This window comes from Grimontia sp. NTOU-MAR1, from assembly GCF_035758505.1.
Lineage (GTDB): Bacteria > Pseudomonadota > Gammaproteobacteria > Enterobacterales > Vibrionaceae > Enterovibrio > Enterovibrio marinus.
The window spans coordinates 1153430-1210131 of the sequence record NZ_CP142108.1; the positions used below are offsets into that span (position 1 = coordinate 1153430).

The 56702-nt window shown below is 46.0% G+C and carries 61 protein-coding genes and 1 pseudogene (1 of these 62 cut by a window edge); 27 read left to right on the forward strand and 35 right to left on the reverse strand.

The features are described 5' to 3' along the window. The 5 genes from nrdB to glsA form a co-directional block, all read left to right on the forward strand. Nucleotides 1-233, forward strand: partial view of a class Ia ribonucleoside-diphosphate reductase subunit beta gene (gene nrdB, locus VP504_RS05285; protein ID WP_325893280.1) — the 3' portion only. 901 nt of this gene lie to the left of the window's left edge; the window shows 233 of its 1134 coding nt (coding positions 902-1134); the start codon falls outside the window, past its left edge; it ends in the stop codon at nucleotides 231-233. Continuing rightward, nucleotides 230-520: a 2Fe-2S iron-sulfur cluster-binding protein gene (locus VP504_RS05290; protein ID WP_325893281.1), complete on the forward strand. Its 291-nt coding sequence runs from the start codon at nucleotides 230-232 to the stop codon at nucleotides 518-520. The genes nrdB and VP504_RS05290 overlap by 4 nt, the downstream gene beginning before the upstream one ends. A gap of 200 nt (nucleotides 521-720) precedes the next feature. After that, nucleotides 721-2100, forward strand: a complete 1380-nt coding sequence (locus VP504_RS05295; RefSeq protein WP_325893282.1) for a glutamate decarboxylase — start codon at nucleotides 721-723, stop codon at nucleotides 2098-2100. Nucleotides 2101-2172: 72 nt separating this feature from the next. Next, entirely contained in the window at nucleotides 2173-3732 is a 1560-nt protein-coding gene (gene gadC / locus VP504_RS05300) for a putative glutamine/gamma-aminobutyrate antiporter GadC (RefSeq protein WP_325893284.1), read from the forward strand. Then, nucleotides 3729-4667 (forward strand): glutaminase A, encoded by a 939-nt coding sequence (gene glsA / locus VP504_RS05305; protein WP_325893286.1) that lies wholly within the window; start codon nucleotides 3729-3731, stop codon nucleotides 4665-4667. The genes gadC and glsA overlap by 4 nt, the downstream gene beginning before the upstream one ends. A 48-nt stretch (nucleotides 4668-4715) precedes the next feature. Here glsA and VP504_RS05310 read toward each other — a convergent pair whose 3' ends face one another. Next, complete coding sequence (locus tag VP504_RS05310) at nucleotides 4716-5948, reverse strand: CinA family nicotinamide mononucleotide deamidase-related protein (RefSeq protein ID WP_325893986.1); 1233 nt, start codon at nucleotides 5946-5948, stop codon at nucleotides 4716-4718. 302 nt (nucleotides 5949-6250) lie between these two features. On the opposite strand from VP504_RS05310, the gene VP504_RS05315 reads away from it, so the two are divergent. Both VP504_RS05315 and VP504_RS05320 read left to right on the forward strand, forming a co-directional pair. After that, the gene (locus tag VP504_RS05315) at nucleotides 6251-7438 is read left to right on the forward strand and encodes an aromatic amino acid transport family protein (RefSeq protein ID WP_325893287.1); all 1188 of its coding nucleotides are present in this window, start codon (nucleotides 6251-6253) and stop codon (nucleotides 7436-7438) included. Nucleotides 7439-7585: 147 nt separating this feature from the next. Further along, entirely contained in the window at nucleotides 7586-8473 is an 888-nt protein-coding gene (locus VP504_RS05320; protein ID WP_325893289.1) for a DUF3943 domain-containing protein, read from the forward strand. 74 nt (nucleotides 8474-8547) lie between these two features. Here VP504_RS05320 and VP504_RS05325 read toward each other — a convergent pair whose 3' ends face one another. The 3 genes from VP504_RS05325 to cysB form a co-directional block, all read right to left on the reverse strand. Further along, nucleotides 8548-9270, reverse strand: coding sequence for a sulfite exporter TauE/SafE family protein (locus tag VP504_RS05325; RefSeq protein WP_325893291.1), 723 nt, complete (start codon nucleotides 9268-9270; stop codon nucleotides 8548-8550). After that, entirely contained in the window at nucleotides 9261-10478 is a 1218-nt protein-coding gene (locus VP504_RS05330; protein ID WP_325893293.1) for a methyltransferase, read from the reverse strand. Before VP504_RS05330 ends, VP504_RS05325 begins: the two co-directional genes overlap by 10 nt. A 93-nt stretch (nucleotides 10479-10571) precedes the next feature. After that, on the reverse strand, nucleotides 10572-11546 hold the full coding sequence (cysB, locus tag VP504_RS05335; RefSeq protein ID WP_325893295.1) for an HTH-type transcriptional regulator CysB: 975 nt from the start codon (nucleotides 11544-11546) through the stop codon (nucleotides 10572-10574). A gap of 319 nt (nucleotides 11547-11865) precedes the next feature. Here cysB and VP504_RS05340 point away from each other — a divergent pair, with 319 nt between their 5' ends. The 3 genes from VP504_RS05340 to VP504_RS05350 all read left to right on the forward strand — a co-directional run bounded on the left by VP504_RS05340 (nucleotide 11866) and on the right by VP504_RS05350 (nucleotide 16264). After that, the gene (locus VP504_RS05340; protein ID WP_325893296.1) at nucleotides 11866-12618 is read left to right on the forward strand and encodes a DNA repair protein; all 753 of its coding nucleotides are present in this window, start codon (nucleotides 11866-11868) and stop codon (nucleotides 12616-12618) included. 363 nt (nucleotides 12619-12981) lie between these two features. Then, nucleotides 12982-14955: a methyl-accepting chemotaxis protein gene (locus tag VP504_RS05345; protein ID WP_325893298.1), complete on the forward strand. Its 1974-nt coding sequence runs from the start codon at nucleotides 12982-12984 to the stop codon at nucleotides 14953-14955. Between the two features lie 10 nt (nucleotides 14956-14965). Next, nucleotides 14966-16264 carry an ABC transporter substrate-binding protein gene (locus VP504_RS05350; RefSeq protein WP_325893299.1) on the forward strand — a complete coding sequence of 433 codons (1299 nt, stop codon included), beginning with the start codon at nucleotides 14966-14968 and terminating at the stop codon, nucleotides 16262-16264. A gap of 185 nt (nucleotides 16265-16449) precedes the next feature. On the opposite strand, the gene adiA is transcribed toward VP504_RS05350, so the two are convergent. Beyond that, nucleotides 16450-18744: an arginine decarboxylase gene (adiA, locus tag VP504_RS05355; protein ID WP_325893301.1), complete on the reverse strand. Its 2295-nt coding sequence runs from the start codon at nucleotides 18742-18744 to the stop codon at nucleotides 16450-16452. Between the two features lie 384 nt (nucleotides 18745-19128). On the opposite strand from adiA, the gene potE reads away from it, so the two are divergent. Next, nucleotides 19129-20448 carry a putrescine-ornithine antiporter gene (gene potE / locus VP504_RS05360; RefSeq protein ID WP_325893302.1) on the forward strand — a complete coding sequence of 440 codons (1320 nt, stop codon included), beginning with the start codon at nucleotides 19129-19131 and terminating at the stop codon, nucleotides 20446-20448. An 8-nt stretch (nucleotides 20449-20456) separates the two neighbouring features. After that, complete coding sequence (locus VP504_RS05365) at nucleotides 20457-20846, forward strand: hypothetical protein (protein WP_325893303.1); 390 nt, start codon at nucleotides 20457-20459, stop codon at nucleotides 20844-20846. 47 nt (nucleotides 20847-20893) lie between these two features. Here VP504_RS05365 and VP504_RS05370 read toward each other — a convergent pair whose 3' ends face one another. The 3 genes from VP504_RS05370 to VP504_RS05385 all read right to left on the reverse strand — a co-directional run bounded on the left by VP504_RS05370 (nucleotide 20894) and on the right by VP504_RS05385 (nucleotide 23614). Beyond that, a complete protein-coding gene (locus VP504_RS05370; protein WP_325893304.1) occupies nucleotides 20894-21868 on the reverse strand; it encodes a LysR substrate-binding domain-containing protein in 975 nt (324 codons plus the stop codon). Nucleotides 21869-22047: 179 nt separating this feature from the next. Further along, nucleotides 22048-22518 (reverse strand): low molecular weight protein-tyrosine-phosphatase, encoded by a 471-nt coding sequence (locus VP504_RS05375; RefSeq protein WP_325893305.1) that lies wholly within the window; start codon nucleotides 22516-22518, stop codon nucleotides 22048-22050. An 889-nt stretch (nucleotides 22519-23407) separates the two neighbouring features. Beyond that, nucleotides 23408-23614, reverse strand: coding sequence for a hypothetical protein (locus VP504_RS05385; protein WP_062706659.1), 207 nt, complete (start codon nucleotides 23612-23614; stop codon nucleotides 23408-23410). An 876-nt stretch (nucleotides 23615-24490) separates the two neighbouring features. Here VP504_RS05385 and VP504_RS05390 point away from each other — a divergent pair. After that, the gene (locus VP504_RS05390) at nucleotides 24491-25387 is read left to right on the forward strand and encodes a hypothetical protein (protein ID WP_325893306.1); all 897 of its coding nucleotides are present in this window, start codon (nucleotides 24491-24493) and stop codon (nucleotides 25385-25387) included. Beyond that, entirely contained in the window at nucleotides 25305-26843 is a 1539-nt protein-coding gene (locus tag VP504_RS05395; protein WP_325893307.1) for an FG-GAP repeat protein, read from the forward strand. Before VP504_RS05390 ends, VP504_RS05395 begins: the two co-directional genes overlap by 83 nt. Before the next feature lie 261 nt (nucleotides 26844-27104). Here VP504_RS05395 and VP504_RS05400 read toward each other — a convergent pair whose 3' ends face one another. The 5 genes from VP504_RS05400 to VP504_RS05420 are packed head-to-tail and all read right to left on the reverse strand — an operon-like array spanning nucleotide 27105 to nucleotide 30172. After that, entirely contained in the window at nucleotides 27105-27539 is a 435-nt protein-coding gene (locus tag VP504_RS05400; protein ID WP_325893308.1) for a PLxRFG domain-containing protein, read from the reverse strand. A 41-nt stretch (nucleotides 27540-27580) separates the two neighbouring features. Further along, on the reverse strand, nucleotides 27581-28057 hold the full coding sequence (locus VP504_RS05405) for a hypothetical protein (RefSeq protein ID WP_325893310.1): 477 nt from the start codon (nucleotides 28055-28057) through the stop codon (nucleotides 27581-27583). Between the two features lie 8 nt (nucleotides 28058-28065). Continuing rightward, nucleotides 28066-28614: a hypothetical protein gene (locus VP504_RS05410; RefSeq protein ID WP_325893311.1), complete on the reverse strand. Its 549-nt coding sequence runs from the start codon at nucleotides 28612-28614 to the stop codon at nucleotides 28066-28068. Next, nucleotides 28611-29666 (reverse strand): hypothetical protein, encoded by a 1056-nt coding sequence (locus tag VP504_RS05415; RefSeq protein WP_325893312.1) that lies wholly within the window; start codon nucleotides 29664-29666, stop codon nucleotides 28611-28613. Before VP504_RS05415 ends, VP504_RS05410 begins: the two co-directional genes overlap by 4 nt. Then, on the reverse strand, nucleotides 29663-30172 hold the full coding sequence (locus tag VP504_RS05420) for a phage adaptor protein (RefSeq protein WP_325893313.1): 510 nt from the start codon (nucleotides 30170-30172) through the stop codon (nucleotides 29663-29665). Before VP504_RS05420 ends, VP504_RS05415 begins: the two co-directional genes overlap by 4 nt. A gap of 246 nt (nucleotides 30173-30418) precedes the next feature. Here VP504_RS05420 and VP504_RS05425 point away from each other — a divergent pair, with 246 nt between their 5' ends. Genes VP504_RS05425 through VP504_RS05435 form a run of 3 tightly spaced genes read left to right on the forward strand, consistent with a single transcriptional unit; the run spans nucleotide 30419 to nucleotide 32732 of the window. Further along, nucleotides 30419-30799 (forward strand): hypothetical protein, encoded by a 381-nt coding sequence (locus VP504_RS05425; protein WP_325893314.1) that lies wholly within the window; start codon nucleotides 30419-30421, stop codon nucleotides 30797-30799. Nucleotides 30800-30801: 2 nt separating this feature from the next. After that, nucleotides 30802-31728, forward strand: a complete 927-nt coding sequence (locus VP504_RS05430) for a Rad52/Rad22 family DNA repair protein (RefSeq protein ID WP_325893315.1) — start codon at nucleotides 30802-30804, stop codon at nucleotides 31726-31728. A 5-nt stretch (nucleotides 31729-31733) separates the two neighbouring features. Beyond that, complete coding sequence (locus tag VP504_RS05435; RefSeq protein ID WP_325893316.1) at nucleotides 31734-32732, forward strand: hypothetical protein; 999 nt, start codon at nucleotides 31734-31736, stop codon at nucleotides 32730-32732. A 111-nt stretch (nucleotides 32733-32843) separates the two neighbouring features. On the opposite strand, the gene VP504_RS05440 is transcribed toward VP504_RS05435, so the two are convergent. The 10 genes from VP504_RS05440 to VP504_RS05485 form a co-directional block, all read right to left on the reverse strand. Further along, a complete protein-coding gene (locus tag VP504_RS05440; RefSeq protein WP_325893317.1) occupies nucleotides 32844-33203 on the reverse strand; it encodes a hypothetical protein in 360 nt (119 codons plus the stop codon). Then, nucleotides 33190-33774 (reverse strand): hypothetical protein, encoded by a 585-nt coding sequence (locus VP504_RS05445; protein WP_325893318.1) that lies wholly within the window; start codon nucleotides 33772-33774, stop codon nucleotides 33190-33192. Before VP504_RS05445 ends, VP504_RS05440 begins: the two co-directional genes overlap by 14 nt. Nucleotides 33775-34622: 848 nt before the next feature. Further along, a complete protein-coding gene (locus VP504_RS05450; RefSeq protein ID WP_325893319.1) occupies nucleotides 34623-36164 on the reverse strand; it encodes a P-loop ATPase, Sll1717 family in 1542 nt (513 codons plus the stop codon). Nucleotides 36165-36503: 339 nt separating this feature from the next. After that, a complete protein-coding gene (locus tag VP504_RS05455; RefSeq protein ID WP_325893320.1) occupies nucleotides 36504-37946 on the reverse strand; it encodes a DUF4041 domain-containing protein in 1443 nt (480 codons plus the stop codon). Between the two features lie 581 nt (nucleotides 37947-38527). Then, nucleotides 38528-39556 carry a DUF5677 domain-containing protein gene (locus VP504_RS05460; protein WP_325893321.1) on the reverse strand — a complete coding sequence of 343 codons (1029 nt, stop codon included), beginning with the start codon at nucleotides 39554-39556 and terminating at the stop codon, nucleotides 38528-38530. Between the two features lie 141 nt (nucleotides 39557-39697). Next, nucleotides 39698-40426 (reverse strand): adenylate/guanylate cyclase domain-containing protein, encoded by a 729-nt coding sequence (locus VP504_RS05465; RefSeq protein WP_325893322.1) that lies wholly within the window; start codon nucleotides 40424-40426, stop codon nucleotides 39698-39700. Between the two features lie 4 nt (nucleotides 40427-40430). After that, nucleotides 40431-40946, reverse strand: a complete 516-nt coding sequence (locus VP504_RS05470) for a Pycsar system effector family protein (RefSeq protein ID WP_325893323.1) — start codon at nucleotides 40944-40946, stop codon at nucleotides 40431-40433. A gap of 364 nt (nucleotides 40947-41310) precedes the next feature. After that, a complete protein-coding gene (locus tag VP504_RS05475; protein WP_325893324.1) occupies nucleotides 41311-41841 on the reverse strand; it encodes an MltR family transcriptional regulator in 531 nt (176 codons plus the stop codon). A 496-nt stretch (nucleotides 41842-42337) separates the two neighbouring features. Continuing rightward, complete coding sequence (locus VP504_RS05480) at nucleotides 42338-42754, reverse strand: hypothetical protein (protein WP_062706552.1); 417 nt, start codon at nucleotides 42752-42754, stop codon at nucleotides 42338-42340. Between the two features lie 474 nt (nucleotides 42755-43228). Continuing rightward, entirely contained in the window at nucleotides 43229-43648 is a 420-nt protein-coding gene (locus VP504_RS05485; protein WP_325893325.1) for an Arc family DNA-binding protein, read from the reverse strand. Between the two features lie 136 nt (nucleotides 43649-43784). On the opposite strand from VP504_RS05485, the gene VP504_RS25585 reads away from it, so the two are divergent. The 5 genes from VP504_RS25585 to VP504_RS05505 all read left to right on the forward strand — a co-directional run bounded on the left by VP504_RS25585 (nucleotide 43785) and on the right by VP504_RS05505 (nucleotide 45424). After that, the gene (locus VP504_RS25585; protein WP_442788893.1) at nucleotides 43785-43949 is read left to right on the forward strand and encodes an Arc family DNA-binding protein; all 165 of its coding nucleotides are present in this window, start codon (nucleotides 43785-43787) and stop codon (nucleotides 43947-43949) included. Next, nucleotides 43939-44145 (forward strand): hypothetical protein, encoded by a 207-nt coding sequence (locus tag VP504_RS05490; protein WP_325893327.1) that lies wholly within the window; start codon nucleotides 43939-43941, stop codon nucleotides 44143-44145. The genes VP504_RS25585 and VP504_RS05490 overlap by 11 nt, the downstream gene beginning before the upstream one ends. Before the next feature lie 15 nt (nucleotides 44146-44160). Further along, the gene (locus tag VP504_RS05495; RefSeq protein ID WP_325893328.1) at nucleotides 44161-45003 is read left to right on the forward strand and encodes a KilA-N domain-containing protein; all 843 of its coding nucleotides are present in this window, start codon (nucleotides 44161-44163) and stop codon (nucleotides 45001-45003) included. Beyond that, nucleotides 44993-45160 (forward strand): hypothetical protein, encoded by a 168-nt coding sequence (locus VP504_RS05500; protein WP_325893329.1) that lies wholly within the window; start codon nucleotides 44993-44995, stop codon nucleotides 45158-45160. The genes VP504_RS05495 and VP504_RS05500 overlap by 11 nt, the downstream gene beginning before the upstream one ends. A gap of 78 nt (nucleotides 45161-45238) precedes the next feature. Continuing rightward, complete coding sequence (locus VP504_RS05505; RefSeq protein WP_062706544.1) at nucleotides 45239-45424, forward strand: hypothetical protein; 186 nt, start codon at nucleotides 45239-45241, stop codon at nucleotides 45422-45424. A gap of 168 nt (nucleotides 45425-45592) precedes the next feature. Here VP504_RS05505 and VP504_RS05510 read toward each other — a convergent pair whose 3' ends face one another. Further along, on the reverse strand, nucleotides 45593-45739 hold the full coding sequence (locus VP504_RS05510; RefSeq protein ID WP_325893330.1) for a hypothetical protein: 147 nt from the start codon (nucleotides 45737-45739) through the stop codon (nucleotides 45593-45595). A 124-nt stretch (nucleotides 45740-45863) separates the two neighbouring features. Between VP504_RS05510 and VP504_RS25590 the strand changes: the two are divergent. After that, a pseudogene (locus VP504_RS25590) lies at nucleotides 45864-46016 on the forward strand (IS91 family transposase); the annotation flags it as partial. Nucleotides 46017-46293: 277 nt separating this feature from the next. Here the strand turns inward: VP504_RS25590 and VP504_RS05515 are convergent. From VP504_RS05515 to VP504_RS05555, 10 genes are all read right to left on the reverse strand, one after another. Then, nucleotides 46294-46695 (reverse strand): aldehyde-activating protein, encoded by a 402-nt coding sequence (locus VP504_RS05515; RefSeq protein ID WP_157515488.1) that lies wholly within the window; start codon nucleotides 46693-46695, stop codon nucleotides 46294-46296. 93 nt (nucleotides 46696-46788) lie between these two features. Continuing rightward, nucleotides 46789-47136 (reverse strand): hypothetical protein, encoded by a 348-nt coding sequence (locus VP504_RS05520; protein ID WP_039850525.1) that lies wholly within the window; start codon nucleotides 47134-47136, stop codon nucleotides 46789-46791. 96 nt (nucleotides 47137-47232) lie between these two features. Beyond that, a complete protein-coding gene (locus tag VP504_RS05525) occupies nucleotides 47233-47718 on the reverse strand; it encodes a hypothetical protein (protein WP_062706540.1) in 486 nt (161 codons plus the stop codon). A gap of 181 nt (nucleotides 47719-47899) precedes the next feature. Beyond that, nucleotides 47900-48193 carry a YciI family protein gene (locus VP504_RS05530; RefSeq protein WP_062706538.1) on the reverse strand — a complete coding sequence of 98 codons (294 nt, stop codon included), beginning with the start codon at nucleotides 48191-48193 and terminating at the stop codon, nucleotides 47900-47902. 128 nt (nucleotides 48194-48321) lie between these two features. Beyond that, nucleotides 48322-48759: a GNAT family N-acetyltransferase gene (locus VP504_RS05535; protein ID WP_062706537.1), complete on the reverse strand. Its 438-nt coding sequence runs from the start codon at nucleotides 48757-48759 to the stop codon at nucleotides 48322-48324. A gap of 140 nt (nucleotides 48760-48899) precedes the next feature. Further along, complete coding sequence (locus tag VP504_RS05540; RefSeq protein WP_062706535.1) at nucleotides 48900-49406, reverse strand: GNAT family N-acetyltransferase; 507 nt, start codon at nucleotides 49404-49406, stop codon at nucleotides 48900-48902. Between the two features lie 101 nt (nucleotides 49407-49507). Next, nucleotides 49508-49876, reverse strand: a complete 369-nt coding sequence (locus VP504_RS25595) for a GFA family protein (RefSeq protein ID WP_157515495.1) — start codon at nucleotides 49874-49876, stop codon at nucleotides 49508-49510. Nucleotides 49877-50019: 143 nt separating this feature from the next. Beyond that, on the reverse strand, nucleotides 50020-50739 hold the full coding sequence (locus VP504_RS05545; protein WP_325893331.1) for a glycosyltransferase: 720 nt from the start codon (nucleotides 50737-50739) through the stop codon (nucleotides 50020-50022). 172 nt (nucleotides 50740-50911) lie between these two features. Further along, a complete protein-coding gene (locus VP504_RS05550) occupies nucleotides 50912-51703 on the reverse strand; it encodes a PhzF family phenazine biosynthesis protein (protein WP_325893332.1) in 792 nt (263 codons plus the stop codon). A gap of 551 nt (nucleotides 51704-52254) precedes the next feature. Further along, on the reverse strand, nucleotides 52255-52899 hold the full coding sequence (locus tag VP504_RS05555; protein ID WP_062706530.1) for a LysE family translocator: 645 nt from the start codon (nucleotides 52897-52899) through the stop codon (nucleotides 52255-52257). Nucleotides 52900-53241: 342 nt separating this feature from the next. Here VP504_RS05555 and VP504_RS05560 point away from each other — a divergent pair, with 342 nt between their 5' ends. The 4 genes from VP504_RS05560 (at nucleotide 53242) to VP504_RS05575 (ending at nucleotide 55607) form a co-directional block, all read left to right on the forward strand. Continuing rightward, nucleotides 53242-53631: a hypothetical protein gene (locus VP504_RS05560; RefSeq protein WP_062706529.1), complete on the forward strand. Its 390-nt coding sequence runs from the start codon at nucleotides 53242-53244 to the stop codon at nucleotides 53629-53631. Then, the gene (locus VP504_RS05565) at nucleotides 53628-54155 is read left to right on the forward strand and encodes a phage N-6-adenine-methyltransferase (protein ID WP_325893333.1); all 528 of its coding nucleotides are present in this window, start codon (nucleotides 53628-53630) and stop codon (nucleotides 54153-54155) included. Before VP504_RS05560 ends, VP504_RS05565 begins: the two co-directional genes overlap by 4 nt. A gap of 92 nt (nucleotides 54156-54247) precedes the next feature. After that, nucleotides 54248-54490: an excisionase gene (locus tag VP504_RS05570; protein ID WP_084387657.1), complete on the forward strand. Its 243-nt coding sequence runs from the start codon at nucleotides 54248-54250 to the stop codon at nucleotides 54488-54490. Then, the gene (locus VP504_RS05575; protein ID WP_062706525.1) at nucleotides 54465-55607 is read left to right on the forward strand and encodes a phage integrase Arm DNA-binding domain-containing protein; all 1143 of its coding nucleotides are present in this window, start codon (nucleotides 54465-54467) and stop codon (nucleotides 55605-55607) included. The genes VP504_RS05570 and VP504_RS05575 overlap by 26 nt, the downstream gene beginning before the upstream one ends. A 318-nt stretch (nucleotides 55608-55925) precedes the next feature. On the opposite strand, the gene VP504_RS05580 is transcribed toward VP504_RS05575, so the two are convergent. Then, complete coding sequence (locus VP504_RS05580) at nucleotides 55926-56318, reverse strand: dienelactone hydrolase family protein (RefSeq protein ID WP_442788894.1); 393 nt, start codon at nucleotides 56316-56318, stop codon at nucleotides 55926-55928. Between the last annotated feature and the right edge of the window lie 384 nt (nucleotides 56319-56702).

Consider the following 56702-nt stretch of genomic DNA (forward strand, 5'->3'; position numbering starts at 1 on the left):
ACAAAGATATTTTGTGCCAGTACGTCGAATACATTACGAATCTGCGTATGGCCGCTGTTGGTCTTAAGCCTGCTTACCAAGGTGCAAGCCAGAACCCGATTCCCTGGATCAACGCTTGGCTGTCTTCTGACAACGTTCAGGTTGCCCCTCAGGAAGCGGAAATTAGCTCTTACCTTGTTGGCCAAATTGACAACGACGTTGATATCGACGATCTGGGTGACTTCGAACTATGAGCCGAATCGCTATTACAGTGAATGGACAAACGCTGGTGGGTAACACCCACCAGCCTCTGCTTGAGCAACTCGAGCAAGCAGGCCTGCAACCGGAATTCCAATGCCGAAATGGTGTTTGTGGCGCCTGTCGCTGCAAATTAGACAGGGGCAATGTTGCTCAGGAAGATGCAATGGCGTACCTCGCCGCTGGTGAAATCCTGACGTGCCGCTCTACTCCCAGTGAAGACGTGGCACTGGAGTTCGATTACCAAGTTTCTTTTGTAGCAAAAAAAGCCGCGAACCTCTGACTCAGTCGCGGCGCTCTTTTTCTCCCCCACACACCGCTCATCGGTCTGTCTAACTTTTTAGCCCCATCTAAAATAGACAACACCTTATATCTCATTTTTCAGTCACTGCACTGCGTCATGCAATCCAATACTAATGTCTGTTGTCCATTTAAATCGCTGATACCCAGCCTGGACAATTTTCCCTTCGAAAGGAGCAGACAATGGGATTGCACTTCACCAACAAACAAGATCCAGAGATAGAAGATATTTACGAAGAAGCCCTCTCTCAAACCCAGCTTCCCAAGTATTCTCTTCCGCAAAAAAGCCAATCACCGGAGCTGATTGCACAATTGTTAAAAGATGAGTTGTTGATGGATGGTAACGCACGTCAGAACTTGGCGACGTTCTGTTCTACCTGGATGGAGCCCAGTGTTCACGATTTGATGGATGTCTGTATCGACAAAAACATGATCGATAAAGATGAATATCCCCAAACTGCAGAAATTGAAGCTCGCTGTGTTCATATCCTCGCCAAGCTTTGGAATAGCCCAGAAAGTGACTCGACAGTAGGCTGCTCAACCACAGGCTCTTCAGAAGCTGCCATGCTGGGTGGCCTTGCCATGAAATGGAACTGGCGAGCGAAACGCGAGGCTCAAGGAGAACCCGCCGATAAACCCAATATTGTTTGTGGACCCGTGCAGATTTGTTGGCATAAATTCGCCCGCTACTTCGATGTGGAAATGCGCGAAATTCCACTTGATGGTGACGAAGTCTGCATGAACCCAGACAAGCTTTCAGAATACGTCGATGAAAACACCATCGGTGTGGTTCCGACTCTTGGGGTGACTTACACATGTGTATTCGAGCCAGTAGAAACCATTTCCAAAAAGCTGGATGAGCTCCAAGCGGAAACCGGGCTCGACATTCCTATTCATGTTGACGGCGCTTCAGGTGGATTTATTGCACCTTTTGTTAATCCTGAATTGAAATGGGATTTCAGGTTGCCCCGCGTGGTTTCCATCAACAGCTCGGGCCACAAATACGGCCTCGCACCCCTTGGAGTAGGTTGGGTAGTATGGCGCGATAAACAGCACTTACCGGAAGACTTGGTATTCAACGTGGATTACCTCGGGGGGAACATGCCGACGTTTGCGCTTAACTTCTCGCGGCCAGGCGGTCAAATTGTGGCGCAATACTACAACTTCCTTCGCCTTGGCTTTGATGGCTATAAGGGCATCCAATCCTCATGTCTACAAACAGCACAGTGGCTGGCAGATGAAATCGCTAAGATTGGGCCATTTGATCTTTTCTACGATGGACGTGGTGGTTTACCCGCGCTCAGCTACAGCCTGAAAGAAGGCGATTGGGGTTTCACCCTCTATGACCTCTCTGACCGCATGCGAATGCGAGGTTGGCAAATTGCTTCATATCCTCTTCCTGGCAATCGTCAGGACACTGTCATTCAACGCATCATGATCCGTCATGGCGTCAGCAAAGACATGGTTTCCTTGCTACTGGAAGATCTGAAGCGCTGCGTTGAATACTTCAAGCAATTCCCACAAGTCCATTCCGGTGCGACTTCTACTTTCCACCACGGCTGATCTTAGTCTTACAGCTCTTTACATCACCCACTGTCAGGCCAAAGCTGGCCTGACAGGTAAAGGACTATTCAAATGAGCAACGAAAAAGATTCTTCAGTTGGCGCAAAAGATGTAGGAAAAATCAGCGTCGTCACCTTCGCGATAATGAACATTGTGGCGGTGGTCAGCCTCAGAGGACTTCCCGCCGAAGCCGAGTATGGTTTAAGTTCTGTCTTTTTCTATGTCTTTGCCGCGGCCTTCTTTTTAGTACCCGTTTCTCTGGTGGCTGCAGAGCTTGCCACAGGCTGGCCAGAAAAAGGCGGCATATTCCGCTGGGTTGGTGAAGCCTTTGGACCAAGACTCGCGTTTATGGCGATGTTTTTGCTCTTTGTTCAAGTATGCGTTTGGTTCCCCACGGCATTGACGTTTGGTGCTGTTTCGCTGGCTTTTATTGGTCCGGACCAAACCTTCGATGCTGCCCTTTCAGAAAACAAATTCTTTGTACTGGCTATCGTGCTAGCGATTTACTGGTTCGCAACCTTTGTCGCTTTTCGCGGGGTAGCGGCCTTTACGTTGCTGTCTAAATGGGGCGGTATCATTGGTACCATTATTCCAGCCATTATCCTGATATTACTTGGCTTTGCCTTTCTGTTCAGCGGAGAAAAAATCCAGATTGAATTGGCATGGAAAGACTTGGTACCTGACCTTTCCAACTTTAACAATGTGGTGCTGGCCGCCAGTATTTTCCTTTTTTATGCCGGGATGGAGATGAACGCCATTCACGTTAAAGATCTGGATAACCCTACCCGTTCTTATCCCCTTGCTATTGGTATGGCGGCATTGGGTACTGTGGTGATCTTTGTGCTTGGCACACTCGCCATCGCCTTTGTGATCCCAAGTGCCGACATCAACCTGACCCAAAGTCTGTTGGTGGCTTACTTCGACATGTTCAAATGGGCAGGACTGGGTTTCCTCGGTCCGATTATGGCGATTTGCCTCGCCATCGGCGTGTTGGCTGGTATCGTCACCTGGGTTGCAGGCCCATCCACTGGTTTGCTTGAAGTCGCCAAGGCGGGTTATATGCCAAGGTTCTGGCAACACACTAACAAAAATGGAATGGCAACCCATATACTTTTGGTGCAAGGCATCATTGTGAGTTTTCTTGCAGTTACCTTCGTGGTGTTGCCGTCGGTAGAAGCCGCTTACCAAATATTGAGTCAGCTTGCCGCGGTTATCTATCTCACTCTGTATATGCTGATGTTTTCTGCCGCTATCTATCTTCGTTTCAGTCAGCCCAATCGACCCCGCCCGTATCGTGTTCCCGGGGGTAAGAAAGGCCTTTATATTTTTGCCGGCGTGGGTTTTACCAGCTCAGCGATTGCTTTTGCTTTCAGCTTTATCCCACCCAGTCAGATTGCCGTGGGTAGCCCAACAACCTTTATCTCGCTCCTCGTTGGCCTGAGCTTAGTGTTTGCGATCATTCCTTTCCTAATATATGCCGCAAGGAAACCGCACTGGCGAAGTGAAAACTCTGACTTTGCACCATTTACATGGCAGGTAGAGGGGATACATCCCGGCATTGAAAATCACTCAGACCGACACACGGAATCCTTGACAGCTCTGCATCGTGAAGGAAAAGGAGACGCAAAATGAAGTCCTTGCCTTCTGCTTCCGAACTGCAAGCACTGGTGGATAATACCTACCAACAGTTTCATGCGCTTCCTGGCGGCGAAAACGCAAGCTATATTCCTTACCTTGCTTCCGTGCCTTCTGATTTGGCAGCACTGGTTATCGTCACCGCAACTGGCGATATCTTTCAAGCAGGTGATTGTGAATACAGTTTCGCGATTGAGTCTATATCTAAGGTGGCTACGCTTGCGTTGTTGATGGAAGACGTGGGCCCAGAAACGGTTCGTGAGAAGATTGGAGCGGAACCTACCGGCCTTCCATTCAATTCCGTCTTGGCTTTGTGTGAACATCAGGACAAGCCTCTCTCGCCGTTGGTAAATGCGGGTGCAATGGCCAGTGTCAGTTTGCTGAAAGCCGATAGCCCAGAAGAAAGGTGGCAACGCATTCTGGACATGCAACGCCGAATCACCACAGGAAAATTGACACTATCAGAGGAAATCAACCAATCGGAACAAACAACAAACTTCCATAACCGTGGCATTGCATGGCTGCTCTATGCTGCAGGGAACTGCTTCTGCGACCCCATGGAAGCTTGCGAGGTATATACCAGACAGTGCTCCACGCTGGTCACCTGTAGAGATTTGGCTGTCATGGCCGCGACACTTGCCAATTTGGGGGAAAACCCTGTATCCGGCGAACAAGTCATGTCTGCTGAGAATGTCGCACCGTTGCTTGCAGAGATGACGATGGAAGGCTTGTACGACTATTCCGGTGATTGGGCATTTGAGGTTGGGCTTCCCGGCAAGAGTGGCGTTGGCGGTGGACTGCTTGCAGTCGCTCCCGGAAAATTAGGGATTGCTGCATTTTCTCCACCACTGGATGAGTCAGGCAACAGTGTGCGTGGCCAGAGGATGATTGCGGAAGTTGCGAAAGCACTCAATCTAAACATCTACCGATAACGTCGAAAGATAAGCAGAAAAATGGCCTGATTTCAGGCCATTTTTTAATTACTCTTGGGTTTCTTCACTTTCCTCAACAGGAATATGAAGTGATTCCAATGTCACCAGAGACGCAATTTCCGGGAACATGTTCTGACCGGTAAGATAGCGTCTCAACAGGTCAAGCAGCATGGTGCTACAATAAATCCGAAAGTTCTCCGAAGTCTGGTTGCGACGCGGCTTTACAATCACTCCCCAATCCCCATCCTGAGATGACAAACCGAGAGCTACCATGCCTGATTCAAGGTTTCCACAAGCAAGGCCAATGTTTGCGCCAGCATTTTCGCGGGAAGCTGCAGCCATGGCGAGAACAGCTGCCAGCGGGTTGTAATCTCCATCTGCTGTCAGTGTTGATTCACTCAACACCCAAGACTGGATAAGTGACTGACGTGTATCGTCATCTTGGTTCAGCCAATTGGTGAGATAACCACCAGAGAATTTTTCAGCAACCGCCAGTGTCATACCAGAGTCTTCCAGTAATACGCCAACAGATTCCAGCATGGGTAAGCCATCACCAACCATCAAGTCACCAAGGACATTGCGAACACCGTCCGCTACCAGTGAAATATCTAGATGCTGGCGAGGTGAGAACACTTTCACTTCAATGAAAGGTAAGGCAGATCGGTAGCCAAGTTCAAAACCTTCCGGTAACGCCAAAGACTCGAGCTTGTCGTTAAGCAGAGATTCTGAAAAACCAAAGGTGTAGAAACGGTTAATTTCACGACGGTAAGTATTCGGATAGCGTTGCTGGAGCCTGGGCAGAATTTCGTTATCGAACATCTGCTTAAACTCACTCGGCACACCTGGTGTAAAAAAGAACAAACAGTCATTAAGCTCAGCAGCAAAACCACACGCGCTGCCTACCGGGTTGTCCACCAACTCACTGCCTTCAGGTAACATCGCCTGCTTTATATTGCTTTTCGGCATTGTCTTACCGTTCTTTTCAAAACGGTTTTTCAGTTCAGTAAGCCAATGGCTATTGAGCTCTAGATCAACATCCATCGCCATCGCCATGGCTTCTGTGGTCAGATCATCTGTCGTAGGCCCAAGACCACCATTGACAATCACCACATCGGACACCTGACTGCATCGCACTAATTCGATAGCAATATCATCCAGAGCATCCCCCACCGTCACGCGGCGGTGCATGGCGAACCCTTCTTCAAAGCAGCGTCTGGACAGCCAAGCTGCATTGGTATCGGTGATGTCTCCGTGAAGCACTTCCTCACCAGTGCTGAGCATGGCAACTCGAAGTTTGTTGTGTTCCACCGATATCTCCTTGTTCGGACTGTATTAATACTCAAACGTTATCAGGAAGCCCGTTCAAGCACAAAAAATACTCACCAGATGCGATTTAAATTTAACGTGCTTTCAAAGCCTGAGACGCCCCGCCGAAGTCGTAAATAATTAATTACACCATTTGTACCCAAATTATTACATTCGGCTTTACAGCAAAATGGAATTCTATATTCTGGCATGGCCTCAGTATCATTAACCTTCTCCAAACCCAAAGTACGTAAACTTATTATTACAAGAAGTCGATTATGCACAGTAAAGTTTTAGGAAGCACTTTGATCATTGCTGGCACCACGATTGGTGCTGGTATGTTAGCCCTTCCCCTTGCTTCAGCAGGGTTGGGGTTTACGCATTCGCTGATTCTGATGATCGGCATGTGGATGCTGATGAGCTATACCGCATTACTGATGCTTGAAGTCCATCAACATGCGCCTGCCAACGCAACCTTAAACAGTCTGGCGAAACAATTTCTTGGCAAAAAAGGACAGTGGGTAGCGACTTTAGCCACTTTATTCCTGCTATACGCACTTTGTGCAGCATATATTGCAGGAGGCGGTAGCCAGTTCCATAACAAACTGTCTGCATTAAACACGGGTGGGCCTTTGCCAAAGAGTGCAGGTGTTGTGTTGTTCACTACGCTGGTGGCTACCGTGGTGATGTTGGGTACCCAAAAAGTCGATGTGATTAACCGCGGACTGTTTTTACTTAAAGTCGTATTACTCGGTCTCTCCCTTGCCTTACTACTTCCGTTGGGAGAAGGTCAGAATCTGGTTGCTCTGCCTCTTCAAGAAGGTCTGCTCATCGCAGCAATTCCTGTGATGTTCACTTCATTTGGCTTTCACGGCAGCATACCTTCAGTGGTCGCCTACACTGGGCTCAACATTAAAGTGCTAAGAAAAGTCATGCTGATTGGATCTGCACTGCCACTGATCATCTACGTACTTTGGCAAGCCGCAAGTTTCGGTGTATTGGGGGCTTCCACCCTAACTCAAAACTCTAATCTAGGTATGTTTATTCAATCTATCAGTACCGCAATAGATTCCACTCGCATCGCCAACGCGATTTCTCTCTTCGCTGATCTGGCGCTCGCGACTTCCTTTCTGGGTGTCAGTCTGGGACTCTTTGATTTCATGGCTGATATGTTGAAACGCCCTTCATCTGCAAAAGGCCGAATTCAAACGGGTTTAGTGACTTTTATCCCACCTATGCTGGTCGCATTATTTTACCCGCAAGGATTCATTGCAGCGTTAGGTTTTGCTTCGATCGCTTTGGTCATTTTGGCTGTTATAATTCCCGTTTTAATGGCTCAGAAAGTACGCCGCTTAGGTTTAAATCGCGACCAGTATCAAGTTTTCGGTGGAAAAGTTACCCTTTACATTGCTATGATTAGCGGCCTTTCCGTGATTGTCTCACAATTAGTACACGGTATTGGGTAGTAACCATATGTCTCGGTGCCATTCAAAAAGGACGTACTGAATCGCATTGATGGACGAAACATCGTCTAATTCAAGAATTTACATGCCAAACCACTCGCACAATAAGCAGCGATGAGGTTTGGCATTTGTTTGTGTGGGAGATCCTACGTGCGCCTTCGCTCTACTATTGCTGCAGCCGCTTTATTCGTTACTCACTCTGCCTCTGCATTCGATGCGTCCACCATCAACTTCGAGCAGCAGGCTTCTGCCTACAGCAGTCAACTGAACTACAGCCAATCTGCACTCGACACTGGTGAACCTATCCAAAGTGGTTATTCATTCGATGTTAATGAATATCGCTCTCAAGGTTTGCCTCGCTACCTATCTACCTCTTCCGATAAAGACTGGGACTACCTGATGGGACAGACTTACACCATTCTGGGCCTGAGTGTAGCGACCGTCGGTCTGATGACATTCTTGCCGGAAAGCGTGACAAACTGGACAGCAGAAGATCGCGACTTCTCAAATCTGGGTAAGAAATGGTGGGACAATGTGTCGGAAGGGCCTGTTTGGGATAAAGATGACCACTACCTGAACTACGTAATGCACCCTTACTTTGGTGGTGTTTACTACACTGCGGCTCGTCACTCAGGCTTCAACGAGTTCGAGTCTTTCCTTTACTCGTTCACTATGTCGACCTTCTTCTGGGAATATGGTGTAGAGGCCTTTGCAGAAGTTCCTTCCATCCAGGATATTATCGTGACGCCATTATTTGGTGCTGCTGTAGGTGAATGGATGTACCTGACCGAGCAACACATCGTCGCCGACGGTGGTGAAGTCATGGGCTCGGAAACTCTGGGGGATGTCAGCCTGTTCCTCCTGAATCCGGTGGGTCATATTCACGGTTGGGTGACGAATATGTGGCAAGGCGACACTGAAGTTCGTATGAATTACGACCCTTGGTTCAACAATCAGGAGGCCGCACGTTATGCTGCAGATGCTGGTGCGCCGTATGACAGCCAATTCATTGGTATGCAGGTCAGCCTGAAGTTTTAAGGTCTCTGAACTATAAAAAATAAGAAAAGCCAGCAATGCTGGCTTTTTTGTATTAGGGTCTGTTTATCTGATGTTTAGCTTAAACCTTTCCCTAAAAGCGCCAGCCCAGCAAACCCACACAAAATCAGTAGTCCGTATCTTACCCATTCTGCTCTCACATAAGGGGCCAAACGAAGAGCAAACACTGAAGAGAGAAATACGAGTGGTAGAGAAATCAGGCTGACTTTCAGGTGCCACAACGTAAAGTATCCTGCCATCGCTTGTGCGCCTAGAGAAATCGCGCAACTGAAGATAAAATAACCAGCCAGTGTCGCCCTCAGTTTCATCACATCCATTTTCTGCAGAACCAATGCCATGGGCGGGCCACCAATCCCAGTTGTGGTTCCCATAATCGCCGCAGCAAAACCTGCCCAGAACATATTTTTATTGTTCGGCTCTACAGCAAATTTGAAGATACTGGCGACAACGGCAATCAGCACTGCAATCCCCATCAGCAATTCAAGTGAATTCGCTGAGAGATAGAAAAGCAATGCTGAAGCAACAAAAGTACCGGGAATACGGCCAACAAATGCCCAACTGATGCCTTTAAAGGACAACTGACTGCGATATTGCCAGGTATTCACTATTGCGAGTCCAAGCGTCACAAGTGTAACTGCGGCGGGCACCAACGAGGCGTCAATAAACATTAGAATTGGCGCAGAAACAATGGCAAGACCAAAGCCAATTAGGCTTTGGACAAATGCGCCAGCACTTAAAGCCAGCATGATTAAAATGAGCTCTTCCGTGCTCAGTGCCATCTATTTTTCCTTACGGCATGGATAAGCAGATTCCTCGGCGTCAGTTCGCGAGAGCAAAATGTTGAGATATCAGTATGGTACCCGTTTTCTGTCAGATAAAGGGCCCGGTCAAGAACCAACCATATTTCTAGGGGACGCCGAAACAGCGTTCGCACTGTCTCCATCTTCTCTACGGTGTGGAATCGAGTCTCTCCGATTTGAAGGAAATGACCGAAGTTAAGACCCTTTGGCAGGGTGATGCCTTTTCGCATAGCGGCCCAATAGCAGAATGCCTCAAACCCCTCTTTTAAAAAAGATTTTTGTACATTAGGAATAGGCAAATATTTGTCGGAGTTAGATAGGTTTCTCTGCAAAGCATCAAAACCAAGTCGAAAGCTCACCTCGACAAAACGCTTACTCTTCACAGTTTGCCTCGCCGTTACGGTTTCTTGGAGGGGGAGCTTTAAATCATGTTTGCTGAGCGATAGCTCAGATGCCTTGGCTAATGAAGATAAAGGTTGATACTGCTTATCCCGAATGAGGTGATAGCAGCAAGGAGACACCGAAACAGACAACGGCTTCGCTTCTACTGCATGGCGTAAAAGCGTCACATGCAGGTCACCGCATGCATGCAATGCAACCGCATGATCACACCCTTGTACTAACTGCTGGCTTTCTTTTGCGAAGGCATCGCCCTGCACGAACCGCATTGGAAGTTGATGCTTTTCTGCATATGCCTGACCATCATCACAAAGCGCCTGCTGCCACTCCAAGCTAGTGACATTCGCATTTTTCGTTGCCGCCAGAATACGCCCGAGATATCCCTTCCCAGCGCACCATTCAAGCCAATTTCCGCCTTCACCTGCTCTTAACGCCGCCGTAAAGGTGCTGATCTGAGACCACTTACGACCAGGAACACCTGTCGCCCAATGGGGATCGCACTGAACATCAGCGGATTGTTGTGGCTCTATCGCAGTCAGAGAAATAAAAGACTTCGCATCTGGGAGCCACTTACTGAGCATTTTGGCCAAATCTGCAGGGCTTTCTTTCCAATTTCCCAGTTCGTGAAGGGACTGCGTATCCAGCCACTCGCACAGTTCGGGGTGACTCTCCCGCCAGGGTAAATCGAGACAATCAAACGGCACACCCTGCCAAAATAAAGTATGCGAGGACAGAAAAGCATCCAATTGAATAAAACGTTCAGAGAGAACATCAAAGGATAATGACAAGAACGTACTCCACCCGCATTGCGGAATCTCCAGAAAACAGCCGAAGTATATACCCAACTCGGGGGAGAGGTGCAGAGCTTCCTTTTACGATAACTACCTTACTGGGAGGTCAAACTGACTAAAGAACTTTTCAACTTCATTGAGGTCTTTCATCAGTATCACTTTCTCAATTGTTTCGCGGGTTAGGTGTGGCGCAAAACTCTCAATAAAGTCGTACATGTAGCTGCGAAGGACAGTGCCTCTTCGAAACCCAATTCTTGTTGTGCTGGCATCAAAAATATGGCTTGCATCGATCGCGACCAAATCTTTATCCAATTCATTGTCATAGGCCATACGCGCCATCACACCAATACCTACCCCCAAACGAACATAAGTCTTAATCACGTCGGCATCGGTCGCAGTAAAAACGATATTTGGCTTGAGCTTGGCTTTATCGAACGCGGAATCCAGACTGGATCTTCCAGTAAAACCAAATACATATGTTACCAGCGGATATTGGGCGATGTCGTAGATTGTAATAGCGGAGCGCTGCGCCAGTGGGTGATCTTTCCGCACAATCAAAGAGCGAGTCCAGTGATAGCAAGGCAACATCAGTAAATCTTCGTATAAATGTGAAGCTTCTGTTGCAATAGCAAAGTCAGAAGCCCCTTTCAATACAAAGCCTGCGATCTGACTTGGCGCTCCCTGATGCATGTGCAGTGATACCTTCGGATAACGCTTCACAAATCGTGAAATCACGTCCGGTAAGGCATATCTTGCCTGGGTGTGGGTGGTGGCAATATTCAATTGACCACGCTCCGGGTTGGTATACTCCTGCGCCACCGATTTAATGCTGTCTACACGGGAGAGAATGTCTCTCGAAATTTCAACAATCTGACAGCCAGCAGGGGTGAGTTTAGTCAGGTGTTTACCACTACGGCCAAAGATCTGCACACCGAGTTCATCTTCCAGAGCTCGGATTTGCTTACTGATACCAGGTTGTGACGTATAGAGGCTTTCTGCCGTTGAGGAAACGTTGAGATCGTGGTTAACCACTTCGACGATATATTTTAGTTGTTGTAATTTCATAATGTTGCAGCAAGCAAGAAATGGGGCTAATGCTGTTATAGCGCCAAAATAAGCGGAGGCGTAGCTTTATGGCACGTAACCTTTACCCAGCGCCCAAAATACCTTGTCTCACTCAGCCTCACGGACAACGATTGCGGGTGATAACTTAATGATAGCACTATAAATAAACGTGCGTTCTGGCGCAGTAAGTTGGATAAAAGGGTTACGCTACGTCAGAATTTAGCTAAGATCGAAAATAGTATTAACAAACTATGACCCTATCTGTAGATCGTGTATCTTAGTCAGTCATCGTTTTAACAGGGATTATCGACGCTCACTTATGAATATCGCCTTAATTGTTGGCCTTTGCGTCATTTTGCTTGGTCTTATTGTTGGCTACAACATTATGGCCCAGCAACGTCAGCGTGTAGAGTCATCAAAACGCCAGGAAATGGCTAAATATATTGCAGTTATTGATGCCACTGAAGAGCTGATTGGTAACGCGCATAACCTTCCTTATAGTGGGTCCCTGCTGATTTGTCTGAACCAGAAAATCCTTGATGCCCTGAAAACCATGCATGAGATCGACAAGAGCGATCGTTCTCTACCAACACGCATTGCTGACGTTCAGCAGCAGGTTAACCAGATCAAGCAGACTTATCAGAATAAAGAGTCGACTTCTTTTAGGGTACCAGACAGTGATCGCGAAGCGATTTCTATGCTAAAGCTGGTGAAGCGTTTGCGCGCCGTAATTAAGGCCGAGCACACAAAAGGTCGTATGCAAACTCAAGCGTTCGTGGCTGAAAACTCGCGTCTTGAGCAGATGCAGATGAAGATCAACATCGAGAATGTATTGAAACGTGTTAACGATGCAAAGATTAAAGGCCAGTTGGGTACCGCTCAACAATTGCTTAAGAAAGCTCTGGATGTGGTTAGTGCTAAGAATGATCCGTACTGCCAATCAGCGAAGGAAAATCTCTCTGCTATGCTAGAAGACGTTAATACCGCGTTGAACGAAACAACTGCAGCTCAACAGCCGAAAAAAGAAGGCGACGAGCTCGACGAGCTGTTCGCTCCCAAGAAGAAGTGGTAATGCTTTAACTTTTCAATAGAGGAAGCCCCATACGGGGCTTTTTTTGTGCCCGCCAGCACTCGATTCATCGGTTAATCGCTTTAAACCCAAGTATCCCTGCAGCAATGAATCTTTTTTGATACACCTGTTCAGTATTTATTTTTATCTGCGAATTAATTGTGCGTCAGATAGCATTTTTTTATTAAAGAATAACGTACGGTGTGCCGATAAGAATATTTGATGTCACAATCCTCGACCTTTTTGGCTTCTCCTAAGTCTTTATTTAGAGCCGTAAATTTAGAACCCGTTGTGACTCTAAGCTGCCGGAATGCGCTGCGTAGCTTTTGAATCCCCATCGCCAGACTGTTGTAGAGTGAGAGAACAATGAAGTTGTCCGTCGTACAGAGAACAGTTGCAGGTTTTGTCTTAATGTTCGTATTAATGGCACTACTTAGCAGCGTCAGCCTGTTCAACGCCAAGACCCTGCAGGGTAAAGTTGAACAAATAACCGACCAATCCACCCCAATGGTTGTTGCATCCGGAAACCTGATCACCCAGTTGATGCGCACCAACCTGCTGGTCAGAACCTTTCACAATGACCCATCTGAATCAAACCAGATTGATCAGACCTTTGAAGAGCAAAAACGCCGCTTCTTCGACACTCTGAATACCGCACAACAGGGCCGTCCGAATGAAAATGAAAGTCAACAACTCAATACCATCGCCCAAGCTTCAAACGGCTACTTTGAGCAGGCGAAAGTGCTGATCCAGCTTCAAAATCAATCCAACCAGCTAATCGCAGAACGCGAAGCCTTAGATCTGAAATTCCTGCGTCTGGAAGACACCTACCAGTGGGCTGCTAACCTTCTTTTACAAAAAGCTTCTGTGAAGCGCTCACTACATAACCGCGCAGAACTCATCACCAGTGGTATTGCCCGTGACCTGAAAATGCTGCGCCGCGCCGATCAGGACACCAACCTCGACAAACTTCGGGCCACCATGGCGAAAGACATTGAAATTGCGTTCAAGCGTCTAGAGCTTATTAGCGTAGAAGAAGACGTAAAAGCACGATACTCGCGCAACCTAAAGAAAGTTGAATCCCTGACGCTAGATGACAATGGTCTCATTGATGTACTTAGCCAACAACAGCAAGTCAATGCCCGCCTTCATCAGGAAAGCCAGCGTACCAACCGCCAGATGGAAGACATCCAGGGCCAACTGGAAGGTTACGCAACGTATGCACAACAACTGGCCACCAGCAGCCGTAAAGATGCTGAAGCGGCAGTGAGTGAAGCTTTCCTATACGTGATTCTGATGACTTCGATTGCTGCAGTTTTCAGCCTTTGGGTTGGTGTTAGCACGACACGCAGCATCCAGAAACCACTGGCACTGATCCGAAACGTACTGGACAAAATGACCGACGGCGACATGCGCACCCGCGCGAATTACAACGCACAGGATGAGTTCGGTGAGCTGAGCCGCTCAATAGATGAACTGGCGAACACCATGTCACAAACGCTGGCAAAATTCGGCGACGGCGCACAGCACCTGCTGGATGAAGCAAGCCGCGCGGCGAATGTTAGCGAAAGTGCCATGTCACGCGTGGAAGACCAGAAATCCCGTACGGACCAAGTCGCTGCGGCTATTTCTGAGATGGAAGTGAGCGCCAAGGAAATCTCCCGCTCTACTGAGCTGACCGTATCGGAAGTAGAAAGCACTAACGATGCGGCTAACAGTGGTCGTTCACAGGTCTCCCGCAGCCGTCAGCTGACCGAACAGCTCTCTGGAAACATCGAAGAAGCGGTGAACAACACCCAGCAGCTTAACCAATACTCCAACAGCATTGGCTCTATATTGCATGTCATTCAAGATATCGCAGAACAGACCAACCTGCTGGCGCTGAACGCAGCAATTGAAGCAGCCCGTGCGGGCTCTCATGGCCGTGGTTTTGCGGTGGTTGCTGATGAAGTACGCGCTCTGGCGACTCGCACCCAGCAGTCAACAGAAGAAATCCAGCAAATGATCAACAACCTGCAAGGCAACGCATCACGCATGGCAGAAACCATGAACACCAGCCAGAAGCAGATGGAAGAATGTCTGACCCAGACTCGCCTGACAGACGAAACCCTGCAGGACATCGTGTCACGTATGAAGTCTATTCACGAGATGGCGGTGCATGTCGCGCAGGCAACCGAAGAGCAAATCAAAGTGAGCCATGATGTGGCAGAGCACATCAACGGCATTGCACACGTGGCTTATGAAGCGGAGAAAGATGCAAGAGCATCAGCATCGAGCAGTGAATCACTGGCAGATTTGGCACAAGACCAGCAAAACCTGATTGGCAACTTCCGCGTCTAAGGAGCAGAGAATGAAGAAATTAGCCCTGCTGCCTATTGCAGTACTGACCTTTGCCGCTTCGACGCTGGCGAATGCACAAACCACACTGGTGATTGACTCCTGGCGTAGTGACGACGCGGTATGGAATGAGAAAATCATCCCTGCGTTCAACAAGCACTATCCAAACATAAAAGTGGAATACCGCTCGCCACCGGATCTGGATGCCTCCAAGTGGAACGATGACATGGAAGCACGCTTTAAAAGTCAGTCAGCGGGTGACCTGATCGCCTGTCGCCCCTTTGATGGCTCTCTGGGTCTATTCGAGCGCGGTCTTCTGAAAGAAGTGACCGAAATGGAAGGTATGGAAAACTTCCCAAGCTTCGCACTGGCACCATGGCAAACCGACTCCGGCGCACAGACCTTTTGTTTGCCGATGGCATCTGTGATCCATGGTTTTTTCTACAACAAAGATATCTTTAAAGAAGTCGGCGTGAATGAGCCTGTGACCAAAGCCGATTTCTACTGGGCATTAGAGAAAGCCAAGCGCGCGGGTTACCTGCCACTGGCAATGGGTACCAAAGATAAGTGGGAAGCTGCAACTATGGGCTTCCAGAACATTGGCCCAACTTACTGGAAAGGCGAAGATGGCCGTGATGGCCTGCTGACCGGTAAAGAACGTGCGGATAGCAAGCCGTATCGCGATACCTTCCGTGAGCTTAGTAAGTGGGCAAGCTACATGGGTGATGACTTTGATCAGCGCGGATATAACGACGCGATCAAAATGTTTGCTGACGGCAAAGCCGCAGTTTATCCAGCGGGTTCTTGGGACATTGGCACCTTCCGCGGAAAAGTGAACATGGGCGTATTCCCCCCACCAGTAGAGAAACGAGGCGATGCTTGTTATTTTAGTGACCATACTGATCTGGGTATGGGCCTTAATGCCAAGTCGAAAAACCCGGAAGCAGCTGAGACTTTCCTAAAATGGATGACGACCGCAGAATTTGCTGAGCTTTTGACCAACGAAATCTCTGGCTTCTTCTCACTGTCGAACCACTTCTTTGATGTGAAAGACCCAATAGCGCAGGAAATGATCTCCTGGCGCGACAAGTGTGATTCGACCATCCGTAACTCGGCACAGGTTCTGTCCCGTGGAGAGCCAAACTTCGAACTTGAGATTTGGGAAACCAGCGTAGGTGTGATGACAGGCCAAATGAGCCCTGCTCAAGCAGCCAAGCAACTGCAAGACGGACTCGAGGAATGGTATCAGCCTCAGAAAGACAGCAAGCAAAGTTCCTCAAACAGCAACTGTAACTGTGCACCTTTGCTGTAATAGGAATGAACAAATCTAAACCCGGCCTTTGCGCCGGGTTTTCTGTCATTGGATGCTTCCAGCACATCAGGGTCACATGTCTGTAGTAGGTTCGGGGTATCCATACTGCTCTCGTGATATTCGAGTACCTATAACGCTAATTAATGCAACAGTCTGAACTAATAGGCCTTATTCATCCTTAAAACCTAAACATGCTTTACACACATTACGTGGTAAATGCCGTCATGCATCTCTGTCCCTTCGGTTTCTTTTTCAAAGCCCGGGAATTCTTCATCCCACACTTCTAGGCTCTTGAGGTACTTGATTTGCGGACTGTTCTCGTCACCGAAGCTCTCTCCGGACATTAACATCGGAATGCCCGGTGGATATGGGATAACCGCATTGGCGGCAACACGCCCAACGAGTTGATGCGAAGGCACCATTTCAACGTTATCAGCCACGATCGCCTGATAAGCAGTACGCGGTGTTATCACGGCTTCTGGTAGCGTTTCGTAAGCCGCATTCAATACTTCTCCCGGATTGTGCTGTTTCAGGTAACTGAAAATCTTATCACCCAAATCCTTAAGCCCCATATCGCCATAGACATCAGGAAAATCTGACGCCAAATCAGGCAGCGAATCCACCAGCGGTGTGTTGTTGTCGTAGTGACGTTTGAAACCCATCAGCGTATTGACCAGCGTTGCCCACTTACCTTTAGTAATACCCATGGAGAAGAGGAACATCACCTGAAAATCCGTGGTACGCGTTGGCACTATACCGAAGCGTCCAAGGTAGAGTGTGACCAGTGCGGCTGGTACACCTTTATCAAGAAGTTTGCCATCATCTCCCATACCCGGCGCGAGAATACTGACCTTGATTGGATCGAGCATACACCAGTCTGCAGGCATATCTTCGAAGCCGTGCCAGGTATCACCAGGGTGCATAACCCAGGCATCCTGACTCTCGCATAGCAAGTCTGCAGGCGCATCTTCGAAGGCATAACTCTCCCCAGTTTGCGGGTCTTTGACAGTGTCCGCATTCCACGGCGTGAAGAACCAATCGCCATTTTCTGTGTACTCTCGATTCAACCGCCCCATTGCCTGACGGAAATCTACCGCTTCGCGAATCACTTCCAGGGTCAACGAATGGCCTCGGTTACCGGCCATCTGCGATACAGCAATATCGTTCGATGCACAAATCGCATACAGCGGAGAGGTGGTCGCGTGCATCATGTACGCCTGATTGAAGCGCTCGAAGCTGATGGCAGCTTTACCATTTCTCACATGCAGCCAAGACGCTTGAGACAAAGCATTCAGCAATTTATGGGTAGAGTGAGTAGCAAACACGGTTGGCGCGTCAGGATCTTCGGTTGGCTCGCCGCGCATCGCGTAGTGTTTTTCGTAGATTGGGTTAAAACGTGCGTAACCGTACCAAGCTTCATCGAAGTGAATGCGGTCACTGCTTTCAGCGAGAATATCCTGTGCCCTTTCCGCGTTATAGCAAAGGCCATCGTAGGTGCAGTTAGTCAGCACGGCATACACCGCCCGTTGAGCCGCGTAATCTTTGGTGAGTGAGTAATCTTTTGCACGCTGGTCAAGCACCTGCTTTGAAAGCTGGTCAGGATAGATAGGACCAATAATGCCATAGCGATTTCGTGTTGGAAGCAGATAGATAGGACGAGCACCTGAGAGCATCAGTCCCTGCTCGATCGACTTGTGACAGTTACGGTCACAAATCACCAGATCATTCTCGTTCATACAAGCGGACATGATGGTGCGGTTGGAGCCTGATGTGCCCGTCACCAGCGAGTAGGATTGGTCAGCGCCAAACACCTTGGCAGCATAACGCTCACTATCGCCAAAGTAGCCTGTGTGGTCGAGTAGTGAGCCTAAGCTACCACGCTCAATCCCCATGTCGGTCCTAAATATACCCTCACCATAGTAATTGTAAAAACGCTGGCCGGCAGGGGTTTTGGTAAACCCGACCCCCCCTTGGTGACCCGGTGCTGCCCAGGAATACTCGTGAATGTCGTCATACCTCATCAATGCGGACATCAGTGGAGGTAGTAACTGTTTGCGGTAGCGGTTCATGGCTGCTATGGCGCGGCCTGCAATGAAATCTGGCGTATCTTCCAGAATCCAGGCAAATTCATCGACTTTTTCCATCATCTCACGGGTGACGTGAAGCGTAATTTTTTTGCGTTCAGCCAGCAGAAATACAGGCACATTTTGCTGACGGCGATTCAGCTTTTCTATCAACACATAGAAGCGCTCATTTTCTTCGCTCTGGGAGCCGCTCATGGCGGATGTCAGCATCAGACAGTCAAGCGCGGTATTTGAAAAAATCACCGAGTAACAATCGTCAAAGCTTGTCGCCACCATCACTCGCGAACCGCTGCTTTCCAGTTCTGAAATCAGCCTCTCAATTGCATTACCCACTACACCTTCTTTATGGGCTTCTTCCAAGATCAGAACATTAAATTTCTTTCCGTAGGTTTTCATAGCCAAGCTCCGACACCGAATGAGGAGAAGTGTTTTGTTTGAATCCCATTCACCATAGAAGAGCCCGCGATTAGACAAAGTCGCAAAAAAGACAAATTGAATGAAAAAGATATATAAAACCTGATGCAATGCCGAATAGGAGCAATGTCAATCCCCTAAATTTGTTGGCTAACAGCCAGTTGTGTAATTAGTTTCATTTAACCTAACTGCGCGATTGTCTTGTAAAAGAACCAAACTACTCTCTACCCCGCTTCTACTTTCAATTCGACAGGCAAAGCCTTTTCACTTGTTTCGATGCATCGACGGAAGATCGTCAATCCAATGTGTAAGCAGCAAGGCTGAATACCTGCATTTCATGCCCAAATAATGCAGTGGAGAATCAGTATGGCGTCAGAACAAAATAAAATGGGACTGGTGGGGTTAACCACCATAGTGACTGTAAACATGATGGGCTCGGGCATCATAATGCTGCCAGCCAGTCTCGCTCAAACAGGGGCAATATCGTTGCTCTCCTGGGTGGTGACGGCGCTAGGAGCAATGTGTATTGCCTATGCATTTGCCAAGTGTGGTATGTACTGCAACAAAGATGGTGGAATGTCCGCCTATGCCAATGAAGCACACGGAAAATCATCGTTCTTCATTGCCTCATACACCTATTATGTCTGCCTGGTGATAAGTGCAGTAGCGATTGCAGTATCTGCTGCTGGTTATCTAGTGCCCTTCTTCCCTTGGATTAAAACCACCCCTATTCACACTTTTGTCGCCGTGGTCGCCATTCTGGTTGTCACTATGGTTGCCAATTTCTGGGGACCCAAAATCACCGGACAAATCTCTGCAATCACTGTCTGGGGAATTATCATTCCTGTCGTGGGGCTGTCGGTCGTCGGCTGGTTCTGGTTCAAGCCTGAGGTTTTTGCCGAAGCTTGGAATCCACACCAAGACACCACCATCACCGCAGTGTCTTCAGGTATTGCTCTAACGCTCTGGGCTTTTCTAGGGATTGAATCTGCAGGGGCTAACTCGGGAGCTGTGGAAAATCCCGAAAAGAATGTGCCCTTGGCTTGTATGCTCGCTACCAGCTTCACGGCAATTGTGTACATTACTTCCACTTCGGTGATTCAGGGGATAATACCGAATGCAGAGCTGGCCAAATCCGATGCGCCATTTGGTCTGGTTTATACCTACATGTTTGATGAAACCGTCGGCAGTGTCATCACTGCACTGGCAGTCATAGCCTGTATCGGCTCCTTACTTGGTTGGCAGTTCACCAACGCTCAGGTCTCTAAGGCCGCTGCTGATATTCGCTTGTTTCCAAAGGTGTTTGGCGAAGTCAATAAGGATAATGCGCCAATCAAAGGCATGCTGATCATGTTGGGGCTCGAATTGCTGTTAGCTGTGATGACAATTTCGCCAAATCTGGTCAATCAGTTCAACGTACTGCTCAATCTCGCGGTATTTATCAATATGGTGCCATACATCCTGTCACTGACTGGCCTTGAAGTAATTCTTCGTAAACAAAATGTTAGTCAGAAAGAGTATAAAACCGCCGCTGTCATCGGTACTTTCGCAGTGATTTACAGTATCTATGGGGTGTATGCCTGTGGTCAATCGGCGGTGTTCTGGGGTTCGATTCTCACCATGTTCGGCTACATCTTCTATGGATTCGTTGCTGCCCGTGACAGAAACGATGGCACACCCGCGTAGGAGGCGATATGTCAGACATAGAAGCCCAAGCAATGAAGAAACTGGCGATTTTGTTGTTGATGGGGGCAGCTATTACGCTCTTTCCTTCAGTTCTACATGCTGTCGAGGAAGTCGTGATTGAAGAGTATGAAACCGAGTCTGTTCCGACGAGTGATGCTATGACAGCCATTGAAATTATCATTGGCAAACGCATTCCCGAAACAGTGTTAGAAGATGGTAGGCCGCATCATGTTTATCGACCGAAAACGCCAATCTATCATCAAAATCATCCGGAAAATGAACCTGAAGCGCCGGCTATCCGCAAACACCTCCTAGTGGATCATCCCGAACTCAACAACAACCAAGGCCGAACCATACGAACACCGGCAGTTGCGGATGGGGAGCCCTCCCGCAGCTGAACGCAAAAACGCCAGCAACACTGGCGTTTTTTACATCACTTTATCTGTTAGTACACGGGCAGCTCAAGGCCTTCAAATAGCTTGTCGACTTTTTCACTACTGTTCTGCATCAGCACACTTTCCATTAATGTTTTGGTCAAGTGTGGCGAAAAAGACATCAGGAAGTCATACATGTAGTTCTGCAGCAAGATATCTTTCGAGAAACATATCCATGCGTTACATGGCTCAAACAAATGGTCGAGATTGATGTATGTCAGACCCGTGTTTTCGATGTCGCGAGCCGCCAACGTTGAGATAATACCAATACCAAAACCGAGTTGGACGTAACGCTTGATCACGTCTGCATCCATCACCGTCATAAAATAGTTCGGGTTGATACTTGCGCGGCTGAAAACTTCATCCTGGACCTGACGACCCGTTGAACCCGGCTCGTAACTTAAGATCGGATACTCAGACAGTTGCTTAAGTGTTGGCTTTCGTACGTCAGCCAGCGGGTGCTCTTCCGGCACTACTAACCCCATAGTCCAGAGATAAGCAGGCAATTGGATCAAATCGTTATCTGCACCGATATCATGAGCTACGATCGAAAAATCCGAATGCCCTTTACTGATCACGCCCTTGGTCTGCAGTGGCAGCGTCGGATGCAGGTGGAAATTGATGTTCGGGTACTTTTTGGTGAAGTAAGACACGCTATTAGGCAGCAGATAACGCGCGATCGTATGGGTAGTGTAGATATTCAACGTCCCTACACTCGGGTCCAGATGCTCATTCGCCAGTGCTTTAATTTTTTGCTCCAGTGCCAGCATGCGCTCAACTTGCTCTAGAATTCGCTCACCGATTGGAGTTATGCCACTGAGGTTCTTACCACGACGTTCGAAAATCCTCACGCCGAGTTCTTTTTCCAGCAATCCGACTTGTTTACTCACGCCTGGCTGAGTCGTAAAAAGCGACTGGGAGGCTGCGGACACGTTTAAATTGTTGTCCTTTATCGCTTTTAGATATTTAAGCTGCTGAAGTTTCAATCTCTTACTCCACAAAAAGCACTCTGCTATAGATCATAAATTTATAAGAGCGATCAATTTTAAACAAGCACAAAGGCACCAAATTGCTTGATGTATGACAAAGTTGCCAAATATTGTTCTGTATATAAACAATTGAGCCCGCTCAAGGCGGGCTCTCTGTGTTGGGTTGCTGAATGTTATCAGGCTGTCACTTTATCCAGCACACTGTCGCTGGCTTCCTCAATCAAATCCAATACCAATTCAAAACCTCGCGACCCACCGTAGTAAGGGTCAGGAATCTCAGCCAAAGAAGAATGGCCATGGCTCAAAAAGAGAGAAACTCTTGCTCGCAGGTGCTCAGGGCAACGATCGAGAAGATCCGCTAGGTTGGCTTTATCAGACGCCAAGATCATATCGAACTTTTCAAAGTCTTCATCTTCAACCTGACGCGAGTAAATCCCTGAAAAGTCGTAGCCTCTTGCTTCACCAGCTTTCCTTGCCCTTTCATCAGGCTTGGAACCCGCGTGATACCCAATGGTGCCTGCAGAGTCAATCTCGACATCCAAACCACGTACCTTGGCTTTGGCACGAAGTATTGCTTCCCCGGTAGGCGAACGACAAATATTGCCCATACAGACAACGAGAATTGATGTTTTTCTTTTATTTTTCATTGGGATAGAAACAATAAACTTTACTCTAGACCTTAGAATATAACAAAATTATTCCATTATAAATAAGATACTTACAAATAGTTTTGGAGGGATTTCAAAGATACTTTTACAGTCAAAAACAAAAAAAAAGCCCGCAACATAGTAATTACAGGCACGAGTACTACAGAAGTATCTTGTGTTCATCAACAATCCTTGACCTCTACTTCCTCTTTCTTTCTCAGTCTCATGTAGTCACTTAGAAACTTGAGTAATGTGACTCGCATCCAAGCTAAGGTCTCTTCCGACACATCTTTCCGAACTACCAGTAAATCATAAAGAGCGCTGATTTCTTCGGTATAAACCTTTTGCTGGTCTTTGATCGCATTGTCAATTTCGTAGCTAGCCAATAACTTGGCCCTTTACTTTTCAAGCCTTGCTTCGTCTTAGTCCGTGATGGAGCAGATAAAGTTAAAATTAAAGCGAAAAGAATTCACAATGGGCGTAGCGCCTTGTGGGAGAATATCTTGAAGCTTATCGAGAAAGCGCTGATGGGATGTTGGTGAATTATATTGCTTATATTCAAAGGCTTGTTCATACAAAGTCACTGCACGGCCATCGAGTACAAACTCAGTCGCAAGTAGCAGAAATTGAAGTCGTTTTTTTATGAATAGTGGGACACTGATTGGTTAGCGTCTCTTGTAGTATCTGAATATCGTGCATCGGTAATTCCTCTTGGTGGAATTTGGTTTTTGGCGAAATTCATTAGATCAAAAGGTACGGCGCGCGTCCTTCTCATTATTTAGAAACGGGATTTGCGACGCTACCAACTCACCGCCTCATTCAAGTACCGCAATTTGTCGTTTAATTGTATACCGCGTTCGTTCTTACTCGCCTAACGCTGGCCCATGAGTTACTCTTTGATGTTCGGATCTTCATTCACCTTCAGCAAAGCCACTAACTTCAATATGGTCTGTCGAACCCATATCTTCGTGTCATCTGAAAGCTCCGTCCCTTCCACTAACATCAAATCCAGTAACGCACTCAGTTCAATGATTAAGTCGTCTACATCCGCTCTGGGTAGCTCTATTTTTTTTACACCAACCCTATCCCTAGCCATGACCTTCGTTCCATTTTTTGAATTATTACGTTAACACTAGACAACGCGACAATGGCACATCAATAGCTGGTACTGCTCTTCAATTAGACTTACTCAACCTTTTAAATTATCGGACAATAGCCCCAACTTTTATTCATACAGTTCAATAAGAAGTTCAATGTTAGTTAATGCATACAAAAGATGACAATTAACAGTATGTTAATGTTAGACACTGATTAAAATGTCCAGTCTTTCATTCAAATCAAATAAAGGAACCGTTAATACACTTGTCAAAGTATTCTCAAATAAGATAACTCACTTATTTTTATCAATAATTTTTTGCGTATCAACACAGCCACACTTTCAATTAATTCCGATAAAACAGGATACACACTGAGCGTAAAAGCCGTGGCATAAGTCATACTCAATGCCCTTTCGTTACTCTGTGTACCTCTGGAAGTTCTCAGCAGCTGGCAGCTTCAGCACGCTTCTGCCCCAAAGCCAGTGTCACTGAGTCCGTCATGGCGCGGAAAAAAGAAAAACAAAACAAACCAAACCAAACCAAACCAAACCAAACCAAACCAAACCAAACCAAACCAAACCAAACCAATTATGTTGAAGTGCGCCGCATTCTTTAAAGGAGTGGTGTGTCTCAACTGTGAAACTTTCTTTCTATATTTCACCAGATTTCTCTCAGTAACTGTCTGCTTTAACAATTAATCTGATTTCCACAATGTCTCAGTCTTATTTGTGAATCAATATTCTCATCGTTGAATTCCCCTCAATCTCTTCTAGCTTATTTTTCGATACGAAATTTTACGCGCACCCGATTTGTGGGTGTGCTGATGGACTTAACACGCTTCACAACCATTAGACGTAATTTATCGAGGACATAGGATGTATTTCTTCAAGAAAGCGATATGGGTGGTGCCGGTATTTTCACTTGGACTCACCGCTTGTGGGGGGGATGACGGTAATACGTCGGCCTCCGTACCGGGGGACGCGAATAGTCTCCCTTTACCGGGCGCACCGGTTTTAGCACAACCGACGGTGGGGGCGCTCACAGGTGATGCTTATCCTGTCACCTTCAGTTGGAGTAGCGCCACGAATGCGGCGGGCTATTTCCTGTGTAGAAAAGATGCATCACAAGACGATAACTGTGCAATGGTGGGCGAAACGACGGCCCTTACATCGCTGACTCTGCCTCTGAGTTTGGACACGCCGGCTGACTATTTTGTATTGGCCAAAAACAGTTCAGGCTCAACGGCGTCTACTGAGATAGCCGTATCTATTCCCAAACCAGAGATGCCGGTTTTAGCGACGCCACAGGTGGGTGCGTTCAACGATAGTTCTCGTTTTTACCCTGTCACCTTTAGCTGGGATAGCGCCGAGTATGCGACGCACTATACCTTGTGCAGAGAAGACGGATCAGAAGACGATGACTGTCAATTTCTATTAGAAACCGAAGCGAACAATACCTCGCTTACTGCCAATCTAAATTTGGACGAACTGGCTAATTATTTTGTATTGGCCTCTAACGGTACGGGCAAAACAGCGTCTGGTAAGCAAGCCCTCTCTCCCGCACCTGGTGCAACGAATTTATCGCTAGAGGTGGGTGCGCTCTCAAATGGCTATCATCCTGTCACCTTTACCTGGGATAGCGCCGAGCATGCGACGGGATATACCTTGTGCAGAAAAAATGATGCACTCGATGATGACTGTGCAAAGCTGGGCGAAACGACTGACACAACCGCTTACTCTGAGTTTGGGCCCACTGAAAAATCATTTGGCTGAATTTTTTGTGCTAGCCGAAAACAGCACGGACAAAACACCGTCTGGTTACGAATCCTTAACATCATCAGACCTGACAACATTGATAACCTACATCAAGGCCTCGGATCCCTCGACGAGTGACCAATTTGGCTGGGCGGTATCGGTGTCAGAGGATGGCAACACCCTCGCGGTGGGGGGTATTGCAGAAGATTCCAATGCCGATCTCACTAACGCTACCGGGGAAAGTAATTCCGGCGCGGTGTATGTGTACCGCTTTGCCAGTGGCCGTTGGTCGGAGGAGGCCATCATCAAGGCCTCGAATGCCGGGGCAGGTGACCAATTTGGCACGTCGGTATCACTGTCATCGAATGGCAACACCCTCGCGGTGGGGACTCGCTATGAAGATTCCAATGCCGATGGCTCTAGCGCTACCGGGGCTGATAATTCCGGCGCGGTGTATGTGTACCGCTTTGCCAGTGGCCGTTGGTCGGAGGAGGCCTTCATCAAGGCCTCGAATACCGGGGCAGGTGACTATTTTGGCTGGGCGGTAACGGTGTCAGGGGATGGCAACACCCTCGCGGTGGGGGCTTATGCAGAAGATTCCAATGCCGATGGCTCTAGCGCTACCGGGGCTGATAATTCCGGCGCGGTGTATGTGTACCGCTTTGACAGTAACAATTGGTCGGAGGAGGCCTTCATCAAGGCCTCGAATGCCGGGGCAAGTGACTATTTTGGCTGGGCGGTATCTTTGTCATCGAATGGCAACACCCTCGCGGTGGGGGCTTATGCAGAAGATTCCAATGCCGATGGCTCTAACGATACCGGGGAAACTGATTCCGGCGCGGTGTATGTGTACCGCTTTGACAGTAACAATTGGTCGGAGGAGGCCTTCATCAAGGCCTCGAATACCGGGGCAAGTGACTATTTTGGCCACTCGGTATCTTTGTCATCGAATGGCAACGCCCTCGCGGTGGGTGCTTATGGGGAAGATTCCAATGCCGATCTCACTAACGCTACCGGGGAAAATGCTTCCGGCGCGGTGTATGTGTACCGCTTTGCCAGTGGCCGTTGGTCGGAGGAGGCCTTCATCAAGGCCTCGAATGCCGGGGCAAGTGACTATTTTGGCTACTCGGTATCTTTGTCATCGAATGGCAACACCCTCGCGGTGGGGGCTCGCAGTGAAAGGTCCACTGACACCGGCATTAACGGTGACGGGAACAATGATGATGCACCTTCTAATAGAGGCGCTGCGTATGTGTACCGCTTTGACTTTAACAAATGGTCGCAGGAGGCCTACATCAAGGCCAAGTATAATACCCATACAGGTGACTATTATTTTGGCCGCTCGGTATCGGTGGCAGGGAATGGCAACACCCTCGCGGTGGGGGCTCGCTATGAAGATTCCGGTGCCACTGGCATTAACGGTGACGGAAACATTGGAGGTGGAGGTGATACCGGCGCGGTGTATGTCTTCTAGTCTATACCAGTAGCAACAATGGACGCGCCCAAACACGGTGTTGCACCAAACCGAGAAGGTGAAATCTGTGAATCGGGCGCGTCCATATCTATCCTAATGGGTCGGTTTCTTTTTGTGGGCTCAGCCAACATTGCGCTAAAACAACAAAGTGGGTGCGTCACTTTGCGTAAATAGCGCTAAGAATTGGTCGATGGAGAGCACAAAAGCTAAGTCGGAATTGTCCAAAAACTGTTTAGAAATGGCACTCGCGACGCTACCAACTCACGCCTCATTCAAGTACCGCAATTTGTCGTTCACCTGAATGCCCCGTTCGTTCTTACTCGCATAGCGCTGACGCGCTTTTACCGAGCGTCTCAGGTCTGCCGTTTTGATAGGGATGCGGGGGTTCTTGCGGTTGAACCTCGCTATGTTTTTCTGGGTTTCCAGCATCAAAGCGGTATCGGATTGCTTAAGACCCAACCAATACGCTGTCATCAAGTCTCTGCGGCGGTCAACGATGTGTTTCTCATAGCCTTTGATGGCATTGTTGAGCTGGTACTGTTTGAGCAACGCATGGTCAGAAAAGCCGAAGGACTGCATAAGCAATTGCAGGCCTGTAAAGTCATCTTTCTCTTTGTACGCATCGCCCCGGTAAGTCAACGCACCTTCTTCCGCATAACGCACCGCCTTCATCGGGTCACGGACGAATTTAGGCACAATCTTCTCAACCCCCCGCCATTGTCGATAAGCATAGTGGGTTATTGGGTGTTATCGAACACTTCGGCCACCGACGTGGCGCGGGTTTCAATGTCTGTCAGCACGTCATCTAACCCTTTTGACATGTACGGCATCTTGACCGTCCCCGCGTCAATCTTATCAAGCAGACGTGTCGCGGCATCATGGAAAGGTTCAGCGGCTAACCGTACCTCCGCCAGGGTTTGAGCCTGATGTAATGCCGCCACCAGTTTTGCGGTTTCCACCAACAAAAGTTGCACCGCATCAGACGTGGTGCCCAGAATAGACTCCGCATCCCCGGCGTGTTGATAAAGGCTCAGACGGAAAGACCGGCGGGCCTCTCCGGCCGCTTGTTTTGCCTTTAACTCGCGGGCTAACGTATTCACTGCCTCCCAATCAAGGGGTTGGGCAGGTTCAACGAAATACTCTGTGCCTTTGCAGCCAATCTGCAGTGAATCCGGGTACAGTGACCACAACGCGTGAATGATATGCTCTTGCATGGTGCCCCCTAACATACGGCTTTGAGTAAGGTGCCAAAGTGCTCACCCTTAAGGTCACGCAAACCATTGACGATGAGCGTGCCATCATAGGATTTGTGCCTGAATTTAAAACGAACGTCGTAGTCTTCAGCACTCAACGCGTCAATCAGCACCTCTCTGGAATAAGTGAGAATGCCGTTTGCAGCGCCAGATATCATGGGCCCGTCATAACCCGAATCACCCAATGACACCCAGCCGTCGCCCACATCATAAAGCAGCTCTGTATACCCGCCTCCCCAACTGGCTGATTCGTTTCGCATTGGCACCGCGATAGATATGTCAATAGCGACGCCCCCGCGCATGCGCCACCAATCGGTCACCAGACCGTCAGCCCAGGCGGTACTGTAGCTTCGCGATGCGGTATCTCTCGCCGCATACTTTCTGACACCTAAAGCAGCGAGTTTGGTTTGATAATCCGCCTCGGCCAGGTCCATCCGCTCATTGATGTCTGCAATTTTCGCATGATAGGCATCGGCCGCTGCCTGAAGGGCCGCTATCGCATTTTCTGCTACCGTCATTGTGTCTCCAACCTTATCAGTCGCTCGTTAACGTCCAGTTGCCGGACAGCCTGCTCTGCGCTCACCTGTATCAAAGACCAGAGCGCCTTCTCATAGTCCGCCAGCACCCCGATTTCATGGCGCGCCTGAAGGGCCTCGTCGCGGAATGTTTTGGTTTCGCTGTTGAGCGTTTGTGTGTCGTTTTTCAGGGTTTGGGTGTCACTGAGGCTTTGGGCGGCGTCATCCCTGGAGGCTTTTGCTGCCCCGGCATGCGTGGCTGACTGGGTCGCCCAGTGTTTGGCGGAAAACGCGCCGGTGACCACCTCGCTATCCACGTCTTTTTCAGCCCAGTCTTTGGCGAGGTCAGCTTGACTCGAAGCCGTTGTCGCACTGGCTTGTGCCGTGTCGTTGAAGGATGCCACTTCGGCATGCAGTTGGGTGATATGCCTCGCATCCTCAGACACCTGAAGGGCTTTTCCGGTCACGGCCTTGTGAAGCGTGGAAACCTGTTCTAGGTTTTGTTCGACCACCGAGGAGTGAGCAGCGCCCATCTGTGTGAGCAATCTGCCGTCCTCGAGCATTTGCTCCGTCGCTTCGCGGTGGTCAATCACCCTCTGCAGCTCAAGGCCCGTTTGCTCCCTGTCTGAGGCCGTCTGCCTCGCGTCCTCTTGCGTGGCCTGCACTTTCTCATTGACCGTGGTGTGCCATCCCGATATTTCAATATGTTTCGCTGTCACCTCATCGCGCAGCGCGATACTTTGCTGCACGGTTTCAGGAAGCACCGGCTCAGAAAAGCGCAGGAGAGACTCGATATCATGTTCTCCTTGCATCTCTGGCAACACCGTACATGGCCCCAATGGCTCGACATCACTGCGTTGGTTGACCTGGGCATACACCAGATACTCGCCGGCCTTGAGCGCAAATTCGTAGCGGCCGTTTTCATCAGTGACAACACGCGCACCGGCGTACGCAAACACCTCGCCGGCAGAGCGTTTGGCCACAAACTCAATCATCGCTTTTCCCAATGCGATGTCGCCCGTGGCGTCAGTCAGACGCCCCTTTACCCTTATCATCGTTGGTTCTCCCTCTGCGCCCGCTCACGCTTATGCCTCTGCTTGACCTCCGCCTCCCGGCCAATGGCAGCATTGAACGTGTGATAATGGCTCATCGACTTGGTTTGCTCGCTGGCATGCTGGCCGTCTTTTCCATAGGCGCGGTACAGGGCGTAATCCACGATCGCAGGCAGGAAAGCGGGATGCACGGGTAACTCATCGCACTCTTTAGTGGGCGAGAATGCAGAGTAAGAATGCGTGACACTCACTCTGGCGGTTGGACGCGGATAGAGAGAGTAAGACCGCTCTTCATCCTCTTGCTGTGTCCAGGAAGACGGTTGGCCAACGCGTCCCCGCCACGCCGCGTCGAGCTGATTGAGCTTGGCCATCTCCACATAGTTGACGGGTCTGCCTTCGACCTCTTGCACCGACAACACCTTGATGCCGTCAGGGGGAAGCGTCACCTCCCCGGTCTCGGTTTGCACCGTGGCCACCACACGAAACTGCGACGGTAAAGACAGGGCCATTTCCGACAATCCACTGCTTGATGTGTCGCCTGCACAGATAGAAGTTGTGGTGGTGCCAGAAACGAAAACGCCCTGGCGTAAACCAGGGCGCTTAAGGGGAGCGGTCAACGACCAAGAATCTCGCTCCCAAGTGGAAAGCCAATCGACCAGATGAGCTTTCCGAGGTAACGACCAATTACCCCTAGAGGTAACTGGCGAGTGAAGGCGTAACGACCAGGAAACGCCCAACACATAAGGAAGCATAACATGAAACTAGGATTTGATAACCACTTAGACCGCTGCCTTAACGATGACATGCGCCGCCTTGATGAATACGACCAGCATCAAGCCGCTCTCGACGACTATATCGACATGGGCAAACAACGCTTACTAGCCAATCGCGAGTTTGCTGGCCTCACCTTTAGCGACTTCTCGCAGTTTGTTATCGAGTTCGAGGTACACGGCCAATACCCGCTCGATGGGCTGATGAAGTTCGTCATCAACCACGAACCCAACGCAGCAAACACCAATGCTCAGCTTCTAACAATGCACCAAGCGTTCCTTAAAACGGCGCTCGATGACTTCATTGAAAGCAGAATGCCAGACATCGAGTCAGCTTACGAAGACCTTTGCAAAAAGGCAGCATAGCCATGTCGGATCAAAAAGAATCTCAAGAAAAGCTCCAAGCCATGTTTTCGCCTGATGACATTGAGTGGCGTATTCAACGCGCTGGATTTGCAGGCGACAAACCTTGGGCGATGGTGGTGCCTTACATCACGGCAAGGGCGGTTCAAGAAAGGTTTGATGAAGTCTTTGGTGTGTTTGGTTGGGAAGTCGAGTTCAAAGACATAGTGTCAGGCAATCAAATCACCGGGTGTGAATGCGCCATTTCTGTCTGGTTCGGTGATAAGAAAGTCACCAAGTGGGACGCCAGCGAGAACACTCACATTGAAGCGATTAAAGGTGGCCGCTCCTCTGCCATGAAGCGTTGTGCCGTCCAATGGGGTGTAGGTCGTTATCTGTATCAGATGGACACCGTATTTGCAGAATGCCGTCAGTGTATCGGCATGCGCGACAAGCATTACGGCAATGTCCATGTGGTCAAAACCAAGGGCGGCCCTGACAAATACATCGATTGGGCGTTTCCTCCCCTCCCCGTCTGGGCGCTCCCCCGAATCGATTTCACCGAATACTTTGAGGCAGTAAAGGCGGCAGAAACCAAAGAATCCCTCTCCGCCGCACTCGGTCAGGCGATTAAAGCCATCAAATCCGCCCAAGACACAGAGGCGCGGGAAACGCTTCAAGAGCTGCGCCAAATGAAGATGAAAGAGCTGGATGCCAAGAGCGACCAGTTCAAACAGCAACACCTTAGCGAGCTTGAACAACAAGCCCAAGAATACGCTCGCATCATTCACGGCATGCCAAGCATGACCACGCTGGACAACGCCTATAAAAAGCACTGCGGCATTCTGGCGAATTCAGCGGACAAGTTGGGCGTGTCACCTGCGTCCTCAATCGAGTACCTCAAGTCTGAGTACACCAAAAGACGTGATGTACTGACCAGCAAAGAAGGATAGAGACCATGGAAAACTCCCTCACCTCTCTCGACCAAGTGCTTGCCCTTTCCCCTGAAACTGCCTTTGAAGCCTTTCAAAGCAAACACAGTGTGGAAAAGGTCATCGAAGGGGTACGCAATGAAGCGTTAAGCGAAGTGCCCGATGTGGAAACCCGAAAAGGCCGTGAGCGCATTGGTTCGTTGGCTCGAAAAGTCAGTGAAAGCAAAACCGCCGTAGTGAAGGTCATTGATAACGCGTTGGTGGAAGCAGAATCGCAGATCAAAGCGGTGAAGGCCACCAAAAAGCATGTGGAAGAGCAGTTTTCAGGTATTCGAAGTGCTGTCCTCAAACCCCGCGATGAATGGCAGGCCATACAAGACGAGCTGGAAGAAGCGCGTCAGCAAGGCATCTTGTCTCGCATCACCAATATCACACAGCTCGGCAACACCACCGGGGACGAAACCCTCGCTGAGCTTAACGACATGGCCGAAGCCTTGGAGATGATGGCCATCACACAAGATGACTTTGCCGAATTCACCGGGGATGCGCTGACCGCTAAAGAACAGGCGGTGAAGAAGGTGAACGATGCCATCGTGAAATGCGTGGAAGCCGACACCCAACGGCAGGCGCTCCACGAGCAAGCTGTCACGAACAGCATCAACGAAATTCGCCTGACGGCCATGCATGCGCTGGAAGAAAACGTCCAAGCAGTGCGCACACGTCGGGAGACTCTAAGCCAACTCGAACTGGATGAGGTGTTTTATGGCGAACGTCTTAAAGAAGCGGTATCTGCGAAATCGGATGCGATTAGGCAACTGGATCTCTTGGCTGAGCAGAAAGAAGCACTCGCCCTCCCTCAAGAAAACCTCATAGAGGCACCTCAAGAAATGGTGGAAATCCCTCTCTGGGAGCACCAGCACCTGCAAGCGCGGGATGCGACATTGTCTGCGTTGGAAGCGGCTGGCGTGGATAGCTGGGCGGGATATGATGATGCGATGGCGGCGCTGACGGAGAGTGCTGCTTGAGCATCTTAAAAAGCACAATTGCCTATCAACCTAATGGAAAAGGGCTCATTGTATGAGCCCAAACATGAAGTATATGTGGAGAATCTGGCTTTGGATTCTTAGAAATAGTAGTTAATCACAAAGCTCTTCATAAGCTTCGCCCAGATTACTTTCATAGTCTTCTATGTAAAAGCTACCTGATTCACCATCATCTCGGGTTAAATCTACTGAACCGTAAGTCTTCATATCTCCAAAAACTATGTCTCCCTCATATAGATATACTCCCGAAAAGTGCTCAGCAGCCACGAACCATCCATCCGTTGTTTCTATAATGGCATTACCCGAGCCACACACATCTTTTTTAACAACCACACCTTTATCGGCGAGTACAGAGCCAGAAAAAAGAAGAAGAGTAGTGGTAAGAAAAATAGTTTTCATATGTATATTGTTAACCTCATCATTGCCCAGTGAAGTCTTATCACTTCTCGACAATTTTGCTCTTCTTCATTTCATCAATAATCCCATCAGCGATACCTGAAGCCATCGCCTTTTGACCCGTATAGATTGTCCCTTGAGCTTCAAGGACCAGGTCCGCAATCCACACCAATTCACCATCCACAGTGAACAACTGGCCCTTGGCAACTGCACTATTTGTGGATGAGTAGATAGGCGTAGATACACTGTTGCTAGATGCAGAAGCTGAGTAGGAATTCCAGACGTTTACGTTTGTTTGCGTGTTGTTGATAGTACCCGCATATCGCACATCTTGTTGACCAACTTGACTATTTACGAGTAGCAGGTGGGACACACCATTTTGCTTGAGGAGCTTTTGTAGCTCTTCAACATCACTAGCAAAAGCAGCAATGTTTCTACCAGAGATTGCGTTGATTTTATAATCATTGAGCTCTTCAACTAGCATATCTTCAACATAAGTGCTGTTTGGTGAAATGACCGCTAATTTACTCAAGGCAACGTTCGTTACGCTTGGAGCAAATGAAGAGTTTCCGGTTGTGGACTGACAACCGACTAAAAGAATAGAAAATAGTAGAGCTAGCGTTCTCATTTAGAGACTCCAAAAAACATCAAAACCAAGTAAGTTACTCGGGCGGGTACCAATATATCTCGAGAGTTATCGGCAATGATGTACCAGGCATCTGCTCCTATTTTGGTGACAGATGCCCGACCACTTGATGAGTGCCAACAGCCTCCAGATTTTCGCGCGGAGTGTACTAAAAAACAGATAGGAAATTTTGATTATGATCATAGCAAGGTCTGTTTTTTCATTAGCGGACACAAGCGGTTTGTCAGCAAAATACAAACGCACATTGTGACAGCTCTAATGACAGTGAACAGTCCCAGTGCTATTGTCCATGTGGCAACACTGACCGGGAGGGGAGCTTTTCCGACACCTGCCACCGTGAGCCATGACTGTTGAAGTGAAAAGTAATGTTGTTAGCAAAATGGCAATGATTTTCATGTTCATTTCTCCTCAAGATTCAATCAAACCATAGAAAAGCATCAGCATGTGCATATGTATCTAATCAGAGATTGTCTAGTTTCTTACGACGTCAGCTTGGAGATATTGAGTTTATTGGTTGTTTGAGGTTAACAGCGGAAGCCTCGGAAGGTTGGGATAAGAATAGGTGCCTAGGAAAATCGGCCTGACACGATTTTGGACAATTGTGAGTTAGGAATTGTCCCCGTAGCAGTTCACTTCGGATAAGTTGAGTTTGGGCAGATTGTCTGATGAAGATATATAAAACTGATTTAAAGTGATCGCCTGTCAATCAGTGACAGGCCAAAATCCACCCTGTGCTCATCCGAGCAATTTACTTAATAAGGTAGGGACGGGCTTGTTCAACACCCAAATAAAGTGTCGGCTGCGCGACACTTATTCTTATTTGTTATACGTCACGAGATTGATAGATGCGCACGTATAGCGTTGTGAACAAATATGTCGTCACTGAAAATTATCTCATCATCACCTCTAAATGAAAAACGCATACGTTCACGACTCTTATCAATATTACCAATAACGCCAATTCTATAGAGATCTTTCAAAATAGATCTGAGATTAAATTTTTCTAGCAATGATTTTGTTTCTTTATGATCTTCAGCCATCATGTCTGCGCGAACCGACAGTTCAGATAAACTTGAAATCTTTTTATATCCATAAAATATATATTTTATTCCATCAATATCAGACGGCTTATATTTTGCTTTTAGCTCCTCAGTTATTTCAACCCATGAAGCAGTGGAGTAAGTTTTTCGAACAGCCTCTAGACCTTGCCTAATAAAGCTAGATTCATCGGGGTATTGATCTTGAACCGTAAGTAGGAGGCGTACAATATCTCTCGGGCGATACCAAGAATTGTGCAAGATATAAACCTGCGTCCGTTTATTATTAATTTTTCTTGGAAAATACTGCTCCCAAATTTCAGCTGAGTTTAGCTCGGGTATATTAGCCTCTATTCGGCCAATATTTATTCTTTGTTCAATAATGTTGATGAGCGGCTGCTGAGCGGCATCAAGGCCAGGTCGATTCCAAAGTATTACTGAACCAAAGTCTGTGATTGGCTTATTGATTTCTTTGCCAAGTGACTCAACAGAGCCTAAAACTTCTGATCGAATAGCAGCATACAGACATAGAGGAAACCCCTTTGCCTTAGCAATAGCATTTAGCTTCTCTATAGAAACAATTAAATCACGCACGAGCCTTGAATCTCGTTGATATTGCTTGTTGTTGCTATAGTTCAATTCGAGTTCATCAAAAAACAAGTTTAGCCTCTGAACATCGGGCAATAGTTCTTGAAATGCAGAATCCGCACGGCGCACCAATTCATTAAAATTTATCTTGGCTCGACCATTTTCATCCCATTCTAGCTCTAATCCTAGTTTGGGCGACTGACTTATTTCAATACTTCCTTTACGAATAGTAGGCACCAATCTCATGAGACCAGCTTTCTCTGGGCTTGATATTGACTCAGAGTTTACAAGTGCGATGAAGTAATTCAGATTGGATGTATCTTGGAATGGGTGTGCCTGCTTTTCCTGAATAGCTGATGCAATTTTTCTATAAATAAACCATCTCCATACAGTCTCAAAATCATCACCTTCAAATGAATCGCTATTTTCTGTTACCTGCTGTACTCGAGCAGCTTTTGAAAAATCCTTTCGCAGATCTTCATCAACATCAGATTTAAAAAGAATAAAGCTGGATATGGATTGGTCATCCTCCTCAAGCTTTAAGGAAACGTATCTGAGCAATGCCGTCTTCCCCGTGCCTTTTAAACCTACAATATAATACTTCTGTTTATTTAAAAATTTTTCAACATTTAAGGCTGGTGGAGACACGAATGATGCCATAAAGCGCTTTACCTCATCGGGGGCGCCGCTTAGTAGATCATTCTTTGCATCCGTGTTTCCCAAAGGAATATCTTTAAGTTTTAACACTACTATTTCTCTCTATAATTACTCGTGAATTATTGTGGCGTATAACAATTTATTAGATCCCAAAGTGGGGTATTTAAACACCCCACTTTGGTATTTTTCATGCATACAATGAATACTGAAATCCAGAGTAAATGCTTGTTTTTGAAAAGGATATCATGGAACGCATCAAAAGCGAGAATCAGAAGATACGACAAAATGGGGTATTTCTGCATACATCACGTTTGGCATTAGAAAACCTATCGGAAAATCTAGGAATAAGACAGACGTCGTGTGCTGTTGCTAGCAAAGAAAGGGGCAGAATTGAGCTAGCCGCAGCAGCTAGCTCAGTACATTTTTACATTATGCTGCTTCACTTAATCTCAAGCTTTCATAGTAATCCTCAGCCAAAGCAGTCATTTTAAATTCGGCTTCTATTCCGGCTATCCTTTCTACGGCTTCTTGGATAGATGTAAGGTCAACATTAAAGAACTCTTTGCGCAGATTTACAGCGTTTACACGTTTAGAATTGAACTCTCGGTGTAGCGCAGTTTCAAGAGCTGGTGCATCATCGGTATAAATCATGGCATGTACATCAAATGGGAATGGTACACTTGCATCGCCTAGTTCTTTAACCCGATCCAGAGGTTCTAGACGGCGAGTAAGACCTATCTTGTAAACATCCTCACCAAACGAACCAATATTACTGATGACGTAAACATGCCCTCTACGGGTTTGCTCAGCCATACTCTTAGCTCGTTCTTCTTTGGCTTCTGCTTCAGCGAGTTGCTGTTCTAGGATTGCGATGCGTTGCTCCATTTCAGAGCGATCTTGCTCAGTAGCTTTTGCAAGTTCTCGCTGTGCTTTTTCAAGAAGATTGCGGTACATTTTTTCTTCTTTTTCGGCATCGGAAATCGCCTTTTCAAACTCTTTGATTGCGCGTTGCTCTTCACGGATCTGCTCTTTGATAAGCTTTTGCTCTGTGAGCTCTTCTTGTTTTTTAAGTGTGTATTGGTACTGAAGTTTACACTCTTCGAACTTGAGTTCGATGTAGTCTATATCAAATCCGCATTCTAAGGTCGCTGCTGACTTCTCTAGTGTATTAGCAAGCTTTTCTATACGTTCAAGAGTACGCCCAAACGAACTCGGCGACACCTTACCGATAAGAAGATCACATTCAATATTAAAAGCAGTAAGCATGAGCTTAACCTGACCATTTAGAATCTTATTATTGAATGCCTTATCGTTAGATATAACCATCGATTCTGGGAAGGTAACCGCCGTTTTATCTTTGATCATGTCTTTTTGCTGTTGCCTGACGTCCTTGATCTCTTCAGCAAATCGAGTAGATGTTTCATAAAGGTACTGCGGCACTTCAAAATGACCATGGGCAGTGTATTCATCAAGTCTTGAATACAAGTCGATATCACCCATTAACTCTTCTAGAGCTAGCTCGCCTTTTTCAATACTTGAGTTAAGTTCATCTAATGCTGATTTAGTCGACTCTATGGTCGCTTGCTGCACTTGAATGCTATTTTTTAATGAATCATCTTGTCCTTTTAGCGCTTGAAGTTCGGCAGTTTCCTCATTAATTTTGTCTAGCTCTCGCTTAGCGCTTTCATTGGTCAAAATTAATTTTTCGCGGCTTATACATGCTGAGTCATATTCTTCTTTGGTTTTTATTAGTGCTTCATCTAGCGACTTGTATTTCTCAATTTTCTTATCGGCTGAGCGTTTCGTTAGAACATAAGTTAGTACAATAGCTACTAATGATAAGCCTACCAACATCAGTAAATTATTATCCATTGATTACTTTAGAACCTCTTGTATGAATTGCTTCCTCAAAGCTGCTCGCTCTTCGCATCGTTCCTGATACTCTTCTGCGGCACTAGCTATAGCGTCCTTGAAAGCTTGTTTTGCAGCTGATTTCTTTAGCCTTACTTGTCTCTGTAATTCGCGCTGAGCTTCGCGCACTTCTCTTTCGTGCTCTCTCACTGCCTGAGCATGGGCTCGCTCACGAGCTTTTTGCCTGCGCTGGGATTCACGAGCAGCTTGTTTGTTGGCTCTATCTATCGCCTTAACAACCTTTAGAGCCGTTCGCAAACCGCTACCTCGTCTAGCCAATGGTTTCTCCTTTAAAGTGGTCTAATGCTGGTTTTTTTGGATGCTAGCACAATTGATTATGTGCAACTGATGCTCATATCAAATAGATGGCATATTTTAAGGATTTATGGGGTCTAAAAAGAATTACTTTTAGTAGGGTAAACACATGGTGTCTCTTTAGAATAGAGTAATGGTACTAAACGATTTTGGGGCATAAACGTGTCAAAAACGGCGTGTTCAATACCCAAATAAAGTATCGGCTACGCGACACTTATTCTTGTTTGTTATAAATCAGTATTCCTTGAGAGCCTGAGAAATTCACGCCCAATACTATCTGAGTACTTTGCCGCTATCTGCATCATTACAATTGTATCCATCGAAGGCTTATGGGTCAGTAATGTGCTCGTTACCCCAAGTAAACTGATGGCTGTAGCATGAGCTGGATCAGTCATACCTGAATTGCTTTGGCCAACTACTAATATATCTTCGCTACAATCAGCAAGAGCTAGGCGGTTTCGCACCCCCTTCGAGCCTGCATGAATATTTTGGCTTGCCCATTTATAATAAGGACGCATATGTTCAAGCCCCACATCTTTTTCAATAGCACCGAAGCCTACGCGACTATGTCCTGGAAACAAATATGCAGCCCACCCATAATGCCCAGCGTAGCTTTTACCATATTTTTTTATAAGATCATCATATACCTTATTTACTTCATTCATTTCTAGATCTGTTGGTCCCTTTGCTTGCAGCCGGTCCTCGTATTTACGATGCTCTTTCATAGCGTCGTAAGCTTCCACAACATCATGAAAATAAAAGCGTTCGGCACACTCCTGACCGTGATTAGAAATGAATAAGGCAGTGGCATTCACTTCATGTAGCGCTCTCCATCTAGAGTGTGCAGCATCAGGGAATCCATTCTTTAATAAGCATAAAATTTCGTTTGCTATGTGGCAGGCTCTAGCGTGGTGACGAACTAAAAGGTCAAATATCAAGTCCTCATGCTCTGCTGCTTCTGGGCGATATTTTGAATTTAGAGTTGCTCCCGCTTTAGTGCAGATTACAATATGCGTTTCAAGGAGATCGAAAGCCGACTGCCATTTTTCAACATTCATATCCGCAAACGAGCTAAAATCTGACCTGCGATTTGAAAGCATTTCAGGCATTGAGGAATGTAATGACTTACTGATCATATCTACAAATTCAGGAGTCAAGTCAGCAACCAGCTTTTTGATATCTAGCTCTCTCGCTTTAGCTGGGTTATCAGTAACCAAATCTTCGAGGACTTTATTGAATTGTTCTTGAATAGTCACAATAAATATTCTTTTTTATAATAATCATTAAGTGTTAATAAACGTAATGCGCAGTTACCGCATACCAGCTTATACATTAAGCGCAACGCATAGTAAAAATTCTATGCGTTGAGAATCACACTTAAATTGCTTGGTAAGTGCCTAGTTGATTGTCCAAAAATAATTTGTGTAATAATACCTTATTGTACTTTCGTTATACTCAAACCAACCCTCTTTCCACATATTCACTGTACGCTCAACACCCAAGGTATCTGTATATTTGTGATACTTAACATCATCTAAAAGGTTATCGTAGGTACTCGATGATATGCCTATATGATAAGGGGATTCTAACTTGTCACCGACTTTTACCGATTTATTGACTGGATTTCCTATCCATACTAAATCACGATTATTTGTTCCTGAAATCCCGACCTTAGTACACAAGATTTTTCCATGGTCTATTCCGATACCAAAATTGGCACTTGAGTATTTACTCATTTTCGTATGAACTTTAGTTTCTGTGAGCATATACTTCATTTGCATAGCTGCTTTGACTGCATCACTTAATGAACGCTTCGTAGTTCCATAGAAGAATACAAGCATACCATCACCATTGAAACTCCTTACCTCACCACCCATAGACTTCGCGATTTTTACGATGGTATGGAAGTATGCCATGTGCAGCTTAGCGACTGAGGTACGATTATGTTTATTTAATGTTTTAGTTGACCCTCTCATATCAATGTACAGGGTTGTAGCTTCGAACTTTAGTCCTTTATTTCCAAACGTTAAACGTGAGTCATCAATGTCAGGAACTTTATAACAGTTCTCAACTTCAAATGACTCGTCAATTATTTCTATTATTTTATTTTCTATTTCTGTTTTCATCGTATCAACTCAACACCTTAAATAAACCAGCAATAGCTACCGCCGAACATCCCACAAGAGTTAGCCATATTGATTTTTTAAACACACTATATTTGTAACTAGCAATTACCGAGTTGGTTATAATTTGGCTTGCAATCATGTGTTCATATTTTGAAGCGTAATAGTTATCAACATCTAAAGACTTAGATAACTTAATTAGATAAGAGCGAGGTGTGTAGTTTTCAATGTGACCAAAAAACAACAAGTTGTCATTTTCTTTAACTGAGCTTTTTTTATGCGCCCAAGGTAACGATAGAGATGGAATAAAACTAGACAAGCACAATAACAGACTCAGCCCAAAACAAATAAAGCTGAGATAGATCAGCGCCTCAGATACTGCTGAGTAGTTTATGTCTTTTGTTACTCGTAAAACGCCAAAAAGGACGACCCCATTAGCTGCAGTTAAACTTGCTGACTTAGTTTCCGCAAACTTTAACCAATCGTTAACATTGCTAAATATTTTTTCTAATTGTTCTTTCATTATAATTCTATTGACCATGTTAAAAAGGCACTTAACAACTTATTAGCGGGTATAAAGCCCGGTCAGCCCAAAGCTACCGCCCTTCGCTTCTCGGCACGCAACACGCCATCACTGTCTAAAACTTTTGGCGAAAATGTACCACAAAGTGCATAAAAGCAGATTTGATTTCGATCGCATGAAGGACAGATTTATTATTGAGTGAACAATCAATAACCGTTTGTATTTATGAGGTAAATAAATCAGGAAGTTGAAATGTGGTGGTGTTATCTTTGAGGTGTGAGGAATGGCTGCGCGGCGCAGCCACAAGAATGCTATTACCTATTGACCGGAGCAGGGCTCATATGTGTTAGGAAAATTTGTCACGTTAGTAGTCAGACTCAATGCCAGATCTAGAGCCAAGAGGAAAGATTGCTTCAGGACTATACCTTCGTCCCTCTTTTTTGAGGCGAGCTTGTTCTGTAACCAGATGCCAAAGTACGCCACGTACACCAGAAAAATACATTCCTCTAGGCGACTCTGGTTCTTCATCTTCCGGTTCACCAACCCATTGAGGTATTTCAAGTGAGCTTGCTAAGCCAGCAATTTTTGATTCTGAAAAATCAATCCTTAAATGCGAATGAGCAAATATGTTCCGTATTTTTTGGATTAGCTTGATATCTAAATATGTTGGCTTATCAATTAACCCTAAAACATAAGCTATCTGATTTCTTACGCCCAAAGCTCCTAGCGCACCAGTGGATGACAAAAGAGATTTCGTTTCCTTAGGGGCAACAATAAAAAAAGCTTCAAGTAGTTCCTTTAGTTGTTGGTCAACTATCGCTGCACCTGATATTGCAAGAGAACGATCAGATTCATTTCTTTCCTGTTCCCAAAATTCAACAATTGATGGGGCCATACTTTCTCCATTTTCCTAACGAATGACATGGATTTCTCCTCACGAGGATTACCCCAGCGCTACCGCCCTTTGTTTCTCGGCATGCAATGCGTCTTATCTGTCTACTTTATAAGTCATAATGGTATCATTCTGTGTATAGATTGAGATTTGATTTCGATCGCATGAGGAGTTTAGCGGGAAGATTTTGTTCAAAGATGTGAGGTAGTTGCGGAATGAGAGGATGAGCCTAATTCTGAAAAGTAGGAAAATCTCTTTCACCCTTTCACCCTTTCACCCTTTCACCCTTTCACCCTTTCACCCTTTCACCAAATATGGACTAAAGCCTTATCTGGCAAGGGCTGCGTGGTGAATGAGAAAAATATCTTTCATCATTCACCAGGGTGCTTTCGATAGGTAATTTAAGGTGTTGAGGGCTCAACACCTGATGCGAAGCTCATCATTCACTTTACCGCCCAGCAACTGATAGACAGGCTGATTAAGCGCTTTACCCTATCTGTTATTTAATCTCAATCTTCAGTTTGTATTCACTGTGCTCACCGCGTCGAGCAAAAGGGCGGTATTGACCAATACGAATCGTATACTTACCGCTGTATGGCAGAATGTAAGCCCCTTGAGGGGTCAAGGATTCCGAATACTCAGACAAATCTACACGGTTTTCAATATGTTGGTTGAGAAGAATAAACCATAATTTAGTACTTTTAGTATCTAATGTCGCTTTTAATGCTTGACCTTTTTGAGCGTAAAAAACGTATTCATTGTAGTCGTAGCCTTGCACTTTTCCTGTGTATTCTGCACTGGTTGCCCCTTTTTTAAATTGCACATCTTGGACTTGATTCGTAGCTAATGCGGAGAAAGAAAAGAAACTTAGGAATAGCGTAAGAATAATAGCATTGACACGAGAGAATAATTTCATAGTGATATCCAATTAAGTTAAATCAGAGAGACGAATGCCTAATAGTGACGATACATTCTAATAGTCAGTGCCACATGTAATTTTGACAGCTCTTATAAGAGTTTTGTTCCAAGCTAACAAGTAATGGATACGCTGTTAGCTTAGAAGATAGCTTGAGTATTTGGCTATATGAAGCAGCCGTAGGAGGTATATCGCCGCTCTTTTTCAAGGACCCCAGTAGCCAAAGTAATACGTCGTCCCCTTTTGAACCTTCACGGCAGGGAACCCTTTGTTATCCATCAGGTGGTACTGCTGAGAAAAGGCGCTGAAAAGCCCTCATACTTAACGTTGAAAGCGACTTCATACATATGACTTCAATTCCGTATTACCGATGTAAACAAAGGCATTTCCCTGCCAATTGAGACAGCTTAAGCAACCCGCGCAATGGGTGTAAATGATGAGCTCAGCCAATCATAGCTAATGTAAGAGAAAAGCTTAAAAACGAATACTCAAGCTGCTTACATTGACGTCATCGTCACCTACATCGAAGCCCTTGTCTCTGAATTCTCTAATGATGGGGGTAATGACTTCTTGCCATCCCTCTTGTGTGTAACTGTCTAGCTCGAACTGATGGAGTCCTATGTAGGCATGGTGGCCGCCAAGTTGAGCGATTCTCGTGATTTCGGCGTAGCAAAGCTGGCGAATAGCCTCCTTTACATTCTGTCTGCTCTGTTGAGCAATTATCCTGGCCTGAGACGCGTCTTTAATCGCCTCAGCGGATGAAGCCTTAAAGCTTGTCTCCAAGCGATTCACAATCTCAGAATTCATCGTGCGGTCATTCTCTTTGGCAGCTTTCACTACTTGCGTATGCAGGTCTCTTGGAAGCCTCAACGCTGTCTTCTGGATATCGCTCATCAAAATTCTACTCAGAAAAAGTCATTACTAATGAGTGTACTAGAAAGGAAAGTCACTTTGAATTCATTTCAATGTTGACTTCACTTTAAAGTCGCTCTATCTTATGAATTCACATTGAAGTCTAAAAGTGTTCCATATGAAAGAAAACATCGTGCAAGTAACAGCTCGTTTACCTGTAGAGCTGAAAAATTGGTTGGTGAAAGAGTCACGAGTTAACCGTCGTAGCTTCAACTCGGAACTCATTTATCAAGTGGAGTCGAATAGGAACAGAAAAGAAGAGGTAAAGAGAAATGAAAGCTAAATCATACACATTGAGAATGCCCAAGGCCCTAAGAGACTGGTATGAACAGGAAAGTCAGATACAGGAACGGTCATTAAACCAGGTGCTTGTAAGAGCACTACAGGAAAAAATGGATAGAGAGGAAATCACAGAGGAAGATGCAAAAGAAAAGCCCCAGTGCAGCAACACCGGGGCACGTACCAACTACACCGTTTAAGATAGGAGATACGCTATGAGTGTAATTCATAATTCCGAGACAACACAAGTCCCTGTGATTGCAGGTGTCGAGATTACGACTGATGCCTATGGACGGTTTAATCTTAACGCACTGCATAGTGCGCATCTGGAATCTGTCCCTGATTCACATCGAAACAGTAAGCAGCCAGCAGACTGGCTAAAACTAGAGGGGACTAAGGAACTTATCGGGGAAATTTCTAATTCCGAAGATCTGCATATTAGTCCTGTAGAGTCTAAAGCAGGCCGATATGGCGGCACCTTCGCCCACGAACTTCTCGCCATCTCGTACGCTGGATGGATAAGCCCCCGCTTCCAGCTTCAAGTTAACCAAGCCTTCCTCGACAGTAAAAAACTCCCCGCTCACGATTTCGCCCTCCCCACCACCTTCAAAGAAGCCCTAGTCCAACTGCTGGAAAAGGAAGAACAGCGCGAACAGCTCATGTTGGATAACAAGAAAAAGGACGAGGAAATCCACGACCTCAGAAACCTCTTTAAAAAAGGCATGACCTTACCCGCGCTTGCCAAGATGCTTAATGGCGTTAACGTCATGCAGATAAATGCCTACTTTCATGCCCGAGGGTGGCTCTATCACGATGGCCGCAGCTATCGCGTCGCGAGCTATGCCAGAGACCGCTACTTCACCGAAGCCATTAACGAGGTGAATCTTCACGGCAGGGAACCCTTTGTTATCCATCAGGTCGTACTGCTGAGAAAAGGCGCTGAAAAGGTCTATGACTTCTATCGACAGGGCGAGTTACCCATGAAGAAAAAATGGGACGGGCGGTTTACCCATTTGAAGCTGGACACGTTTCAAGGAGGGCCTATCGATGTCGTATGAAGACAAAGAGCAACAGATTGATGTGCTCATCGCCCTACTCTCCTCTGGGCAACCGTTAGCGGAGTCTGTCACCGTATGGATGATTGGTGTCTTGGCTGATATGAAAAATGAACGAGGGCTTAGGATCGCGGTGGACAATGAGCGCGTATACCTTTAGGAGAAAGGGCTACATATGTAGCCCTTTTTATATTAACTAATGATACAATATACGCACTTTTATGCATAAAGGATAACCATGACAACCACCCCCCCTAAAAGCCGCATTGACTGGCTCATCTTCTTCCGCCGCGCAAAGAGCGTCGATACATTGGATTTAATGCTGGATGGCGCACTAAAGAAACTGGCGACGACCGCTGAAAAGGCCGATGCAATACTTGGTCATGAGGCAAGACTGGATGAGCTGGAAGGTCCAGCTAGATAGGTTTGAGAGCCCAAACACGTTGCGTTGGTCGGAGAAAGGCATGAAGGGCTCTCACTAACGATTAGAGCGAATTTAGCGGGAGAAGGCCAAACAAGGCGCCCGCTTTGCGTGTGATAAGAGTACACGATGTAAATGAGCGCTTTGTTATGCGGGAAATTTGGGGGAGAGCTAACACCCCACCCGACTTTTCATCTCCGCACTCTCTGTCACAGCTGGCAGCTGGTAACCTACTCTCTCTTTCAATGCTTCTATGGATACCGCTTTCTCACAGTAATCAGTCGCCCTTGGCGTATCCTGATCCATGATAAAGGCCACGCGTTGCGAATCCCTCTTGAACAGTTGTTGAACGAAGCCGCTACGCGGCAGAATGCCATCTTACCGCCTACGTTTCTCTCAACCCTGCCCATCGGCAGCAGACAGGAGAAACACCATGAACCCGCAACAACAACGGCACACGATCCAGCTGATGCTGCTTCACACGGCACATTCGACCTTACCGCGTGAGGCGCCCGTCAACATGCACACAACGCGATGTTGCCCTACGTGCGGGGAGCAGCACTTGGTCTGTGTGGGCGTGGCACGACCGAGATAGCCGAAAGACAAACAGAATAAGGAGAATGGCGGCCATTTAGACGAAGGAGGCTAAGCGGGAGGATAGATAGACACACAAACACGTAACTCCTTGAAGTTAATCGATACCCGATAACTTCCTGGCTGCGCTCGCCTGTCAATCAGTGACAGGCCAACATCCACTCTGTGCTCATCCGAGCAATTTACTTAATAAGGTAGGGACGGGCTTGTTCAACACCCAAATAAAGTGTCGGCTGCGCGACACTTATTCATATTTGTTAGGTGCGTTAACCATTACTTTAAACAACCTTTGACCAAACTGTAGGCCAACGTTCAATTTTTTCTTTTGGAGAGAGGTTTTTGGGACTAATAAAAGCAGACGGTTTAAGAGAAAACTTTTTTGCAAAAATGGCTTTGGATACAGCACCTCTTGTTTCCCCTTTGCTGGTATTTGTAACGGCGACCACTTGTTTACAGTTGCTGCATTGCCAGAACGTAGCCTGTCCAGAGCCTTGCTTGAGTTGATTCATTTTGTTTCTGGGAGAAAATGAAATAGTACCATTTACATCTGAAAGGTAAGCTAGTTCGCGGGGCACGCAAAAGTCACAATCACAAGCACGAGCTTGATATTCATCAATTGGGAGAGGGAAACATACATTTATCTTTATTTCTCCACAATCGCATGTTGATGAGTAATTCATTTAATCCTTTCCATTTCCAAGGCACCTAACGCCGCCAACAGCGGCCGAGCGAAGCGAGGTCCAGCCCCGAAGGGGCGATGCTGATTGGCCTTGTTAACTGTTTGGCCATAATAGCTTCTCTACTTGATCATATTTCTCTGCGACTTTAAGAAATGGCTTCGCCCAACCACTACTTAAACTGACCTCTTGTAGGGGACCTGTGGGCGCAAACAGAACACTAACCTCAACTCGCTCCGGTAATGTATATGACTTTACCATGGTCAATAATTTTGTAATTTCTCTGGCTGCCTCATCTGAGTTTTCCCAGTAAGACCAACAAAAGTCGTTACCTGGAATTTTTACAAGCTCTATCACCGACTCCAATATATGAACCAAAGCCTCGTAAGGCTCTAACTCATTAATTGATCCGTGAAGTAACTCTTTAGTTCGATCTAATTTCATAGAGACCAACGCCCCAATAACCGGCGGCGCTTTGCGCCGTCCGGCCCCGAAGGGGCAAAGTTAATTGGCTTATTATGTATATTTAGGTATTACTATTCATTTATTATTCTGACGAGAGCTCCAAGGTGTTAATTTCATGGTCTTTTTGAGAGGTTCAATGACCGTATCACCTTTAGAATTAACAACCCATAGTATAGCAATGCCATTGTTAACTTCGCTTTGCAGTGTATATGTTTCTCCAGGTTGAATATTTAAGGAAAAGGTAAAATAGGATTCCCAAGAAGGTTCTATTGGGGCTAGCCAACTAATATTTGAGCTATAAATAACTTTTCCAACAACATCTTTTCTACCTGAAAAAACTTGATGGCCAGCATCAACTTTTCTCTCATTAAAACTATGTCTGAGTTTTTTGTTACCGATACTTTCAAAAGATAAACCATACCACTCGATTAAACGAGGCCCATGTTTTATCTCTTTGCTTGAGTTTTGCAAAGTGGCCTGTCCCTTTAAGGAGTCTTTAATATGATTTCCTTCACAACTACATAGTACAACTGTAATTAATATTATTGTAATTAAACGCATCTAAAATTATTTCCTCTAGATTTACTCAATTTTCTAAAACGACTTATTCTTAATTAAAGATTTATACCAACGTCGCAATAACGGGCGCTTATCAAACCGCCCAAAACCGCTTTAATACCTTGTATTCACAACACTTTGAAAAGCTGCCGCAGTGACAAAGCGTCCCGCGTTGATTGCCTTGTTATATGCAATTTTTAATGGCATCAAATTCTTTCGCTGCCATGGTTGGTATAAACTCCGTCACTTCATAGTCAGCCACATTCGAGATATAAAATGGATCTTCTTTTATTATCGAGTCCACTTCTGCTTTATTAATAGCATTTACAAGTATAACTCCTCCTGTTCGAGGAACTTTTCGCCCTGAAGCAATAAACTTACCTGCCGCATAATACTTTTCAAGGAATGTAACGTGAGCTTCAATATATTGATCAACTTCTGATAATTCCGCTTTGTATGTTAAGGATACGATAAACACTTAACTCTCCATTGCATATAACGTTCGAATAACGGGCGTTTACCAGCCCAACCTGACTGAAACGCCTAAATCACAGCATTTCTTTGAAAAAGTGCGCCACGAGTAAACGTCCCTCGTTCATTCGCTTGTTAGGTTTGTAGCTCAAGCAAGAGCTCATCCCCAGACCTTTTCACAACTTCAAAACCTAACCTCAAATACAGTTGCTTAGCTGGATTCGTTTCAATCACGCTTAACCCAACCTTAGATTTCGTTGTTGCCGCTTTAGCAATTAGGTTAAGAATTAGCTTACTGCCAATTTTCAAACCTTGAAACTCAGGAGAAATCTGAATTTGAACCAAATACCAATAGTTAAGTTCTTCGGTGTAAGTGGCTTTGAACAGCCCAACAGGCTTACCATCCAATTCAACGATTTTCGCATGAGAAAATTCAAAGCGTATTCGTTTTTCATATTCTTCAGCAGACGTTGGCATGCCTACTTCTTCTAAATACTGCCTCATCGTTTGATCACGTAATGACAGCAAAAAAGGAATATCTTCCTCACTCGCACGCCTAAGGGAAATATCCATGTTTTCTCCAAAAGCCTAACGCCCGCCTAAGGGGCTGGCAACGCATTACACTAAACTCAAACACAACAACTGCAACCACCGCAGCTCAATGGGACTGGAAACGCCGCGCGTTGACAGTCCCTCTTGAGGCGTTTGTTAAATTACAATTGCTTGTAGAAGTAAACTGTCGCTTCTAACTTTCCACTTGAGCTGCGTGCAAACTGAGGAATTTGTCCTGCCTCAGTGTAACCAACTGAACGATATAACAATGATGCCACATCACCAAGTCGAGTATCTAACACCAATAACTGCAACCCAATTTCTGATGCCGTTGATTCCATTAGTGACATCAGTTTCTTACTCACACCTTGACCACGTGAGCTTGTTTTAACCATTAGCTTTTCAACTTCGCCTCGATGTGAACCATTTGCTTTAGAACATAAGGAAAGCTGAACTGCACCGACTACTACATCATCATCGAGTGCAACAAATAAGCGTCGATTACCAGAACTTAAATCTGACTCCACGCCAGACCAATATGACTCGACTTCTTGATGACTGACTGGGGTCAAAAAACCAACCGAAGCCCCACTCTCAACGCAATCAATCAGCAAAGAAGTCAAATCATTTGCTATCTCGGAGGTTGAATTTATTTCCTTTATTTCCACCTAACTTTCCTTGTAATTTAACGCCTTGCTAAGCGGATAAAAATGGTTGGTTAAAATCGCGCAGCGATAACTAACTGTTTTTATTCCGTTTAAGCAACTTGTTAGCTGTAATTTAACCAACAAACCTTTGTGTCAGTTTGTATATCAATAATTTTATTGGGTTTGTAAGGTGAGTCTAAAGTGGCAATAGCAACTGAAACCCAATCAGGATACTGAGAACTACCCCCCCACTCCATACTTGAACCACAAACCTTGCAGAATTTACGCACAATACTGCCAGATGAATTGTATTCAGCTAGTGCAGACAATCCTGATATGTAAACAAGATCGTTCTTAGGCAAACTAGCATACGTTGCAAATGCAGCTCCATGCTGTTTTTGACACATCGTACAGTGACAATTTGAGGCCTTTTTAGGCTCACTTAGCAACTTATATTTAACTTCTCCGCAGAGACAACTACCTAAATACATAATGACCTTACAGCTAACGCTGCCATCACCCGTAACTGACCAGAGTGCATTTTTTGCTAAACTGGCGCTCGCGCCAAGCACAAAAGGCGCGACGGGAAGGCATCGGGTGGATGGTTTTGTTATGCATTTTTCATACACAGCCACTAACGTTTAACGTCGTACCAATTCTTATCAAGGTACTCTCGTTCGCCTCCGAGCATGGCTCTTTTCACTCGGAGTGGATTGCCAAATAAACGAACAAAATGCCAGTCACCAAACTCGTCAAATTTTCTACATGACGTTGTAATTGACTCAGTGGATATTATTGTGTGTCGCCTTCCACTCTTGCGACCGTGCAATTTTAGTCTTCTAAGAAAATCTACGTCCTCCGCGATATGTAGCTTTTCGTCGAATCCTCCGATAGCATCGAAATCAGATTTTTTGAACCAATACATTCCAAAAGATAGCCCAAGAAAAAAGGCCGGAACCAGCATAATTCCATACCCAACAGCTATTCCAGGTGATAACCGTTCGGGCGTAATTTTTATACCGCCACCAAGAGCGCTTGGGAGTTTAGAGAGCTTATATATTTCTGTCAAAACACCTTTAGACATCCAGCTATCAGCATCTATAGTGACAACCCATTCAGCTTTAGCGTGAGCAACACCCGTGTTTCTTATTTCTGACAGATTCTTTGAATCGTTACTTACAACTGTAGCTCCGTGAGCCCTTGCGATAGTGGCCGTTCCATCAGTACACCTATTTAAAACAACTATAATTTCTACTTGCAGGTCATGTGGTACTAGCTGCTCATTTATTGACGACAGACATCGACCAATGAACTTCTCTTCATTATGGGCTGGGATGACTACACTGATTTTCATTTATACCAACTCCCGATGAAAATATTGCTGAGTGCATAACGCCGCGTTAAGTGGTGAGCAACGCTACCACCAAACCTAAACCATTGTGCCGTAAACACTAAATTCAAAGAAAACCGAAAATGCCAAGCGTTGGGAATCCGTCTTGAACGCTTTGTTATAAAGCAGATTTCCACTAAACGTTAATCTTGCCTTTTAGATAAAGAACACCTTTACCTGATAGAACAACAGTCCCGTCTGAAACACAGCACTTCACTACACCACCTCTTTTGGAGGCTTGGTAGGCAACTAAATCGGCTTTATCCAATTTGTCAGCCCAATAAGGAGCCAAACCAGAATGAATAGAACCTGTAACTGGGTCTTCGTCACCACCGTTTGCTGGCCAAAAGTAACGTGATACGAAATCATACTTATCGGATTTAGCAGTGACTACAACGTCTAACGGTGCAAGCTGTTTCAATTGCTCAGAGATATAAGTGATGTCCAACACTTCTTGCTCACTAGCAAAGACGGCAAAGTAGGCTTGCCTGTTTTTGAGAACCTCTATCGGCTCGTTAGATAGTCCATTCAGTAGTTGTGTCGGGATTGTAGAAACAACCTCAGGTTTCTGGTTGGGGAAAGTCATTTCAATTTCATTCTGTGCATTGAGAATGACATTTAAGTTTCCGACTTCTTTTGTAATGAACTCGATTTGGTTTTCAGCACCGAACTCATTAAACAATACATGAGCAGATGCTAAAGTCGCATGACCGCAGAAATCCATTTCTGTCAGTGGGGAAAACCAGCGAATTTCATACTGATTAGCACCGACATTTTTTATATAGGCAGTTTCTGATAAGTTATTTTCAGCTGCTATATTTTGCATTAGCTCGTCAGGAAGCCAATCTTCGACTGGAACTACTGCTGCTGGGTTACCTTTAAACTGTTGAGCTGTAAACGCATCAACTACGAAAATATCCATTTCCAACGTATAAACTCCATTTGCTTTATAACAGTGTATTCAACACCAAAATGGGGCGATTAAACACACCATTTTGTCCAATAATAACAAGCCACTGTATCTTAAAAGTAGCTTTCCCTATGTTTTTAAAGCCCTTTCTCATAGTGCTAAAAATGGCCTTGTGAAAACACCCCAAAACGGCGTACTTCGGTATTATGCGACACCTTTTCATCAACTGAGTGTATCAACAGTGGAAAAGCACGTTTCGGATTACAAAAAGTAGGGTGAATAGGAGACTGTTAAACTCCTCATCAAAAATGATGCTGGCTCACTTTGGGGCATAAACGTGCCAGAACAGATCGGGCTGACACGAGTATGGACAGAAACCAGTTAGAGTTGAAGCACTAAACTGTTAAATTCGGATAACTACAACTATGGCGACGTTCGCCCTAACAAAACTGACGGGCCTACATCCACACCGTGCTCATCCGAGCAATTTACTTAATAAAGGACGGGCTTGTTCAACACCCAAATAAAGTGTCGGCTACGCGACACTTATTCTTATTTGTTAGTTTTTATTACGACATTGAGCTGCGGTTAAAGGCTGAACGAAGCAATCCAATGCCTGCAATAGTAAACAAAAATGAAGTAACACCATTTATCCATCGACTTGCACGTTGATACCAGTTCATAACTCTACTATATGAGAAGCATATTGAATACATACCATTTGTAGCAAACCCTACAATGATACAAACTACCAATCCTGAAATAACAGAAAAGATCCCGTCATTTGAATTCAAGCCAACAGAAAGTGCAGCCATCCAAGCGATTACTGTTTTAGGGTTAGAGATATTCATAATAACCCCACGTAAAAACCATTTTTTACCTGAAAAAGTTTCTTCAATCATTCCTACGTTAGTTGAATTAGGTTTCATACTTTCTTTAGCAGACAGAAAAGCAAGCCTTAATAGGTATAAACCACCAAAAACTTTCAGTGCCATTAATAAATAAACAGAACTTTGAAGAATAGCTCCCATACCACTTGCTGCAACAACTCCCCAGAAAACTAGACCAGTAGAAAGTCCCGCACCATAAATTAGGCTTGTCCTTCGACCTTTACTCATAGCGATGGTTGCATTGGAAATATTTGCTGGCCCAGGAGAAACAGCTATAACAAAAAACGCTATACCAATACTTAATAGTGAAAAAAGATCTATCACTTTTATTTCCTCTTTAGTAGATGCCCAACTTTACTAAAAACTAACAGTGTATTTAATACCAAAATGGGGCGATTAAACACACCACTGTGTCTACCAATAACAAGCCACTGTATCTTAAAAGTGGCTTTCCCTATGTTTTTAAAGCTTTTCTCGCAGTGCCAAAATTGACCTTGTGAAAACACCCCAAAACGGCGTGCTTCGGTATTATGCGACACCTTTGATTAAACTGTTTGTATTAACAGTGAAAATTCTGCCCAGATGACAAAAGTGTATCTAAGAAAACCTCAGACCCTTCCTTCCCTCACCTAACAAAGCTACTTTCGACCATGGAGGTAGCTTTCCATGACGACTTGTTCCCGCTGCCAAAAAGCGCGCGCGGTTTCTTACACAACCTTTGAAGCATACTGCGAGACATGCAGCTTGGACGTTGCACTGACGCTACTTTCTGCCTGCCGGCTATCTGATAAAGCCATCGCCGCGCTTGTCACCGCTGGTTGGGATATCCCTATCACAACAGTCCGACACTACACCGCTACAGACATCGCCCTTGAGCTCGGAGTGTCAGCCCAAAAGGTGGGTAAAACGGCCAACGCGCATGGCATCAAGTGCGAAAAATACGGGGAATGGCGATTAGACCAGGCTGCCAATTCTCGTAAGCAAATAGAAACCTTTCACTACAACGACCAGGGCAAAAGAACCATTGCCAAACTCATACGAGGTAACGACCAATGACCGACTTCACAGGCTCAAACACGCCCCCTGAACATCGTGACAAATGGCGAACGCCACATACATTATTTAAGGCACTCGACAACGAGTTTCATTTTGCCATTGATGTCGCGGCCAGTGATGATAATCACCTTTGCGAACAGTACCACACAGAGAAAAGCTGTGGACTGAGCGCAAACTGGGATGCACCTGCAATTAGTTACGCCTGGTGCAATCCGCCCTACTCCAATATCAAGCCTTGGGTCGAGAAGGCAAGCCAACAAGCAAAACAAGGTATCGGTTGCGTCATGCTCGTCCCGCAGGATCAAAGTGTCGGCTGGTTTAAACAGGCCATTCGCCATTGTGCGGAAGTGCGCATTATCACCGGCGGTCGTCTTGCCTTTATCAATGCTGCAACGGGATTACCTGTCAAAGGCAACAATAAAGGGAGCCAGCTTCTTATCTGGCGTCCATTCAACGTCTACCCAGTAAACACCTGCTACGTTGACCGCGACAAGTTACTTGCATCACTTTCACATGCCGCATAGCAACAGGCTTAGCTCCTTCTTAGCGGACCGGGGCATCGACCCTAGTTACTGAAGATTCGAATGAGTATCAAAGAATATAATTAGGAGATAGCATGAGGTATGTAACTCTTAAAGAATGGGCGATACAAACCTTTGGCTTTGCCCCCTCTCCTTCAACTTTGGCAGCATACGCCAAAACGAAACAGATCCAGCCTACTCCTGTAAAATTTGGAGGGAAATGGATGTGTGAACCAAACGCTCGTTTTATTGGCTTATCAAAAGCTCAGAGTCAATCAATAAGCGATCCATTAGTTGCGAGAATATTTAAAGATGGCAGCTCGTCCACGCTCTCATAACATTACCATCGAAAACCTTTACCAAAAGCTAGATAAGCGGTCTGGGAAGGTATATTACCAGTATAGAGACCCTAGGACTGGTAAATTTCATGGCCTTGGTACTGACAAAAAACGCGCATTAAGTGTTGCAACAGAACTCAACAGACGGATTGCTGAACAACTGGTAGAACAATACCACTCTATATTAGAGACCAACCTATCTAACACTACGAAACGCAGAATCAGCACTGCTGAATGGTGTAAAAGATACATGTTAATCCAGCAAGAGCGCTTCGAAGATAAAGAAATTGCCATCAGTACGCTAAAGACGAAAAAAACAGCGATTAAAGTTCTAACGTCTCGCTGTAAAACTATCGGCATCAAGGAACTTGATACCAAAACACTCGCGAAAATCATTGATGAGTACAAAAAATCTGGCAAGGCAAGAATGGCTCAATCTCTGAGATCTGTTTGGATAGACTTGTTTAAGGAAGCTCAGCATGTCGGTGAAGTTGAAGCTGGCTACAATCCTGCACTTGCAACAAAGCCCCCTAGAGTAGAAGTAAAGAGGTCGAGGCTACGTGAAAGCGATTGGATACCCATCATTCAGTCAGCCAAGATAAACACGCCCATTTATGCAGTTCACGCCATGATGTTAGGACTCACTACCGGTCTTCGTAGAGAAGACATATGCGCTTTAAAGTTCAGAGATGTTCGCGAAGGATTGCTCTATGTAGCAACGAGCAAGTCAAAACGAAAAACTAAGCTGGCATTCCCTCTTGAATTGACGAACCCATTAGTTGGGATCAGTCTTGGTCAAATAATTAGCTTGTGTAGGCAGACTGGGGTTATTTCACAGTACTTACTTCACCACACAAAACCCGTTCAAAATGTCATTCAAGGGGATCGAGTGAACGTAAACACTGTTTCGCGGCACTTTGCAAAAGCTCGTGATCTGACAAAACTAAGCTGGGAACAAACGCCGCCAAGCTTCCATGAAATCCGTTCACTCGCTGAACGAACATATGAAAAAATCGGTCTAGATACTCAAATATTGCTAGGCCATAAAGACAGGCGAATGACAAATAAATACGCAGACTTGAGAGGCAGCGAGTACACCATAATCAAAATCAGTTAATCCGCCATGAGCATATTCTCTTCCTTTATCCTACCAAAGACTTTCTCACAGAACTCAAGAATCGTGACAATGTAACAATTTCAAAATTATATACATCCCTATCCTAATGTTCCTTGTGTATGTATGTAGTTTTGGAGGGAAAGTTTTGGAGGAATTTTGGAGGAAATTATTTTATATTAATTTTCAATAGTTTAAATATTCCGCCATGTGCTGCCCATACAGACAACGAGAATTTTCGGTTTGTTAGCTGACATTGGCACTCCATTCCCAATTCATTATCGACACTTTAACGAATCGAGGAATAGAGAGCAAAGTGAGTTAGACGTTAGATCGCGCTCTACAAGTTTTCTTCAAGAAAGCTGGTAAAGGTCGCCCAAGAACGCTTATCTGCGACTTCACGATAACGCGGTGACTCGAACACCGTAAAGGCATGAGGCGCGCCTGAAGAAGACCCCGCATTTTCGCCCTGTCTCTATAAAGCTTCCCCACTTCTTCTTTTTTAGCTTTGGTATCAACAGGACGGTTTCCTTGTCCATAAAGATCAATAGCAAAGGTGTTGTATCCCATAGAAGAAAGCATATCAACGCGTTTTTGCTCATAGCCTGTCAGTTCATCCCAGTCATGGATTAATATCACCGAGCCTTTAGCCTCTTGCTGCGCAGGCGCATAATACCCCTCCAAGGTCATACCGTTCGAGCTGTAATTGACCACTTAACCCGCCATCGCATTGAAAGAGAAAGCCATGACTAGCCATCCTAACTTTTTCATCTTTTATCCCTCGTGGTTTTATAGCCAAACGACCTGAAGATGATCGCATTGATGGCCTCCCTTCGGGCGAGTTGACTGACTCCTTGCGCTTTGTTGTTCCTTTTTAATGGAGATGACGACATCAAAAAGGAACGCCGCGATCACAGCGCCAGTCAATCTCGCTGAATTCTGCATCTTCAGGTTGTTTGGGTATACTCTGACTGATTGTAGTTGACCAATTTTTGTACGAACGCCAATACCAGAGCGATTTACTCAGATTTACACTCTTCCAATACAAGTGGGTTTTGGTATGTTGTGATCCAAGATTGCTGACCCACTTCAGCTGGT

What these genes read in the sequence shown, in the direction of transcription:
- VP504_RS05395 (WP_325893307.1), top strand. Translation starts at nt 25,305, where the DNA reads ATGATGACTGTGCAAAGCTGGGCGAAACGACTGACACAACCGCTTACT.
- VP504_RS05430 (WP_325893315.1), top strand. Translation starts at nt 30,802, where the DNA reads ATGTCGGATCAAAAAGAATCTCAAGAAAAGCTCCAAGCCATGTTTTCG.
- VP504_RS05435 (WP_325893316.1), top strand. Translation starts at nt 31,734, where the DNA reads ATGGAAAACTCCCTCACCTCTCTCGACCAAGTGCTTGCCCTTTCCCCT.
- VP504_RS05415 (WP_325893312.1), bottom strand. Translation starts at nt 29,666, where the DNA reads ATGATAAGGGTAAAGGGGCGTCTGACTGACGCCACGGGCGACATCGCA.
- adiA (WP_325893301.1), bottom strand. Translation starts at nt 18,744, where the DNA reads ATGAAAACCTACGGAAAGAAATTTAATGTTCTGATCTTGGAAGAAGCC.
- VP504_RS05465 (WP_325893322.1), bottom strand. Translation starts at nt 40,426, where the DNA reads ATGAAAACAGAAATAGAAAATAAAATAATAGAAATAATTGACGAGTCA.
- VP504_RS05420 (WP_325893313.1), bottom strand. Translation starts at nt 30,172, where the DNA reads ATGGCCCTGTCTTTACCGTCGCAGTTTCGTGTGGTGGCCACGGTGCAA.
- VP504_RS05490 (WP_325893327.1), top strand. Translation starts at nt 43,939, where the DNA reads ATGAAAGCTAAATCATACACATTGAGAATGCCCAAGGCCCTAAGAGAC.
- VP504_RS05475 (WP_325893324.1), bottom strand. Translation starts at nt 41,841, where the DNA reads ATGGCCCCATCAATTGTTGAATTTTGGGAACAGGAAAGAAATGAATCT.
- VP504_RS05545 (WP_325893331.1), bottom strand. Translation starts at nt 50,739, where the DNA reads ATGAAAATCAGTGTAGTCATCCCAGCCCATAATGAAGAGAAGTTCATT.
- VP504_RS25595 (WP_157515495.1), bottom strand. Translation starts at nt 49,876, where the DNA reads ATGTATTTAGGTAGTTGTCTCTGCGGAGAAGTTAAATATAAGTTGCTA.
- VP504_RS05560 (WP_062706529.1), top strand. Translation starts at nt 53,242, where the DNA reads ATGACGACTTGTTCCCGCTGCCAAAAAGCGCGCGCGGTTTCTTACACA.
- VP504_RS05410 (WP_325893311.1), bottom strand. Translation starts at nt 28,614, where the DNA reads ATGACGGTAGCAGAAAATGCGATAGCGGCCCTTCAGGCAGCGGCCGAT.
- cysB (WP_325893295.1), bottom strand. Translation starts at nt 11,546, where the DNA reads ATGAAATTACAACAACTAAAATATATCGTCGAAGTGGTTAACCACGAT.
- VP504_RS05365 (WP_325893303.1), top strand. Translation starts at nt 20,457, where the DNA reads ATGTCAGACATAGAAGCCCAAGCAATGAAGAAACTGGCGATTTTGTTG.
- gadC (WP_325893284.1), top strand. Translation starts at nt 2,173, where the DNA reads ATGAGCAACGAAAAAGATTCTTCAGTTGGCGCAAAAGATGTAGGAAAA.
- VP504_RS05315 (WP_325893287.1), top strand. Translation starts at nt 6,251, where the DNA reads ATGCACAGTAAAGTTTTAGGAAGCACTTTGATCATTGCTGGCACCACG.
- VP504_RS05390 (WP_325893306.1), top strand. Translation starts at nt 24,491, where the DNA reads ATGTATTTCTTCAAGAAAGCGATATGGGTGGTGCCGGTATTTTCACTT.
- VP504_RS05525 (WP_062706540.1), bottom strand. Translation starts at nt 47,718, where the DNA reads ATGCGTTTAATTACAATAATATTAATTACAGTTGTACTATGTAGTTGT.
- VP504_RS05575 (WP_062706525.1), top strand. Translation starts at nt 54,465, where the DNA reads ATGGCAGCTCGTCCACGCTCTCATAACATTACCATCGAAAACCTTTAC.
- VP504_RS05385 (WP_062706659.1), bottom strand. Translation starts at nt 23,614, where the DNA reads ATGGCTAGGGATAGGGTTGGTGTAAAAAAAATAGAGCTACCCAGAGCG.
- VP504_RS05570 (WP_084387657.1), top strand. Translation starts at nt 54,248, where the DNA reads ATGAGGTATGTAACTCTTAAAGAATGGGCGATACAAACCTTTGGCTTT.
- VP504_RS05325 (WP_325893291.1), bottom strand. Translation starts at nt 9,270, where the DNA reads ATGGCACTGAGCACGGAAGAGCTCATTTTAATCATGCTGGCTTTAAGT.
- VP504_RS05425 (WP_325893314.1), top strand. Translation starts at nt 30,419, where the DNA reads ATGAAACTAGGATTTGATAACCACTTAGACCGCTGCCTTAACGATGAC.
- VP504_RS05500 (WP_325893329.1), top strand. Translation starts at nt 44,993, where the DNA reads ATGTCGTATGAAGACAAAGAGCAACAGATTGATGTGCTCATCGCCCTA.
- potE (WP_325893302.1), top strand. Translation starts at nt 19,129, where the DNA reads ATGGCGTCAGAACAAAATAAAATGGGACTGGTGGGGTTAACCACCATA.
- VP504_RS05290 (WP_325893281.1), top strand. Translation starts at nt 230, where the DNA reads ATGAGCCGAATCGCTATTACAGTGAATGGACAAACGCTGGTGGGTAAC.
- glsA (WP_325893286.1), top strand. Translation starts at nt 3,729, where the DNA reads ATGAAGTCCTTGCCTTCTGCTTCCGAACTGCAAGCACTGGTGGATAAT.
- VP504_RS05350 (WP_325893299.1), top strand. Translation starts at nt 14,966, where the DNA reads ATGAAGAAATTAGCCCTGCTGCCTATTGCAGTACTGACCTTTGCCGCT.
- VP504_RS05485 (WP_325893325.1), bottom strand. Translation starts at nt 43,648, where the DNA reads ATGAGCGATATCCAGAAGACAGCGTTGAGGCTTCCAAGAGACCTGCAT.
- VP504_RS05345 (WP_325893298.1), top strand. Translation starts at nt 12,982, where the DNA reads ATGAAGTTGTCCGTCGTACAGAGAACAGTTGCAGGTTTTGTCTTAATG.
- VP504_RS05520 (WP_039850525.1), bottom strand. Translation starts at nt 47,136, where the DNA reads ATGAAATTAGATCGAACTAAAGAGTTACTTCACGGATCAATTAATGAG.
- VP504_RS05470 (WP_325893323.1), bottom strand. Translation starts at nt 40,946, where the DNA reads ATGAAAGAACAATTAGAAAAAATATTTAGCAATGTTAACGATTGGTTA.
- VP504_RS05495 (WP_325893328.1), top strand. Translation starts at nt 44,161, where the DNA reads ATGAGTGTAATTCATAATTCCGAGACAACACAAGTCCCTGTGATTGCA.
- VP504_RS05505 (WP_062706544.1), top strand. Translation starts at nt 45,239, where the DNA reads ATGACAACCACCCCCCCTAAAAGCCGCATTGACTGGCTCATCTTCTTC.
- VP504_RS05375 (WP_325893305.1), bottom strand. Translation starts at nt 22,518, where the DNA reads ATGAAAAATAAAAGAAAAACATCAATTCTCGTTGTCTGTATGGGCAAT.
- VP504_RS05405 (WP_325893310.1), bottom strand. Translation starts at nt 28,057, where the DNA reads ATGCAAGAGCATATCATTCACGCGTTGTGGTCACTGTACCCGGATTCA.
- VP504_RS05535 (WP_062706537.1), bottom strand. Translation starts at nt 48,759, where the DNA reads ATGGATATTTCCCTTAGGCGTGCGAGTGAGGAAGATATTCCTTTTTTG.
- VP504_RS05565 (WP_325893333.1), top strand. Translation starts at nt 53,628, where the DNA reads ATGACCGACTTCACAGGCTCAAACACGCCCCCTGAACATCGTGACAAA.
- VP504_RS05340 (WP_325893296.1), top strand. Translation starts at nt 11,866, where the DNA reads ATGAATATCGCCTTAATTGTTGGCCTTTGCGTCATTTTGCTTGGTCTT.
- VP504_RS25585 (WP_442788893.1), top strand. Translation starts at nt 43,785, where the DNA reads ATGAAAGAAAACATCGTGCAAGTAACAGCTCGTTTACCTGTAGAGCTG.
- VP504_RS05455 (WP_325893320.1), bottom strand. Translation starts at nt 37,946, where the DNA reads ATGGATAATAATTTACTGATGTTGGTAGGCTTATCATTAGTAGCTATT.
- VP504_RS05310 (WP_325893986.1), bottom strand. Translation starts at nt 5,948, where the DNA reads ATGCTCAGCACTGGTGAGGAAGTGCTTCACGGAGACATCACCGATACC.
- VP504_RS05515 (WP_157515488.1), bottom strand. Translation starts at nt 46,695, where the DNA reads ATGAATTACTCATCAACATGCGATTGTGGAGAAATAAAGATAAATGTA.
- VP504_RS05445 (WP_325893318.1), bottom strand. Translation starts at nt 33,774, where the DNA reads ATGAGAACGCTAGCTCTACTATTTTCTATTCTTTTAGTCGGTTGTCAG.
- VP504_RS05295 (WP_325893282.1), top strand. Translation starts at nt 721, where the DNA reads ATGGGATTGCACTTCACCAACAAACAAGATCCAGAGATAGAAGATATT.
- VP504_RS05480 (WP_062706552.1), bottom strand. Translation starts at nt 42,754, where the DNA reads ATGAAATTATTCTCTCGTGTCAATGCTATTATTCTTACGCTATTCCTA.